Genomic DNA, 57,671 nt, shown 5'->3' on the forward strand with positions numbered 1-57,671 from the left:
TGTAAAAGAAAATTACAGAGAATATTGAGCCATGATTAATTTAGATAGCATTTTATAGCGACGTGCAGCAATTGCGTCGTTCACCAAATTGATATGTAATGCTTTTAAAATCATGGTTTTGATGACGCTAAATTAGTGATTTTATTTATAAGATGAAATTTTTATATTTAAGTCTAGTCAATTTATCTATGAAATTTTTCATGATGCTTTTACTCTTTTCAACTATATCCTGTGGGCTATTTGCTCAAAAACATTGGAAATATAAAATTAAAATTGTTGAAAATAGCGGTAAAAAGCATCGAGGTTTTTTCTATGCTGCTCAAGATAATGGATTAGTTTTAGTGAGGAAAAATGGAGACACGAGTTTGTTAAAGGCCGAAAATATTAATCAGTTTTATATTCACAGGCGAGGAGTTGTAGCGCCATTTGCTATTGCAGGTGCAGCAATATTTTTAATTTTCGCCATAGATAACCCTGATGCGCTTGAAACTGCAGTTTTAATATTTGTTGGTGCACCTATTGGGGTTTGCTTAGGATTGGTTACAGGCGAACTTTTTGCAAACAAACGGTTTTACAAAAAATTAGAAGCCAAAGATTTTCCATTAATAAAACGCGATTTACAAAAATATACCGAGCTTAAATTAATGCATTAACTTATTCAAATACTACCCTAATTTACTAGCTTTACCACGTATTTTAACCAAATCATATATGAAATTAGTATCCTACAAAACCGAAGACCGTGAGCATCTTGGCATTTTCAATAACGGACATATTTATAATCTTAATAGTTGCGATAAGCTAATTCCTGATAATATGAAAGATTTTCTGGAAGGTGGCGAGGTGCTAATGGAAAGAGCAAAAAAGGTGGATTCTGATATAAAAAGCAGCGTAATTCAGGCCAAAGAAGAGATTTTCTACGAAATTTTAGCTCCGGTTCCACATCCAACAAGTTGCAGAGATGGTTATGCTTTCAGACAACATGTTGCTGCGGCTCGTAGAAATCGTAAGGTGGATATGATTCCGCAGTTTGATGAATACCCAATTTTTTATTTTACAAACCACAATGCCATTCAAGGTACAGGAGAAATTGAATGTATGCCCGACCATTTTGAAAAACTAGATTTTGAGTTGGAGCTTGCAATTGTTATTGGCAAAAAAGGTAGAAACATAAGGGCTGCTGAGGCTGATGAATACATTGCTGGTTACATGGTGATGAACGATATGAGTGCCAGAACTTTACAAATGGAAGAAATGCTGTTGAATTTAGGTCCGGCGAAAGGCAAGGATTTTTCTACCGTTATTGGTCCGTGGTTGGTAACGCCTGATGAATTAGAACAATATAAAGTTGTGGCTAAAGATGGTCATGTAGGCAATGCGTACGACTTAAAAATGACTTGCCGCGTTAACGGAATTGAAGTTTCTAAAGGTAATGCCGCCGATATGGACTGGACATTTGCCGAAATTATAGAACGTTGCGCTTATGGCGCAGATATTTTACCTGGCGATGTAATTGGCTCCGGAACCGTTGGTACAGGTTGTTTCCTGGAGTTAAATGGGACAGGTTTGTTGAACGATCCGAATTATAAAACCCAATGGCTGCAACCTGGTGATGTAGTTGAAATGGAAATTACAGGTTTGGGTGCGCTTACAAATACAATAACAAAAGCCGATACCGATTTTTCAATTTTGGCGCTTAAAAAGTAATATAATTCGAAAAGTAGGGATTGGAACTTTTGGGTTACATCAGTCCTGCTATTCGCTTCAATCTTTTTATAAATCTGTTGTGCTGAGGCACGAAGCATCTATTTTATCGTCAACAGATGCTTCGTGCCTCAACATGACAGTTAATTTAAGTTGTTGCAATAAAAAGTATTTCCGCTGCTATCAGGTTTAGGTTACTTAGGTTTACCTTTCTATCATAAACCCGACAGCAGCAATTATCCTTTTTTGCGGTATTAATTATAGTTTAGCAATACCATTCCCAAAAAAGATAATGCGTATGGCGGGACTAACAATCATAAAAGCTTTTGTATATGCTTTTCAAAAAAATAAACCGTTATTTATAAATACAAAATCGTGGTTACATTACAAGCCGAAAATTTATCTGCCGTTCAATTACAAGATTATTTGCAGTATGCGATTGCGCCACGGCCAATTTGCTTTGCATCAACAATAGATAGCGATGGAAATATTAATTTAAGCCCGTTTAGCTTTTTTAATATGTTCAGTACAAAGCCGCCGATTTGCATTTTTTCGCCGGCCAGGAGGGTACGTGATAATACCACCAAGCATACGCTGGAAAATGTTTTGCAAGTAAAGGAATGCGTTATAAATATTGTTGATTACAGCATGGTACAACAAATGAGTTTGGCTAGTACAGAATATGCAAAAGGCGTTAATGAATTTGAAAAGGCCGGTTTTACCATGCTGCAATCTGATTTGGTGAAACCACCACGCGTTGCTGAAGCGCCTGTGCAATTTGAATGTGTAATTAATCAAGTAATTCCATTGGGTGAAAATCATGGCGCTGGTAATTTAATTCTGGCCGAAATAAAACTTATTCATATTAACGAAAATATCTTGGATGCCGCTGGTAAAATTGACCAGGAAAAAATTGATTTAGTTGCCCGTTTAGGTGGCGATTGGTATTGCAGGGTTACAGCTGAAAACTTGTTTAAAGTTGCCAAACCATTGGCTAAATTAGGTATCGGCGTTGATAGTTTGCCGCAATCGGTTAGGTTATCAAAAGTATTATCCGGAAATGATTTAGGTATGTTGGGTAATGTGGAGCATTTACCAACTGATGATGAAATTGACTTGGTAAGTCAGCTGCCGGAAGTTAAAGAAGTTTTGGATGCAACCATTGGCGATGCGACAAATAGAGAAAGGGAGTTGCATGAATTGGCTAAAACCTTTTTGCATAATGACGAGGTAGCGCTAGCCTTAAAAATTGTTTTACTTTAAAAATAAATTGTAATGAAAACAATCGTTGCTGTAGACCAATATATTGCTAATTCCGCTGCTTTCGCGATTCCTATTTTAGAGCATCTTCGACATTTGGTACATATGGCAGATGCTCGTATTGAAGAAAAGATGAAATGGAGTATGCCGTTTTTTGAATACAAAGGAACGGTTTGCCACATGGCTTCTTTTAAAAACCATTGTGTTTTTGGCTTTTGGAAAGGTTCGTTAATTGAAGATGAGTTCAGTATTTTTAAGGAACGAAACGAAGCGATGGGTTTACTTGGCAAAATAAAATCGTTTGATGATTTGCCTGAAGATGATGTTTTAATGGCTTACATTCAGCAAGCAGTACAGTTAAATGAAGATGGGATAAAATTGCCTGCAAAGCCAAAGACTGCTCAGAAAGAGCTAGTTGTTCCTCAATATTTTATTGATGCATTACAGGAAGACCCCAAAGCATTGGCAGTATTCCAAAATTTCAGTAATTCTAACAAAAAAGATTACGTTCTGTGGTTGGAAGAAGCCAAAACGGATACAACTAAGCAAAGAAGATTAGAAACCGCTTTAGAATGGATTGCAGATGGCAAACCAAGAATGTGGAAATATATGAAGAAAGATTAAAGGATGCTAACCACTTTCATAAACCGAGTACGGTAGTGGCCATCTAATTCGGTAATGGTTACACCTTTTGCTTTTCCAGATGATGAATGTATAAACTTAATGCCATCATCATCAATAGAATAAATAATACCCACATGGCCAATTCTCCTTACTCTTGAATTACTTCCGGTAAATAAAAGTACATCGCCGACTTTAGCATTGGTAAGGGTAGTAGTTTTTCCGGTAGTGCTAAATTCTCTTGATGAACGTGGCACCTTAAAACCAAAGTTACTGAACACATAACTTACAAATCCAGAGCAATCAAAACCAACTTTTGGATTGCTGGTTGCATAACGATAGGGTATGCCTAACATGCTTTTAGCAAAATCAATAAGACTCGTAGAATTTGTTGAAGCAGGATTTTTTTGAGCTTCCTGGATATTTTTTGGGAGATTTTCGCTTAACTTTTTAACCAGTTCCTGATATTGGACTGGCAATTGGGTTTGGGCTTTCACTGCGCTTGCAGACAAAATGAAAAACGAAATTACTACTAATATTTTCTTCATATGTTGGGCGCAAATATAGAAAAAATATTTTTAGCCAATTAAATTGTTGAAAATGAGCACAAAAACTACATTCTGAATTTGCTTAATTCAGAATGTAGAAATAAGTTAATTATATGCTTGGGAACATCGCCTGTGCTCTTTCGCCGATAAACGGAATTGGTTTCTTCTCTCCATTAATAGCGCCAATTAAACCAATTATCCACAAAATAAAAAAGCCAACTTGAATCGCTCTTAATACATAGTAAATTGAAAAACCGCCTGTGGTAAATATTAAAAGACCAAATAAGATACCCAAACCCCAACTTACAACGGTTGTAGCAATATGAAATAATAGTGTTTGCCTTAATTGATAACGAGCCAATTCGGTTTTGTTATCTTTATACATAGCAAAATAGGCAATTAACCAACCTATAAACCAAAAATAGCTTACAATAGCAGCAGTTTTGCCATTATCAGTTGACACTGGATTTGTTTGAAAGGGATTATTTGTTTCCATATAGTTTGTTTTAGTTTATTGATTATCAATACTCTAAATAACAAATAATTTTCAATATTTAAGCACTTACGGAGTAGTTACTGCAACTGGTAATATTTTTCCATTAAAAAATTTATGTCCGGTTTTTGCAAAATCAGCTACATATTTTCCCATTTCAAATGCCATTACCGGGCTTTCATAACCAGGAAAAGCCGCCTCTAACATTTCTGTTTGTGCTGAACCTAAAGCCAGGCAATTCACTTTTATGCCACTTTCAGCAAGTTCAAACGCTAAGCATTCGGTTAAAGTATGCAATGCTGCCTTACTTGCCGAATAGGCAGATAAACCCGGAAACTTAACACTACCTTGAAAACCACCCATACTACCGATATTTACAATATGCGTACCGGCTTGCATCAAAGGAATTGTATTTTGTATCATTCTGAAATGAGCAACAACGTTACTTTGAAACATTTCGCCTAAATCTTCCTCGGTAGTTTCCAGAAATGGCTTGTTTATTAATGCACCAGCATTGTTTATTAGAATATCAATTGTGCCTAAACGCTCCTTTAAAAAAGGAATTAAAGCAGCATAATCATCATTAACAATATCAAATTCAACGGGAAATAAAGTACAATCGGGGTTAATGCTCCTTGCAATTTCTAAAAGCTTGCGCAATTTATCAGCTGTACGGGCAATAGCTACAATTTTATTATTGTTTTGTAAACTAAGTTCTAATGCAGTTTCGAAACCAATACCACTGCTTGCACCTGTAATTATAATGTTCATCTTATTTCTTTATCGTAAAATGCAAAGTTAACTAATCGCCTATTAGCTGCGAAACCGGATTTTTAATAACATGCAAACCATCGTGAATTAGTTTTGTAAGCTCAGGCTCTTTACCTGCTTTAATTTCAAGGTAAATCGTAATTTCCTTTTCAAGTTGATGGTAAATTTTTTTATGAAAAACCAATTCCAAAATTTCTAAACTACAAAGCCAATCTTGCCTATGCTGCGTTTTTAATGTTTCAAATATTGAGCTTAGTTGTTCCAAACCGGTATTTGTTGTCCTAATCGCTCTAACCGTGTCATACAGTTGGTGCAATTGGATGGTTTTATCATCATAATAAACCTTATGCGTTTTCTCCTGACTAATCAGTGTAACTTCTTCGTACGCATCTTTATCTGCTGCGCCATTAAATACCGAAACAATTTTTTTGCCAACGGCCATATCGTAATTGCCCCATTCAGGTTTAAACAATATGTTGCCTTTTTCTTCGGTTACGGTACAATTTTCAAAAGTTATTAAAATAATTTTTTCTTTCGCTTTTAAGATGTTTTTTGCCATTCCAGTTACTTTTATTCCACTGTCAAAAACTAAAGTGGCTGGCAGGTTGAGTATTATTCCTGCTGATTTTAAATCTGTTTCCGTATAATCTTCCAATGGTTTTAAGCTGTTTTTAAGTTTACCCACTGGCGATGAAAAACCATCGGCATGATAATTTTTTCCATGATTTTCTAATTGTTTCCCATTTACAGCTAAGGCGCTTGCGCCTGTGGTTTTTACAAATGTCAATTCATCGGCAGCATCTATGCCAACATCAGTAAATACCCCACTAACCTGTAGACCAGAACTGTAAACCGCCGTTGCAACACTTTTGCATGAAATCGCTTTCATAATACTTTCTGTGCCACCACGTCTGAAAGCCATGGTATCAGCAAAACTTTCTAAAACATCAATAAGATTTTGGAAAGTAGGTGTAACAAAAAGCTGCGGTTGTGTTTTCGTAATATCGTACTGGTAATTAATCGTATCGATATTGTACCAAAGTTTTTTTACATTGTTTTGCATACACGATGCACTTTCACCGATTGAAGAAAGTAAACCTGCGCCATAAATCTTTGGGTTTTCTAAAGTCCCAATTAAGCCATATTCAACGGTCCACCAGTGCAAGCGACCAAGCAAAGCCATTTCTGAAGGTTCGCCCATATTTTCGCTAATAAAGCGCAATTCCTTTTCAGCTTTTACAATTTGCGCTTCATCAGCATCATTTGCTTCCTTTAAAATAGAAAGCTTCCTAATAGCTTCATAAAGTTCAAAATCTTTTGCCGAAAACATGGCTTTAGCGCCAATAGAACCAAAATAACTTAAATAGTTATTGTAATCGGTATCGGCAATAATAGGCGCATGTCCGGCACTTTCATGAATAATATCTGGTGCTGGTGTGTATTCAATATGATTAATCTGGCGAATATCGGCAGCGATAACCAAAACCCGGTAAGCTTGATATTCCATAAAAGCAGCTGGCGGAATAAAACCATCAACTGTTACAGCGCCCCAACCAATTTTGCCTAAATTATCGTTCATGGTTTGCAAATCGGGGATGTATTCTATACTTAACCCAGCCCTTTGCAGCCCTTTTATATATGGATAATAAGCAACATTTTTTAGGTAACTATAATTTTGACGCATCACATAACGCCAAACGGCTTGGTCAATTGGGGTATATTTTTCGTAATTCTGGGCAACAATAAATTGCTTTAAATGATTGGGCAATTTAGCTACCTGCGCATTATTAAAATCATTAAAATGGCTCATCGGTAATCTGAAAATAAGTTGGTCAAAGGCTAAGTTATGATGTTAGCTTTACCTTATCAAGAATTGCGCCTATTAATTAACGCCTTTCAGAAATAATTGGCGAGTTTTTCGACCATCTAAGGCATCTAAGAAAATATAAGACTATATATTATTATTTATCAAGAGCTTATTGTTTTTTGAAAACGATTTTCAGCAATACTTAAGAGAAAGCAGTCGGGCTGTTCGCTAAATCTTTTTTGCACGAACTTCAAATTACTAGATCGATTTACTTATGTGCTCGAGAAACTTTGCCACTTTTATCAAAGGCAAAAAAGGATATCGCTTCCATCCCGTTTATTTACTTCGGCTTATGCTGTTAACGCATACGCACAGTTTTGCGCCCTATTTGTAAACGTAAATAGTAGCAGCATTTGCGCCACCTAAACCCGACCAAAGTGAAAAAGCCCGCAAGGCGAGGCACGAGCCGAGGACTTGAAACGGGGGCGGGACTGAGTTAACCGAATTGCTCTAAAACTTGATTTTCTAAATTATTTCTTTGTTTTTTTTGCACCCAGTTTCTTTACACTAAAAGTAAAATAATGCTGATACAGGTAACTGAAACCTGCAATTAATACTGAAACTGCCACTTTAGATATGGTTGGGTAAATACCTAAATATTCGATAAAGAACTTCTGCATAACGTAGGTTAGCAAAATGTTTATAAAATTTAAATTTAGAAAACGCAGTAACTGAATATGTGCCTTTACTTCGCTATGTGTAAAAATTACATATCTGTTTAGCAAAAAGCTGTATGGTATAACCACCATAAAATCTGCAATTAACGCTGCTGTTTCTCTTTTTACCGTGAAAAGAAGAAGATTTACATCTTCTGTTAAAAAGAGATAGTGAAAGGCCAACCAATAAACTACTATGCCTAAAAGCCATGTACTCCCGCCTGTTGCTAAATACCTAAAATTATGTTGAGAAATAAAACCCTTGAAAGGTGGATAGAAAAAATCGATTATGGCAAGGATGAGTTTTCGCATAGTTGGGCTTTGTGCTTGCAAAGGTAATTTATTTACCGATTTGATTACAGTTATAAGTAGCAAAAATATTGGTTTTGCCAGTGTTGTTAATTAATGATTGCTAACGGCTATTTATGCTTGCTGCTGGCTGCGCAACAAAATCGATTACTGCACACCAACTATATGATGGATGCGGCTGAATACTTATACCTACGGTATTTAACTTGTATTTCTGATCGAGCAGGTTTTGCCTGTGCCCAAGAGACGGAACGCCACAATCCAATAGCAGGTGACAAACAATATCTAAGCTGTTTGAGTAGCCAAAATCTATGTTTTCGCTCATGGCTTTCTTAGGGAAATGTTTTGAAACTCTGCTTGCAAAGGATTCACCATTACTACTTTCGTGTGTATCGATGTTATTCCGGTTTAAATCTACAGCATGATTTCTGCTTATCGAACTTAATTTCTCATCGGGATAAAACATGGGCAGATTTTTAATACCTCTAACATGTTTAAGCAATGATGTGTAGTACGAATTGTTGCGGGAAATCTTTAACTCGTTGTAGTTTCTATATTTTTTAACTTTTTCGTTATAATTATTGATGTAATCTTCGAGAAATGTATAGTAAAATTTTTCGCCATCAATACGAATAAGATTCATGTATAAGAGTGTGTTTTTTTCTTCGCTGGTTAAGTAATCTGCATTTGCTCCAGTATTTGCTCGCTTAAATTCGGCATCTGTCCACCGTTGTGCAAATGTTATATTTATACATAAAAATGTGATTAAGGAGAAAATACAAAGGCGAAGCATGTGTGGTTTTTTATTGATAACGCCTTGAAGTTTTATTTATTTTTTGAGCGTAGCAAAACAGTGTGGTTTTAAACAAAAAACCCTCAATATTTGTGAGGGTTTTTTGAAGTAAGATTTTACAAAAACATACCACCTGATGCTTCTATGCGCTGTGCATTTATCCATTTGGCTTCTTCAGTACATAAAAAGGCAACTACGCCACCAATATCATCCGGTAAACCAACTCTGCCTAAAGCAGTTTGAGCCGCAATGTGTTTGTTAACATCAGCGTTATCGCGGACTGTTCCGCCGCCAAAATCGGTTTCTATAGCGCCAGGAGCAACAATATTTACATTTATTCCTCTTGCGCCTAATTCCTTTGCCTGGTATTTAGTAAGCGTTTCCATTGCGCCTTTCATTGATGCATAAGCGGCATAACCAGGCAATGCGAAACGAGCCAATCCGGTTGATACATTAACAATGCCGCCACCATCATTTAAAACCGCCAATGCTTTTTGAGTTAAAAAGAATGCACCTTTAAAATGAATGTTTACCAATGTGTCGAATTGTTCTTCAGTTGTTTCTGCAAATGAATTGTAAATTCCAATTCCAGCGTTGTTAACTAAATAATCAAACTTTTCTACGTTAAAAACCGATTTTAATACTGATTTCACTTCTTCAAAAAAAGCATCGAATGTTTTGTTGTCCGCTACATTTAATTGCAAAGCAGCGGCCTTAACGCCAATTTCTTCTAATTCTTCTACAGTTTTATCGGCATCTTCTTTTTTAGATTGATAAGTTACAATAACGTTTAAGCCCTTTTTAGCCAAGTGAACGGCTGCATTTTTACCCAAACCACGACTGCCACCGGTTACAAGTACAATTTTATTTTGTTTTTCCATTTTCTTTTTAATTTGATAAACAAAGTTAAATGGAAAATGACTGTAAAAATGGTGACATGTTAAGGAAAAATGGTGAGTACTTAAGTTTTATATGGTGAAAACTTCCTTTTTTACTGCAAGCGATTGGAAATAAGCTTCACGGTATTGTTTAGGCGTTTGCCCCGAAAAGTGTTTGAAAAACTTTGTGAAGTTTGATGGATCGTAAGTTAAGATTCTGGCAATTTCAGAAATTGGTGTACTCACATTTTGCAACATCGATTTAGAAATTTCCATTAAACGTTCTTCGAAAAAAAAGCAAGGAGAATGGCCAGTTGCCGCTTTAATTGTATTGCTAAAATGGGTTGGATGAACGTGCAATATTTCAGCAAAATCCCTAACCTCGAACATTTCAGTTGCCCGGCCCGAAACAATATCAGCAAGATGTTTATCTAATTCTATTAAATAATCGGCAGCAATTTCATGTTGGCGGGCAAAGAATTTTTGAGGGATTTTCATAATATCTCTTGATTAGCAAATCAAATATAAAACAGAAGAAATTAAATTTGATTTCTACTTTACTTTTTTACCTGTGCCTAACCAAATCACGCTGTTTAAAATCATCTTATTTTGAATTTCATTATCAAAGGTATAAGAAATTGTTTTGTTAGTATTATCGTATTTGTGTTCATAATCCATGTCGTTATGACCCATATTTACATAAACCATTTTATAATTTTTGTTTGTCCATACAACTGGATAATAACCGTCTTGCCAAATTTCGTGGGTTTTAGGGCCTGTTCCTAACGGGAAACTTGTCGAATCTATTGCTAATAAAATTTTTATATCCGAATTTTTCCTTAAATCATTTTGCCAGCTATACCATTCATTTGGCTGAACTTTAAATGTTTCTGGCAAATTTTTAACAACAGGATGAGTTTTATCTTCTACTTTTAAAACTGCAGATGTTGGTCGCCATGTGTTGCTGCCATAACTCCCAGAGCCTAAAAAGGTGTTATGATACCAATTCCAGTTCATATCGTATGCAGATTTTTCTAAAGCAAATGTCGAGAAATGAAAGCCCATCCATGCGCCACCATTTTCCATGTATTTCTGAAAAGCTTCTCGTTGTTCAGGTTGTTCTGGTCTGGTATCTAAAAATAAAACTACTTGATATTTTGATAAAAATTTTGAGTTTAAATTCTCCCAATTTGAGGTATAATCATAACTGAAGTTATTTTTTACTGCTATTTTTGGAAAGTATTGATTTGCCTCCTTTACAAAACTGATGTGCGCTAAATCACTTTTACCAGTATAAAAAGCAATGATTTTAAACCTTGAGTTTTTAGGTTGAGCGAGAGCAACCGTCGTAAAAAATATCAATAATAAAAGAGAAGAGACTTTCTTGTTCATTTGATTAGGTTATGATATCTAAATTAGCGAAAAGGTTAGAAGCTTTTACATCACAACTAAATCAAAGCTTGGCATTAGTCTCGAAAACTTAATTTCAATCGATTGATGTTTTTCGCATAAAAAAACCGCAAGTGGTTAACTTGCGGTTAAATATTATAAATCTGCCTTAAATGTCTAAGGTGGTAAAAACTTAAGCCAATAGTTTTTTCCAACTTACTGCATTTCCAACAATATTTCCCAAATCAGCAATAGCAACACGTTCTTGCTCCATGCTATCGCGATGACGAATCGTAACCGTACTATCTTCTAAACTTTGGTGGTCAACAGTAATACAGAAAGGTGTTCCAACTGCATCCTGACGGCGGTAACGTTTACCGATTGCGTCTTTTTCTTCATAAATACAGTTGAAATCGAATTTCAAAGTATCCATAATTTCACGGGCTTTTTCTGGCAAACCATCTTTTTTAGTTAAAGGGAAAACTGCAACTTTATAAGGTGCTAAAGCAGGGTGTAAACGCAGTAAAGTACGGCTATCTTGCTTTTCTTCTATACTTAAATCTTGTTCTTCAAAGGCATTAATCATGGTTAATAAGAACATGCGGTCTAAACCAATTGAAGTTTCGATAACGTAAGGAACATAATTTCCATAAGGCTTACCTTCTTCATTTAAATCGTTGTCGAAATATTGCATTTTCTTACCCGAAAACTCCTGGTGCTGCGTTAAATCGAAATCAGTTCTACTGTGAATACCTTCAACCTCTTTAAATCCGAACGGGAATTCAAATTCAATATCCGTTGCGGCATTGGCGTAATGAGCCAATTTAACATGGTCGTGGTAACGGTATTTTTCAGAAGATGTTCCTAAAGCTTTATGCCATTTTAAACGGGCCTCTTTCCAATATTCAAACCATTTTTTGTCTTCACCCGGGCGAACGAAAAATTGCATTTCCATTTGCTCAAACTCACGCATACGCATAATAAACTGGCGGGCAATCACTTCATTTCTAAAAGCCTTACCAATTTGCGCAATACCGAAAGGAATTTTCATTCTTCCCGATTTTTGAACATTTAAAAAGTTTACAAAAATACCTTGTGCCGTCTCCGGACGAAGATAAACCTCATCGCTTCCTTCTGCCATTGCACCAAATTGCGTGCTAAACATCAGGTTAAACTGGCGAACATCCGTCCAGTTGGATGTTTTAGATATTGGGCAGATAACTTTATAATCAACAATTAAATCTTTCAGCAGTGCTAAGTTTTCAGATTTGAGCGCTAAATTCATCTCAACCTCAAGCGCCAAACCTTTTTTCACAAATCTCCAGCTTGCCTCATCAACAAATGGATACTTAGCATTATCTAAAATTCCTTCCTCATCTTTAAAACTTGGAATCCAGGCTGCTTGTCCTTCATCACTTAAACCTAAAATTTCTTGCTGAAACTCCTCGAATTTAGCTTTGTTTTCTCCAGAGAAATTGGCTAATTCAGAATATAACTCATCAATTTTATTTTCCAATAACTGGTCGGCACGATAACGTTTTTTCGAATCTTTATTATCAATCATCGGGTCGTTAAAACCATCAACGTGTCCGCTCGCTTTCCAAACTTTCGGGTGCATGAAAATTGCAGAATCAATCCCTACAATATTTTCATGCATCTGAACCATGGCTTTCCACCAATATGTTTTAATGTTGTTTTTTAACTCGGCACCCAACTGGCCGTAATCGTAAACGGCACTTAAGCCATCATATATTTCGCTGCTTTGAAACACAAAACCGTATTCCTTAGCGTGTGATATTACATTTTTAAATTGTTCGTCGTTATTCTTTTGAGCCATAATGGAGGCAAAGATAATAAATAAGGTAAAAGGTAAGCGGTAAAAGGTAAAAGGTTTTTGATAAGCGTTTTAAAGTTGCTAACTAACTATCTTAGGTATGTAAGGTGGTTCAAAATATTTTTTGAAAATCAATTTCAGTGCTAATTGGTTTCTTCAGCCCCGCTTTACGCTTTATCCCGAAAATTCGGGATGCTCGCTGCAATCGGGTTTAACTTGCCAAAAATGTGCAACTGTTTATGTTTTACTAAAGACTAAAACAAAAAACGATGCTACAGATTATGCAGCATCGTTTATAATTAAAACAGAATGGTTGTGGCTAAATGTTAACGTCCCTTTCTTCCTCAACACTTAATACGCCATTAATTTTTTTTATATCTGCCATTTTTTGGTTAGTTGGAACAACCATAATTACGCCAATAGATTCAAGTGTTTCTACGCTTTTAACACCCAGTTTTTTTAGCTCATTTGTAACGGTTCCTAAACTACCATCCTTAACGGATATTAACCATTTCGATTTCATCTTATTATTCTTTCAATTGGTCCAATTGGGTCGATAGGGAATCTTGGATTTACCAAAATTGGCACTTTTTCAAGTGGAAATCTATCAATCGGAATCCTGTCAATTGGAAATTTTATTAACCTGTTTTTTGTTGGCGCCTGCACTAAACCTGCGCCAACATCTCTTGCCGGCGAAGATAATGCTTTTGCTGTTGAAGTTAGTTTTCTCCATAAGTTTATGCCACGCAAACCCGATGCTTGTGCCCAAAGCGCCGCAATTCCTGCAACGTGAGGCGTAGCCATACTCGTACCATTCCAGGTTGCATATTTGGTTGGTAATTTTGTTGATGAATAAACGCCAACACCAGGCGCAGCAATATCAACAGCGCCGTAAGTAGGATATAAGCCACCGTTTGAGAAACTGGCAACATTCATGTTTACATCAACAGCGCCTACAGCCATTATCGATGGACAATTTGCAGGGTGCATAACCTGTCTAACTGTTCCTGGTCTGGCAGAATCGTTACCTGCAGCCGCAATTATTAAAGTGCCTTGTGCTAAAGCTCTGGCTGCTGCGGTTTCAAAAACAGCTGAATAACCAGTTCCACTAACAAAACCTCTTAACGACATGCTCACTACTTCGCAACGATTTGCAATTGCCCAGTTAATACCGGCTAAAATACCTCCGTCGCCACCAGAACCTCCATTGCTTAATACTTTGCCGATGTAAATACTTGCAGCATAAGCAATACCGTATCTTTCAGCAGCTGATGGAGAACTTAACGGTCCACAAGCTGTGCCTGTACAATGCGTACCGTGTCCGTGCCCATCTTGTGTAGTTTCTCCGGCAATAAAGCTTTGGTGTACAACCGGGCGACCAGCAAAATCTGGATGTGCAAAATCAAAGCCTGTATCTAAAATTGCTACTTTAATACCTGCACCATTGTAAGGGTTGTATCTTAAAAAGTTTGTAGGTACTACATTTGTTGCTTTTAACCCCCAGGTTGCACCAACAGATTCAACTTCCGATTCTTGCTCAGTGTAACTCGATTCATCGATTTCCTGACCAACCAAAACGTTTGCAATTTGGTTTATGGCATCTCTGTAGCCTTCAACATAGTTTTGAGTGCTTTCGTCAAGCATCCCAATTGCATAAACAACAGTTTCTTTCTCTACAATCATTTGGTTATCGCCAAAGCTGCTGATGTTGTTTTCAAGTTTCGGTTTTTCGTTAACAATTGCAATCCCCAGTTTATCTAGAATAATTCCATCGGCTTTGGCGAGGTCTTTATCGGTAAAAAATTCATTTTCGAATTCTAAAGAGCTTTTTAAATTCAGCCCGCTAATCGAATTAATTTGGTTAATAGAATCCGATGTGTTCGAACCCTCAGGTAATAATACCAGATATCTACCTGTGTATTCTACCTTTTCTTCTTTTTTTAAAGTTTTTGACATGATTTTTAGTTTTTGATTTAGTACCTACTCTGTTCAGGATTTTCGGTTTATTCCTTAAAATTGGTGAAGTTTAATACACCCAAAATTCTTCTAAACCACATTTAAAATTGGTAGGTAATTCACTAAAAATCAGTAGGAAAAGCACCGAATTCTTAATTGGTGAAAACAACTACAGAAATATGGGGAAAACCCCATGTTTTAAGCATAAAAGTTTTATCACATTTGAGAATAAAAGTTAACTTTAATAAAAACCAAAAAACTATGGAATCGAACCCAACATTTAGTTACATTATTGCATTCTTTATAGGAGCAATTGCAGTTTACTTAATTCAAAAACTTTTCGGTGGTACGAAAAAAGAACATGGTTCTACAAAGCCAAATACGATGTCGCAAAAGGCTATTCAGAAAATGGTAGATAATTATCGAAATGTTCAGCTGGAGGTGATAAACAAAACTTTGGGCATAAATGATGCACATTCTGTTTGGTTTGATTTCAAAACCTTGAAGAAATTTATAAGCGATATTGAATTAGAGAGTGTAAAAGTGCAGCAGCACATTACGGATGATAGATTGGGGTTGCGTTTTTACTATGCTGCTTACCCCAAAATTCAGGATTGGGATGTTTTTGGCAATGATACTTCAATACCTAAAGACTTTGCAGAGAAACACACTTTAATAATGATACCTACATTAAAAATTAAAACTGTTGATGGAAGTTATCTTGATTACGATTTTAATCCATTGGATGAAACAACATATTCTGTTGAGCGAAGAGAAAAAAATCAAGCAATGCGCATGATGTCGATTAGCAATGATAATGAAACCCAGGCTTTACAAGTAATGGCTCAAAACCACGGACAAACCATTCCTCCGGCTGTAACTATTGTTGAAGATTATTAGCAAAAATGGAATTAAGTAATTTTCAGAAGTTTTTAAGCGAAAGCTTTCTTTGGATAGAAGGCTTGGCTGCTTTTATCGCTTTGCTTAATTTTAAAACTTTAAAAAATCAGTACTGGCGATTTTTTATTTATTACTTATTTATCATTTTCTTGAGCGAAATTATTGGTAAATGGGGTGGTTTGTATTTTAGCTTTTCTAAAGCGAAGTATTACAACTACCTCGTTATTCCTTTTCAATTCATATTTTTTTATTGGCTATATGGAGTAAAATCTTTTAATAGCAACAAGTTGTTTTATTGTTTTTCGGTGGTATATATTTCATCTTTTTTAGTCAGCGAAATCTTTTTTAGCGAAAAGAAAATATACTTTTCATTTAACTACACTTTGGGTTGTCTGTTACTGATGATTTTAGTACTTAAAGAATATTATAATCAGGTTAATTCTGTAGATATTCTCCATTTCAATAGAAATAAAATGTTTTATATAAACTTAGGTGTTTCCCTATTTTACATTGGCACGTTGCCTTTTTTTGCATTTTATTCTTTGCTTAAAGATTATTCTACAATTTGGGCTATTTATTACGATTATTTCTTAATCTCTGGCATAATCATGTATTTATTATTTTCAATATCGTTTATATGGGGAAAGCAGAATTATTAATCACGGTCATTTTATTTAACCTGTTTTTCGTCAGTTTTACGGTTGCTATTATGGTTTACATCCGTAAATATAAATCAAGAAAGAAAGAGTATTTAAATGAAATTAAAATTAACAATGAAATACACCAGAAAGAATTATTAAGCACACAGCTGGAAATTCAGCAAGATACCATGCAGCAAATAGGTAGAGAACTGCACGATAATATTGGACAGAAGTTAACCTTAGTAAGTTTATATGCGCAACAGCTTGTTTATGAAAAAAAGGTGCCGCAAGCGAGCGAGAAAATAGAGCAAATTTATCAGATTGTAAACTCATCGTTGGAGGATTTGAGAGCATTATCAAAAAACTTAACTAATGATAACATTAATACACACGAAATAGTAACTTTAATACAAGATGAAGTAAATAACTTAAATGCTTTAAAAAAATGCGATGTCTTATTTAATCATAACCGAAATGACTTTAATTTAGATTTTGTTCGGAAGAATGTTTTACTGAGAATTACACAAGAATTTCTTCAAAACAGTCTGAAACATTCTAATTGTAGTGAAATTAAAATCGGATTGCATTCAGATAATGCTATTTTTTTAAAACTAAAAATTGAAGATAATGGAGTAGGATTTGATTACTTAAATAGTAAAGCTGATGGTATTGGCTTGAAGAACATGAAAAAACGAGCCGAAATTATTGGCGGGAAATTTAGCTTAATCAGTAATCTTAATTCTGGAACCGCAATTACCGTTGTTTTAAATAGCCAATCATGAAAAAAACTATCGTTATTGTAGATGACCACGTACTTATAGCAAAAGCGCTACAAGGCATTATCAATAATTTTGAAGATTTTGAGGTTATTTATGTATGCGAAAACGGCAAGGATTTAATTGATAGGTTTGTTACTGGAAGTAAAATTCCGGATATTTTACTTTTGGATATTAGCATGCCCGTAATGGATGGCTTTGAAACTGTAACCTGGGTAAAAATTAATCATCCTGAAATAAAGGTTATGGCACTTAGTATGCAAGATGAAGACAAGAGTGTTATTAAAATGGTTACTAATGGTGCAACCGGCTATCTTTTAAAAAACGCCCACCCTACAGAATTAGAAAACGCACTTACAAAGTTGGCTGCAAATGGTTTTTTCTATCCCGAATGGGCTTCAAAAATTATATTTTTTAGTTTGAATAAGGCAAAAGATACCGAAATTAAAATCTCTGATAGAGAAAAGGAGTTTCTGAAATACACCGTTACTGAACTTAATTATAAAGAAATTGCCGATAAAATGTTTTGCAGTCCTAGAACGGTAGAAAGCTATCGCGATAATCTTTGCGAAAAACTCGAACTAAAAACCCGTGTTGGCTTAGCGGTTTTTGCAATTAAAAATGGTTATGCATAGATTGGCGTTAATGGTATGAATTGTTTAGTTGGTTAACTGTTTAAATTGTAGAATTGGTAAACTGCACAAATTGTGCAGTTGGTTAATTGTATAATCGTTGAACTGGTTAACTACTTGGCACTCGATTAACCAGTTTAACATTTAACCTTGTTAGTTGCGTAGTACGCGATGAACGAGTTTATCATTTAATCTTGTCAACTGTTCACCGCTCGATTAACCAGTTTTAAACAATTAGCCATTTAACCAATACCACATTTGACCAAAAATCATCCATTTACCTTTTCCATCTTCCAATTTTTTCTACTTTTGAAGTATGAGATTTCATTTTTTACTTTTCTGCTCATTTCTGGCAGCGCTTATATCGTGTAAGCAAGAAGAAAAAGTTCATCATTATATAAAATTTGATAATACAAACGAGCTGTACCAGTTTTTAAAGTGGTCGCCAGAAAATCGTTTTCCTTTAATTAGTGCACATCGGGGTGGCCCAATGCCAGGTTTTCCAGAAAATTGTATAGAAACTTTTGAAAATGCAACCACTTATAATCCTATGATTATCGAGTTTGATATTGCGTACAGCAAAGATTCTGTTCTGGTAATTATGCATGATGATAAATTGGATAGAACTTCGACGGGTAAAGGACCAATTGGAAATTATACTTATGAAGAACTTAAAGCATTTAATTTGAAAGATGATGATGGGCAAGAAACCAAATTCAAAATACCAACATTAGATAGCGTTTTAAGCTGGAGCAAAGGTAAAGCATTACTAACTATTGATTTGAAGCGTGGCGTTTCTTACGCAAAAGTGATTGAAAAGGTTAAACAATACAAAGTTGAAAGTAATTCTATTATTATAACTTATACTGCAAATCAGGCTCAGGAAGTACATCATTTAGCACCCGATTTGATGATTTCTGCTTCTGTTCAAAAGAAATCTGATTTGAAAAGACTTAATAGTTTAGGCATACCAAATAATAGAATTGTCGCTTTCGTTGGTGTAAGTGCGCCTGATAAGGAATTGTATAAATTCTTACATAACAAGGGAATCACTACAATTTTAGGTACGATGGGCAACATTGATAAAAGTTCAATTGCCAATCCTGCTAAAAATGTTTATTATCATTTAGTTAATAACGGTGCAGATATTTTATCATCTGATAACATTATGCAAGCTGCCGAGCAATTAGATAAGTTTAGGTATAATAAAAAGATTAGTTCGAAACATATCAATTAAATATTACGTCATTTACCGACTTAAAATAACTTTAAAAACTTTGCGCAGAATTTGGTGTTATTTGCGGTTAAAAAAATCCATATGAGTATTTCAGTAAAAAACCTTTCTAAACATTATGGCAGCCAAAAAGCGGTTGATTCTATAAGTTTTGAAGTAAAGCCAGGCCGCATATTAGGTTTTTTGGGGCCGAATGGTGCGGGGAAATCTACTACTATGCGAATGTTAACGGGATATTTGGAGCCATCATCTGGTGAAGCTAACATTTCTGATAAAGATATTGTTAGTCAATCCATTATAGCTAAAAGGCATATTGGCTATTTGCCTGAAAATACACCACTTTATACGGATATGTATGTTAAGGAGTTTCTCAGCTTTGTTGCACAAACTTACGAGTTGAAAAACATTTCTGTACGTGTAGAAGAAGTGATTAAAGTGGTTGGCCTAACGCCAGAGCAACATAAAAAAATAGGAATGCTTTCAAAAGGTTATCGGCAACGTGTTGGCTTGGCTCAGGCAATTATTCATAATCCAGAAGTTTTAATTTTGGATGAGCCAACATCGGGTTTAGACCCAAATCAACTGGTTGATATTAGAGCCCTAATCAAAACATTGGGCAAAGATAAAACGGTTATCATTTCTACACATATTATGCAAGAGGTAGAAGCCATTTGTGATGATATCATCATTATCAACAAAGGCAAAATTGTTGCAAATGACACACTTGAAGGGATTAAAAAGGCAAATAACCAAAATTCGTTAGAAGATATTTTTAGAAAACTTACTGCTTAGTTTATGTTAAAATTTGGATTTTTATTGTCAGCTTATTTACAATTTAGCTCCCTAATATCAAATGCACAAAACACTACAAATTTAAGCTTCGGTGCAGAAATTGGTCTTCCTTCGGGTAATTTTTCGGGTATATCTGCAATCGGGACTGGTGGCTCAATTAAGTTAGATGTTCCGGTATTAAATCAACTTGCAGTAACTGTAAATGCAGGTTTTATGAATTTTTTTGGAAGAAGAAATCAAGTTCTTGTGGTTAAAGATTTTACTTACATTCCAATAAAAGGTGGTTTAAAATATTATTTAAGTGATGGCTTTTATGCTGAGGCCCAAGCAGGAACTGGTTTGCCAATTAATGAAGGACAAAAAACATTATTTGTTTGGTCGCCCGGTTTGGGCAATATTTTTAAGCTTAGAGGGAAGGGTTTACTCGATGTTGGTTTAAGATACGAAGGTTGGACAGGTAAAAATGATGAAGTTCAGTTGCTAAATTCTTCAAATACAAAAGGCTTTGCTGGATTAAGAGTTGCTTATTCGTTTGCACTTTAGTTTGAGCTACTGCAACGATTATTAATGAAATGAGCCATTATTTAAAGCTTATTTAACACACAATCATCTATAATTTACTTTAATATTTTATTAACTTCGGCATTTAAATTTTGTTATGTACGCAGTTTTTAAACGCGAATTATATAGTTTTCTAAGCTCAATGGTTGCCTTTATTACGATAGGCATTTTTCTGTTGGTTTCTGGGCTTTTGTTGTGGTTTTTTCCTGATACATCAATTCTTGATTATGGCTATGCCGAACTTGGTGGTTTTTTTAGCCTAGTACCATATCTTTTCATGTTTCTCATCCCTGCAATAACTATGCGTTCTTTCGCTGAAGAAAAAAAGGAAGGAACTTACGAGTTGTTGATTACAAAGCCGGTAACCCTTTGGCAAATTATTTTTGCTAAATATTTTTCATCCTTAGTCTTGGTACTTTTCTCATTAATACCAACAACTGTTTATTATTTTTCGATTTCAAAACTAGGTTTGCCTGAAGGTAACATCGATTCTGGAGCTGTCATTGGTTCTTACGTTGGTTTATTTTTACTCGGCACAGCATTTACATCCATAGGAATTTTTGCTTCATCAATCACAAAAAATCAAATTATTGCATTCGCAATTGCTGCTACAATTTGTGCATTTACATTTTTAGGTTTCGATTATACCAGCCAAATTTTTGCATTAAGCTCGTTAGAGACCACAGTATCTGCTCTTGGAATAAACGAGCATTACCAAGCCATTAGTCGAGGGGTTTTAGATACCAGAGATTTGCTCTACTTTCTAAGCTTTTCTGGTATTTTTTTATTGTTTACAAACTTAGCGGCAGGAGGGAATAAATAATGAAAAGCCATAAAAAGTGGATATGGGTAATAGTTGTTTTAGTAGTTGTTTTTGCCGTTAATATTATTGGCAATTATGTCTTTCATCGGTTCGATTTTACCGCAGATAAGAGATTTACTTTGACCGATAAGACGAAAGCGGTTTTAAAAAACACACAAAAACCAGTGTTGATTACAGTTTTTTTAAATGGAGAATTGCCATCTGCTTTTAAGAGGCTGCAAACATCAGTAAAAGATCTGTTAAGCGATTATAAAGCTTACTCTAATGCCGAGTTAAAGATTGCTTTTGTAGATCCTTTGGCGGGCTTAAATGCTGCAGATCAAGATACTGTTATCAATAACCTTTATCAGCATGGTATCGAAGCCACAAATTTAAGTATTAAAACAGAGAGCAGATTAACTCAGAAATTGGTTTATCCAATGGCGATGATTGAAAGTGACGGTAGAGAATTACCTGTTAAACTTTTTCAAAATCTTGATGCAAGCGGTAATTACGAAGATAACATTAATCGTTCAATAGAAAATCTGGAATATGTTTTTACATCAGGTATTAAAAAGGTTGTAAGTGGCAATAATCCTCGCATCGGTTTCACCGAAGCAAATGGCGAACCCTCTGATTTAGAACTTTATGATGCAATTCATACACTTTCGAGCAGCTACGAAGTTGGCAGAGTAAATTTAAACACCATTGATAAAGCTGGCTTAGATAAGCTAAAAATGTTGGTTATTGTTAAGCCTCAACAAGCATTTACCGAAACTGAAAAATACAAAATAAACTATTTTGTTATGAATGGAGGAAGGGTTTTGTGGAGCATCGATCAGGTTTCTGCTGAGTTGGATAGTCTACGCGGGAAAGGTTCGCAAATGGTTCTTAACAAAAATCTTAACCTTGATGACATGCTTTTTATGTATGGTGCAAGAATAAACTATAACGTTATTGCAGATAAAAATTCTGCTGAAATTCCGGTTTCTACAGGAGTTGTTGGCGGGCAATCGCAAATTCAGCTTGTTCCATGGATATATTATCCAATTTTACTGCCCGATACTGCCGCAAGTTTGGTTAAAAATTTAGATGGTATTAAAGCCGAATTTCCGAGCACGGTTGATACAATTGGCTCAAAAGGCGTTAAAAAGAAGTATATTTTAACAACCTCTTCCTTTAATAAGATTTTTAATGTGCCGAAATTATTTTCGTTGCAAATGGTTGCAGAACAACCAGATCCGAAATCGTTCCAAAACCCATTACAAAGTGCAGGTGTATTGCTAGAAGGAGCTTTTCCATCAGTATTTGCCGGCAGACCTTTACCCGCTCAAATTACAGAGCCTTTTACAAATGCAAGCGTAAGTAAAAATTCAAAAATGGTTGTAATTGGCGATGGCGATATTTTTAAAAATCAGGTAATTTCAAAAGATAATTCTCCCTTGCCGCTTGGTTTTGATAGATACACACAACGTACTTATGGAAATAAAGCTTTGTTGCTTAACATCGCCGATTATTTTACGGATGATGATAACCTTATCGTATTAAGAAACAAAGAAGTTAAAATTCGCTTGCTCGATAAGGCAAAAATTAAGCTCGAAAAAACGAAATGGCAGGTTATTAATATTGTATTTCCGTTATTATTGTTAATATTCTCCGCAATTTTTCAACATTATTACCGCAAGTACAAGTACGCTAAATAATTTTTATATTTTTGAAGAAGACTAAATGATATCATGAGATTTATAGTATCCACATCAACTTTATTGAAACACCTACAAACTGTAAATGGTGCCTCTAGCAGCAGTACAGTTTTACCTATATTAGAAAATTTTCTTTTCGAAATTAAAGAAGGCAATTTAACAATCTCTGCAACCGATTTACAAACCAGCATGACCACTGCCTTGGCTGTTGAATCAAAAGAGGAAGGTAAAGTTGCCGTTCCATCTAAAATTCTATTAGATACTCTTAAAACTTTACCAGACCAACCAATTGCTTTTAATATTGATGATTCAACTTTTGCAATCGAAATTAGCGCAGGTGATGGAAAGTATAAACTCAGCGGAGAAAATGGTGATGACTTTCCTAAAATTCCTGTAGTTGAAAATGCATCTTCAGTTAATTTACCAGCTTCAGTTTTAACAGAAGCCATCACAAAAACAATTTTTGCAGTAAGTAATGATGAATTGCGCCCTGCAATGACTGGTGTATTTTGTCAGTTATCTCCTCAACACATTACATTCGTAGCAACTGATGCACACAAATTAGTGCGTTATCGCCGTATGGATAGCAAGGCTGATAAAGCAACTTCATTTATTCTTCCGAAAAAGGCACTAACGCTTTTAAAAGCTGCATTGCCTTCAAACGATATAAATGTATCTGTTGATTATAACGCTACAAGTGCTTTCTTTAAATTTGAGAACATCAATTTAGTGTGTCGTTTAATAGACGAACGATATCCTGATTATGAGGCAGTTATCCCTCAGAATAATCCTAATAAATTGGTGATCGATAGAAGTTTATTTTTAAATACGCTTCGTCGTGTGGTAATTTTCGCTAATAAAACTACACACCAGGTTAGGTTAAAAATTAACGGTAGCGAATTGAATATTTCATCAGAAGATTTAGATTTTGCTAATGAAGCGCATGAGCGTTTAAGCTGTCAATACGATGGTGAAGACTTGGAAATTGGTTTTAATGCTCGTTTCTTAATAGAAATGCTTAACAATTTAAGTGGAGATGAAGTTACTTTAGAACTTTCTACACCTAACAGAGCAGGATTATTAATTCCTCAAACTAACGATGAAAACGAAGATGTGCTAATGCTTGTAATGCCTGTAATGTTAAATAACAGTTACTAAAAGCGAGGTTTTAGCTTAAAATTATAAGAATGGCTTGGTTTTTGAACCAAGCCATTTTTTATTTAAGCCAAATACCACCCATCTTATGAAAAGCTCTACTCATCAATCTTTAAAAGCATTTGCCTTTTTATTTCTTTTATGTTCAGTCTTTTTAGTGTGCTGTAAAAAACACGATCCGAATGTAGTTGTTCAAGGTCAGGCAAAAATAAAAGTTATTAATGCTGTGCAAAGCGAAATTAAGCAAGAGGTTTATATTGATAATTCAAAAATGACAACTACCGCATTATCATTTGGTGAAACCAGTGAGTATGCAAAAATACAATCGGGCAGTAGGAGTATAAGTTTTGTAGGTTCAAACAACATAAATACAGATACAAATTTAAATTTTACACCATCTTTAACTTACAGTACATTCTTAATTGCAGATAGAGAAGGCAAGAAGGAAATTATAAATTATGAAGATAATTTAAGTATTTCAGACATGACTACTGCAAAAATTAGAGTGGTTAATTTAACACCATATTTTAATACAGGTGTTAACATAAGTATTCAAACAGGTTCGCCATTTATTAATGCCTTGTTCTTTAAAGAGGCTTCTAATTATTTTACAGTAGAGAGCGGAATAGCCCTAAGGTATAACGTTGTTGGTTCTGGTAATATAAAAACAATTCCGGCCACGGATTTAATGCCTGGCAAAATTTATACAATTTGGCTTAGTGGTTTAACGGCTGCAACTTTGGAAGCACATCTAATAGTTGATAATTAGTTAAGCAGTTTCATATACAATTCAAGTTCAAAGGCTATCTTTGATAAGAACATTTACAACTACGCATGAAAATTAAGATATCAGCGTTTCTCAAACTTTTATTTGCTTTTTTTGCACTCACTTTGTTTCTGGTAAGTTGTGTTAAAAATGAAAATACAAATGATTACGATACTAAAGTTAGGTTTATCAATTTAGTTGATGAAAGAGCGCAGGATTTTTATCTGAATGGAATTAGAGTTGCTACCGCAGTAGGCTATGGCAGCAATAGCAGTTATATTACTGCAGTAGGCGATAAAGAATACAGTATTTTTGCTAAAAACACAGCAACACAAGTTGTTAGCGATTCTTTAAAATACTCTTTAGGCGTTGGTAAAAATTACTCTGTTTATTATAGTAAAACTACCGCAACAGATTCTTTGCTTACAGTGCTCGAAGATAATTTGATACGAGATACAGCATCAGTAAGATTATTTTTTATAAACCTTGGTTATACATTGGGTTCAAGGGTTAGTATTCGAAACCAGTCATCTACTTTCTCGAAAATTTTAGGAATTGGTGAAAATTCGGGTTATGTAAAACTTCCTGCAAATAAAACTTCTGATATATATTTAAACCTTTTAGATTCGGTTAATGTAATTGATACAATACTATTTACAAATTTTGTAAAGGGGAGTAATAATACAATCTTAATCGATGGCCTAAATAAGGGAAACAAAAAAGGCAAATTGCAAGCAAGGGTAATTGTCAACAGTAATTAAATTTCTGGTAATAAATTCAGAATAGTCTTAAAATCAAATTCATATTCATACTTTTGCCCAAAATCATACACAATTGGATTTACTACAACAACTTTTAGATTTTATACTTCACATTGATGTTCATTTGGCTCAAATCGTGAACGATTATCAAACCTGGACCTATTTAATTTTATTCCTGATAATTTTTGCCGAAACAGGTTTAGTTATCATGCCCTTTTTACCCGGTGATTCCTTGCTATTTGCAATGGGTGCATTAATTGCAGGCGAACACGAGACAGGTTTAAATATTTGGGTAATGCTAATCATTTTAATTGTTGCTGCAATTTTAGGAAATACGGTAAACTTTAAATTAGGTAGCGTATTAGGTGCTGGTGTTTTTAAAGAAGAAAACAAAATTTTAAAACTAAAATATTATCATCAATCGCACGAATTTTTCGAAAAGCATGGTGGTAAAGCAATAATTTTTAGTCGTTTCTTACCTATTTTCAGAACTATTGCACCCTTTGTTGCCGGTATTGCTAAAATGCCTTTTGGCAGGTTCACTTATTTTAACATTATTGGTGGCGTTTCATGGATTGTAGCTTTATTATTAGGCGGATTTGTATTGGGTCAAATTCCAATAATTAAAAATAATTTTGAGTTAGTTATCGTTTTCATTGCGGTTGTAACCTTTGTTCCAGCAATTTGGGCCGCCATAAAGAGCAAATTACAACCTAAAAAAATCGAAGAAATTATTGAAGGGGACGATTCTAAATAAGGTTTTTACCTAAAAGATTTAAAGTAAAAGGCAAGAAGTAATTCTTGCCTTTTACTTTTTTAGTCCTGCGCTCTTGCTGAGTTTATTTCAACATCAAGAGAAAAACTTAATTCACTTTAGCTAAATTTCTCTACCAATTGGAATTCCTTTTTGGTATTTCTTTTCAGTATCTGCTTCAGCTTTTTGTTCATCAGCTTTAAGTTCAACTTTAATTAAATTTTTAAGTTCTGGTTGACCAGCATCTACCCATGCAGAGAACCAATAAGAACCTATTTTTAATATTGCAGAACGCATTTGCTTTTCTACCATATTTTCCATCTTATCATGATAAGCTTTTGAATATGCAACAGAATATTGCTTTAAAACTGTATTATTTCTTTCAGAAAAACTATACTTTTTATCCGAAGGAAAGGATGATGCTAATAGTGCTTCAAACTTCAAAACCGTATCAACTAAAGTATTAGTGTGTTTAACAATTTTCCAGGCTTCTTTTAAAGGATTTTCTATATATGTAGCCTTACCTACAATAAAATTGTAATTTGTATGAAAAAGTTCTGGTAACCTGCTTTCCCAAAAAGCATGAATACCAACTTGATTTGTAAGCTGGCCATTATGGTTTGATGTTGTGTGTAACGGTACATGTGCATCGCCAATGTAATGTCCTAGATCTGCCGAATACTTTAAAATTTTTATAGAATCCCGATTTTCGAAAGCTTTAACTAAACTATAATAAGTTCGCTGAATTTGCCACGGAACTATTCCGTCTGTGTACAGTTTTTTTTCTCCATATTTCGCTACAGCATCGTTCCATTTTTCAGGAATACTATCAATATGCTTTTCATAATTTTCTACATCAAGGTAATGTTTTGGTGCCTCCAAAGTATCGGCATAACGCCTTTTATCTGGGTCAACAGCGTGTTCTGTTATGTATTTGATATTCTTTTTATAAAAGGAAATCATTCCTGTTGGTAGTGTAAATACAGCCAGATTGTTAATTCTTTGATGCGCAAAGAAACCCCAGGAAGTGCAAAGTAGAAAAGGGATGATTAACGCAACAAGTATCGTTAATCTTTTCATGTAGAGGTTATTTACTTAAATGCCAAATTGGTTTAAATGATGATCTAAATGTTTGTAAAACATATTGTTCCACTCGGTCTTGTTGAGTTTGCCAAACGAATGAGATTCTTTTCCATCAAAATAACTTTCGCCTAATTGCTGGGTTTTATTCAGGTAATCAATTAAACGTGTTTTTTCTTTCTCGAATTCCTTTTCATCCACAATTAAAAAAGATGGTGCAGTTTGACTATTTCTTTTATATGGTTTTTCGCTTACTACAATGTTTTTTACAAATGCTTTCATAATCAATTTCATTAACGCATTTGGTTTTGGGTGAGTATTATCATAAACCAATTCGTAGCTCACATTACAATGTGCAAGCATTTGCGAAGCGTTCATTTTACCCCACAGTTGAGCTGTTGTTGGTTTTAGTTGGTTAATTCTTTCAATTATTTCGGTAGTTACGGAGGTTTGAAAAATGTTCTTCATGTTTTATCTTTTTGAAAATGATTAGAATATCCGTGATGTGTGTGTAAACAACAATAGGAACAATTGTCGAAGGTAATAATATAAAGGGAAAAAATAATATCGCAACATTAGGTTGCTCGAAACCAAATTGCTGAAATGGTAATGGTGAAGATAATATTGCATTTGCAACGATGAATAAAACTAAAGCTAAACATATAAAATTCCAGGTTAAAAGTAGTTTATACTGAATTCATTTTTTGGAATATAGAACTGCAACAATAGGTGATGATATACCTGGTAAAATGTCAAAATTTCGACCAGAAAAGGTCATTAACTCAGGAATCATTTTATTTAAAAATAATTGATAAAGAACAATTTCTATAAAAAACCTGATGCTATGAAAAATTGTACTTTTGTACAAGTTACGGTGTTGGTAACTATAAGATAATTGTTGCGGTAAACACCCGAAAATAATAAGGAAGATGTTTGGAGCGAAGATTAACATCATTCTTTGCGGATGTGTAATAGCGCCCAGGTAATATTCATTATATGCTAATATTGAATGGATAATTGATATTGCTATAATGATAAGAACAAGTTTAAATGGTCGGCCATTAGCTAAATAAAATAGCAGAATTGTTAATCCAACAATAATTAGAAAAGAGTAATTAATCCAATTCGGTAAGTTTTCAATCATAGTTTGTTTTTTACCAAAATTAATTACACAAATTCTTAATAAAATTGTCTTAGGACAAGAAATGGTTTATTTGACAATTTCCTTTCTAATTCTACTTAAAGACGTATCCGTTATGCCCAGATATGTAGCGATATGTTTTAAAGGCGCAAATTTAAATACCTCTGGCTTTTCTTTAATTAATGCTAAATATCTTTCAGTTCCAGAATCGGTAATTAGTGATATAGATTTTTGTTTAAAGTAAAATAAACTTTGAGACAGGTAACTTCGTCCCCATTCTCTAAAACCTTCTATATTGTGAAAAAAGGTTTGAAAGGTTTTAAAGTCGATTTTCCAGCATATACAATCGGTTACAGCCTGAATATTTTCCTTGGTAGGAACTCTTTGAAATAAAGACGCGACCTCAATTACAATTTCGTTTAATGCAAAGAAATTTGTGGTTATGTCGTTTCCCTGATAATCATTCACAAAAGACCTTATTAAGCCACTTTCTAAAATATAGTATTGATTAGCTATCTCGCCTTCTTTTAATAAAAATGTGCCTTTTTTTATCTCAACTCTCTCATAACTATCACAAATAGCTTTTGTTTCATGGGCTTTCAGTTTTGCATTAATGTACAGTTTTTCTACTGTTGGATTTGGATACATAGGTTTGGCAAAGCGTTAAAGGCTTAATTTTTAAGCATTTTAAAAGAAAACCAACCTAAAAGTGCAATAATAATAGCCATTAAAGCCCAAAGCCAAATCTTATTTTCGAATAATGGGTTTTCTATTTTTATTGAATATGCAGGATTTTTCTCTTCCTCTTGAATATTTATCACAGTTAAATTTTCAGGAATTTTACTTTCAAATTTTGTAAGGTCGTAATTAGGAGCGATGGCATTTTTGTTGCCATAGAATAAAAAATAATTCATATTTGGCTCATCAAAACGGGTTATTAATTCGTAGATGTTGCCTTGCAGATTTATTCCAATAATATTTAAAGGCTGATTGTCGCCATTTTCGATAGTTATTTTTAGGTTAGACAAAATTGTGTTATTAAAGCTGTAGCTAGCTTTCTCTAAAGAACTAAAAGTACCTTCGAAAAGGGTTGAGTATTGATACTGCATACCGTTATCAGTTTTAAAACTATCAGTAGCGTATTCGATTTTGATAGGGCGATAAAAATCATGCTGACTAGCTTCTCTCAGCTCCAGATTTGATATTAAAGATGGTTGTTTTACAGAAACTGTAATTTCTGACCGCTTATTCTTTTCATCATTTACTGTTTTAATTTGATTTGGCAAATACATGTGGTAAATGCCTTTTGTTGTATCACTTTGTGTTATTTTAGCACTTAATAATTCTGGTTTTACATTGCTTATAATGCTTACCCTGAAGTAAGCATATTTGGCATCAGGGAAGGTGATTTTTGTGAAGTTGTAATCTGTAAGGGCATTTTTTATACTTAAAATGCGACTATCCTTAACAATGCTAAACCATTGATTGTTATCGTTACTCCCTTCAAGAGATGCTTTCCAATCAAAGTTTTGTTGTTTAAAACTCAAATCAATTTTATTAATAACAGATAACTTGTTAGGCTGAAAGGTAAAGAAATATTCGCCATTGTTTGATGTTTGATTAATGCGTTTAAAATCTACATCATTTGTTTTTACTTCGTCGCTGCGTAGCTTTAATAGATACGGCATTTCGAGCGTGTCTTTTCCTTTAATGCCGAAAATTCTTAAATCACTAAGGTCGTTGTTAATGTTTTGATATAGCTCGTTCGGCATTTTTAGAATATGCCAATTGCCGTTAATACCCTCAAGTTTACGTTGATATTTATACTGGTTGGTTTGAGCAATTGCGATGTTTCCACAAAACAGTACTATCGCAAATAATCTAATTTTCAGCTTTAGCATCATCAATTATTAAATGTTTGTATTTGTTGTATAAGAAAGATATGATAAGTAAAAGTACACCCAGCGATACGAAAACGACTGTTTTAGCGATAGTGCCCAACGAATATATATCGTAAAAGAAAAGCTTAACTAAGGTGATGCCAAATAAAACCATGGCACCAATACGAAGATGTTTTTTGTTTTTCGCAAGTCCAATACTTATTAAAGCCAAAGAATATACGCCCCAAAGAATACTCAATCCTAATTTATAACTTTCATGAGTGCCCGATAACTCTAAAATGTTAATTAGTTCACTACTTAAAACCCAAAGAATGGTGATGTAAAGAAGATAATCGAACATTGTAGTAAAATCTTTCTTCAACAATTTAGATTTTTGCAGTTGATAACATTGAATAATCAACAGCGCAAAGAAGCCAAAAGATAAATACCTGATGCCTATATTGAATGCACTAATGTTAAAAAAGCGCTGAGCAGGATGTAAATAATTGTCTCTTAGCTCGCTTAAAGTATATAATCCATGCGTTAAAAATGCCACAATGATTAGGAGATTTATAACCAAGCTTGCAATGGCTAACCCTTTGTTTTTAATTTTATTAATATTGAAATAGGTTAGTGCCGAAGCGAAGAGCAAGGTATAAATGTAAATCCATGCTACATTAAGTGTTTCGTAATTATAATTGTATTCTGTAGTGCCATAACCAGGTTTCGAGTTTGGGCTTGTATTAATTTTAGTTTGTTCGATTAGGCCGTTAAAAAATTTGGTAATTTCGAATCTAAACGTAAAATAAGTTACAAAAATCAAAATGGATGGAATAGCATAAGTAAGAATTGCCCTCATCCAAGGCCATTCAGCAGATTTATCAGTTTCTTTCCTGCTTACCTTAAGCATCCAAATAAAGCTTGCTATAAATATACTAGCCGTTAAAAAACCAACATTTAGAATAGGAGTTGCAGATGAATAATAAGCATTAACATCGTAGGTGGTTGTCCAATCTTCAACAATACTTAAAAACGCCAAAAATATTAATGGGAATGATAATTTCTCGTATATCGATATATTTTTAATACGACCCAAATAAAGCAACACAGCTGCTTCAACCGACCAAAAAATAGTTACCCAACCACCATTTAATTGAACAGGTACGGCCATAGTAATAAACGTAATTACCATTGCCAAAATCAAATAAAATAGATTTTTATCTGCTAGTTTTTTCTTATAAATAATTAAACTGACCACAAAGTGAATTACTGCATTTGCTAATGTAAATAAGCCTAATAAGTGTATGCTATTTTTGTTTTCTGATAAAATGAAGTAGCCGATGGCATAATAAATAAAGCTGTTTATTAAAATTATTAAAACATCGCCCAAGCCAAATATTTCTTTCTTAGAAATTTTATAGGCCAAATTGGTAACATAAAATGTAATGAAAAAAATTGCAGAAAATACTACTGATATTGCGAAGAAATTATTGTTGTTTTCTCCTAAATCTAATCTCCAACTTAAAAATATAAGCCAGGTTAAGCCAAAAGATGCATAAAACAATGGTTTCCAATATTTTTTAAAACTTAATATCAGAATACCGATATTAATGATTGCCATGTACGTAAATAATACACCGACTTTGTCAGAACCATCGCTTAGCAAGAAAGGCACCGCGTAGGCGCCAACCAAGCCAATATGAGCAATAACTTGCTTATTGTATTTTATGGCTGCAACTACTGTAAATGATGTAAATACAACCATCAAGGTAAAGGCTAAAGCCTGAGGGATTAAAGCATAAAAATCGTACGCTGCATAGGTAATGAAATACATAATTGCAATTGCACCACTCACTAAAACTGCCGAAAAGTTTTCGTACTTTTCTTTTAACCTAATTGCAAAGGCCATTAATCCACCACCAACGGCGTAACCTAAAATTATCCTCGTTAACGGACTAATCATATCATGGTCTATTGCATATTTAGCACCAATTGCAACGCCAATAATTAAAATCAGAATACCAATTTTGCTGATTAGGTTTTCGCCAATAAACTTCTCGAAATCAGATTTAATGATGTTCTCACGCTTAAATCGCTCAGAAAAATTGGATTGAGTTGGATTAGTAAACGTCGGGTTTTGTTTGGGAACGATAGGTGGTAAGTTACTACTTTGAATAACCTGACTCGGTGGTGTGTTTCTTGGTGGCGGCGTTATTGCTGGCTCAGGAGCTGGAGTAACAGGCGAGTAGGAAGTAGGATCCGGAGATTGCAAAATCTTTACTTCTCGCTTCAAAGCCTCAATTTCAGCTTCGAAACCTTGCTGCCTAAGTAGTAAATTTTCTAGCTTAATTAAAAGTATATTTAATTGTTCTGAATTATTCATTCTAATATTTCGTGATGCGTAATTTGCTTTACTAAATATAGGAATGAATTTTGCAAGGTTAATGAAAAATTATCTCTTACTGCTATGCTTTATATTATTTTTAATCTTGTGGAGCATAAGTTACAATATCAATTCCAACACCATTTGGGTCTTCAATGGCAAAATGCCTATCGCCCCAAGGCTCGTTTCTGATGTCAATTTTAATTACAATGCCTTTCTTCTTTATTCTCTCGTAAAGCTCATCAACATTATCAACCTCGATGGTTAAATATACACCTTGCCCTTGAAAAGGTTTATGGAAAAATGATTGCTGACTTGGATGATTGGGTAAGAGAAAACTTATTTCCGAACTTTTATCTGGCGTATGCAGAAGCAAATAAAACTCGTTTTCGAAAGTAATCCCAAAATTTAAAATCTTCGTGTAAAATGCCTTGCACTCGGCCATTTTATTTGTTATAATTCCTGCATTTAGTTTCATAGCATTTTGTTTTTTGTTATTTAAATTGCTTTGCGAAAAAACATTCCCGCATAAGAGCAACAACATGATAATTAAAAATCTATTTTTCATTCTCACCGATTGTTTAATCAAAGTTGAAGAAAAAGAAAGCACTAAAATTGTAAAAAACGGACAAACTTATTTTCGGAATGCATGTTTAGGCGTTACACCATAGAAATTTTTGAAATTTTTAATGAAATGTGCCTGATCGTGGTAGCCCTGATCTAAAAATAGTTTGTTTGCTTTTAAACTTTGAAGAGAGGGTTTTGCTTTTAGAATATTTTGAAAACGAACGACTTGGCAGAACGCTTTCTGGCTATCGCCGATGTAATATTCAAATAATCTGCGGAGTTGTCTGGAACTCAACCCAACATCTAAATCTTTTTCGATATTTAGTACGCCGAAATTTTTTAATATTATGTTTATAGCATTCTGTACTCTGCTATCATAAGTAAAACGATGATGATTGATATAATTTTTAAAGAACGTATTTAACAAATTTGCCCGGTACAATTTGGTTGAATGCTTTGTGAAATTATCTGAAATAAATTTAGCAATTGAAGGTATGATACCATCAAGATTTTGAGCCAGATTACTTAAATCTTTAGCGTTGATGTTGAAAAGCATTGGGAACATTGTTGGCAAAAACCTAATACCAACGTAATGAAATAAATTTCCTAATTCAAACTCAGTATATTTTTTACAAAAACCCATCACATAACTTTCGTTTGGATTATTTAAGTCGAAGAAAATATCAATGCATCCATCGGCCACAACTCTGTAGTTAAACTGCTCGGTTAACGGATGATTGGTTTCTAATTCCCAAAAACAATAAATATAAGGTTGAAGGTGCGAGTCTGGCAAAATCTCAATATAGCTTACTGCACTTCCTAACTGTTTAACCGTTGGTTGTATTGGCGTATAAAGATTTCGAAGATTTAATTGACTTTCCAAACTAAGATAAACTCAATGTGTGATGGTTGTAAAACCTAAAATTCGTAAATTCGAATCAAAAAAAATAATTATGGATTTATCTTGTCCAATTTCTGCTGAAAGAATTAATGAAAATGTTGTTAGAATTATCGCTTTTATTGTGGCTGTTACTGCCATTTTCTGTGTGATTTCAACTAACTATTGGGCAGTTTTATTTTTATTATTTGATTTCGCCGCAAGAGCATTTGGGAATGGCAAATTCAGTTTTTTAAAGGTTTTAGCGGTTAACGTATCGAAGGTTTTAAAGCTAAAATATGTGATGGTTGATTTAGCCCCTAAAAAGTTTGCGGCAACCTTGGGCTTTGTATTTTGTTTATTAATTACAACGATGTTTTTATTAAATTTTGATTTAATTGTATTGGCTTTAACTTCGATAATGATACTTTTTGCACTTCTGGAAAGCATTTTTGCAATTTGTGTGGGTTGTTATTTTTATAGTTTTATTCAAATGATAAAAGAGAAGCTTTAATTTTTTGAAACATAATCTGTAAGCTTTCGCCATTGCGAGGTACGAAGCTATCTTTTATCTGGTTATATTGCTTCGTACCTCGGAATGGCGAAAAAACTTATTTTTTCAATGCTTCTCTAACTTTTGGAGCAATCTTAGTTCCGAAAATTTCAATAGATTTCATCATAGCTGTGTGAGAAGGTCCGCCAACATCCATATGGGCTGAGAAACGTGTTAAACCAAAAGTTTCTTCCATTGCTAAAATTTTATCTACCGATTGATTTGCATCGCCAATAATTAAAGCTCCGCTTTCACTTATTCCTCCATCAAATTGATTACGTTGATATGGAGCCCAACCTCGGGTTTTGCCAATTCTGTTCATTTGTGCTGAATAAAGCGGGTAGTAATAATCTGCAATTTCCTGGCTATCATCGCCAAATAAAGAATGCATGTGTACACCAACTTCAAACTTATTCATATCGTGGCCATAAGCCTGGTAAACTTTTTTGTAGTAATCGAAAAGTGGTTTAAATTGCATTGGCTGTCCGCCGATGATGGCAAACATTACTGGCAAACCTAACCTGCCGGCACGTTCTACAGATTCTGGTGTGCCACCAACTGCTACCCAAATTTTTAAATTATTGTTTACCGCCCGAGGCAGAACTTCCTGGTTAACCAGTTCGGGACGGAATTTGCCTTTCCAGCTTATTTTTTGTTCAGCATTGATTTTTAAAAGCAATTCTAATTTTTCTTCGTAAAGTTCATCGTAATCTTGAAGATTATATCCGAATAGGGGAAAGGACTCGATAAAACTTCCTCTGCCTGCCATAAGTTCTGCACGTCCGTTTGAAATTAAATCTATTGTAGCGAAGTTTTGGTAAAGTTTTACCGGATCTGATGAACTTAAAACAGAAACTGCACTGCTTAATTTAATATTTTTGGTTACTGCTGCTGCAGCTGCTAAAATAATTTCTGGGCTAGAAACGGCATAATCCGGGCGGTGGTGTTCACCAATTCCATAAAAATCTAAACCCACTTCATCCATGAGTTTAATTTCTTCGATAATTTCTTGTAGTCTTTGTTGTGCGGATTGAATTTCTCCTTTTGCATTAACTTGCAAATCGCCAAACATACCGATACCTAATTCCATATTGTTAATTATTTGATAGACAAATTTAACTGTTTTCGGTTTTAGTGACTTTTGATGTATGTTAAGAATTACGATTTTTTACGATTTGTAACCTGAGTTTTTTAAGGTTAGCCTTAGTTATTTAAACCCGATTGCAGTGAAAATACTTTTGGCTTACCAAAACTTACGAAGTCTAAATGACCGAGTTGATCAGAGACTTAAGTTTAGCCAAAAGATTGCAACGAAAAGCGGGACTGCTTTTACCGATAATTGCTGAAATTGCTTTTCAAAAAGTCAACCATTCAAGGCAAATAAGTTCATATAAGCTTGGTGGTTTTATGTTTTTTTAAAATTGTCTTTTGTATAGAGATTCTGAAACAAGTTCAGAATGATGATCGAATGAGGGAGTATCTTCTGACTGAGGCTCCAAGCTCACTTATTCTATCTTCTTACCCTTCATGGCCGTAGAAATCGCAGCATCCATTACACGCTCAGCAAACGGACGTGTAAACTCATTTAATTCATCGGCTTTTTTCAAGATTCTATCCTTTTCTTGAGAAGCTAAAGCCGTTTTCAAGGCATCGATGTGAATTTTAGTTTCTGCAATTTCTTCAGTGGTTAAATGTTCTGAATGTTTTTCAATGAAACGCTCGGCGGTGTAAAGGAGTTGTTCGCCCTCGCCTCTGGCTTCGATGAGCATACGTTCTTGTACATCGCTTTGTGCGTGTTCGATGCTATCTAGAAGCATTTTTTCGACTGTATCATCGCTTAAACCATAGCTTGGCGTAATTTCAATTTCTTGTTTCACTCCAGAACGCAGCTCGATTGCCTGAACTGTTAAAATTCCATCAGCATTGAGTAAGAAGTTTATATCAACTTTGGGTAAACCTGCTGGCATAGCCGGAATTCCCTTTAAATCGAACTCTGCAAGCTTACGATTCTCTTTAACCAAATCGCGTTCGCCCTGGTAAACGGAAATTTTCATATTCACTTGTCCGTCGATAGAGGTTGTATATTGGCGACCAGCTTTAGTAGGAACTTTGCTATTACGAGCAATAATTACATCCATTAAACCACCCATTGTTTCAATACCGAGAGAAAGCGGTGTAACATCCAACAATAAAATATCAGAGCGGTTTCCGGCTAAAACATCAGCTTGAATTGCTGCGCCAAGCGCAACTACCTCATCAGGATTAATATTATCTTGTGGTTTTTTACCAAAAAAATTCTCAACTTCTTGCTTAACAAAGGGTGTGCGAGTTGAGCCGCCGACTAAAATCACTTCATCAATATCTGCAGAAGTTAAATCAGCATCTTTTAAAGCATTTTTGCATGCGGTAATGGTTTCTTCAACCTTTGCAGCAATCAATTGCTCGAAAGTTTGCTTATCTAAAGTGCACCAGATTTCGCCAACTTTTTCATTATATAAATTTTTAGTAGATAATGCTTTTTTAGCAGCTTCCGCCTGTAAACGCAAAGTTTGCATCAAAATATTATCATCAGCTAAAGCCTTAATATCTAAATTGTTTTTCTCAATCCAATGATTTAAAATAGCGCTATCGAAATCATCGCCACCTAAATAAGTATTTCCATTAGTTGCTAAAACTTCGAATATTCCGTTTTGGATTTGAAGGATAGAAACATCAAAAGTTCCGCCACCTAAATCGTAAACAGCAATGGTTTTCTGTTGAGCTGGATCTAAACCAATGCCATATGCCAAACTTGCTGCGGTTGGTTCGTTCACAATTCGCATCACATCTAAACCAGCAAGTTTACCAGCATCACGTGTTGCCTGGCGTTGGCTATCGTTAAAATAGGCTGGAACGGTAATTACAGCTCTGTTCACCGGAGTTTTTAAAGCATGTTCTGCTCTAGCTTTAAGTTCTTTTAAAATCTCTGCCGATAATTCAATCGGTGTATAAAAACGGTTTCCTGCCTGAATTTTTACTAATGAATCCGAATCATCATCAATAATTTTATAAGAGAAAATGTCTTTATGTTCTGCAACATCTTTGTAAGAACGGCCTAATAATCTTTTTACAGAAAATATGGTGTTTGATGGATCGGTAGTTAAAAACTCTTTCGCCTCGTTACCTACAACTGTTTCATTTTGATTGTTGAAATAAACAACTGATGGCACTAATAATCCTTTACCGGAATCGTTAATTACCTGTGGGTTTTTATCTGGATTTATGAAAGCAACCAAACTATTGGTTGTTCCTAAATCTATACCGACTATAATTTCTTCCTTTTGAAACGAACCTGTAGCAAGGTTAATTGATATTTTTGCCATGGGGCGAATTTAAGCAATTGTTGTTTCAAAATTGTTGGAATGTTGTAAAGTTGAGAGGATTTAAAAATTGTTTGATGTTGTAATGTTTGAACATTGGAATTTCAATGTTGAAAAAGCGCTTTTTCTTCAAAATACTTTTAATTAAATGGATACTTGTTAAAAGCAACCTGACTCATTGCGCTTTTTTCGTACAAGGCAATGCAATTTCTATTAAATTCTTGGTCGAAATTTACATCGCCCGGCCGCAACGTTAATGGAACGTTTGTTCCTTCTTTAAAAAAGTAAACTTTTGTGTTTCCATATTTTGTATGCGGCATAATGTTACCATAATCTTCCATTTCTTTCCAAATGGAATCTTTAACTGTAACAGCATAAATTCTTTGTACGGGACCAGTATTATTTGCGTTTCTGTATTTAGAAATTTCTTTAAAACCAGCCTGCATATCTTCTATGCCAGGCTGGTTAAAAGTGCCTTTAATTATAAAGCCTACCAGTATTAAAATTCCAATAGTTAATAAATATGAGAAGGTTTTTTTATTCATGCCTACAATAAAGGCAATATTTTCTCCATAACGGTCAAGCCTTGGTCAATATGTTTTTGCTCTATGCAAAGCGCCGGACGGAAGCGTATCGTTTTATCTCCACAACCTAAAAACATTACATTATGTTCTATGCCTTTTGCTATGAATGCATTGCGCATATCTTTATTAGGAAAATCGAAAGAACAAAGCAATCCTCTACCGCGAACATTACTCATTTTATCAAATTTTTGAGACATTTTTGCTAGTTCGTTCTTTAAATATAGACCTTGATTAGTAGCATTTTCGCAAAGCTTGTCTTCTTCTACAATTTGTAAAATTTGTGTGGAGCGAACCATGTCAACCAAGTTACCGCCCCAAGTAGAATTTATGCGGCTTGGTACTTTAAAAACGTTTGTGTCAACCTGATTTACCTTATCGCCAACCAGAATACCGCATACTTGCATTTTCTTCCCAAAAGCCACAATATCCGGTCGGGCAGCTTCGCTGTAATGTTGATGACACCAAAACTTGCCTGTTAAACCAACTCCAGTCTGAACCTCATCATAAATTAAAAATGCCTCATTTTCATCAGCAAGATTTTTTAGTTGAATTAAAAATTCTTCACGTAAGTGGTTATCTCCGCCTTCACTTTGAATAGGCTCTATAATTATTGCACAAATTTCATCTTTATATTCTGCAAATGCTCTTTTAATTTGCTCAATCGAAGTTTCTTCGGTTTTTATTGCATAATTTAAATTTTCACCTTCTAGAGGAAATTTAACTTGTGGAGTACTTACTCTTGGCCAATCAAACTTGGCAAACCATTTCGTTTTATCGGGCAAAGTATTAGTTAAACTTAATGTATAGCCACTTCTACCATGGAAGGCTTTTTCAAAATGAAGCACTTTAAAGCCTTTTTCAGCAGTATAACCTTTGGCAAAATTTTTCTGTACTTTCCAGTCCATTGCTACCTTAATGGCATTCTCTACCGCTAGTGCTCCTCCTGCAATAAAAAACGCATGTGGTAAATAATCTGGAATGCCAACTTTAGAAAAAGTTTCAACGAACTGGGCATATTGTTGTGTGTAAACATCAGAGTTTGATGGATTTGCAATTGCTGCTTGTAGTAAACTTTTTTTGAAGTTTTCATCGTTAACCATTTTTGGATGGTTATAGCCTAATGGAACTGATGCAAAGCAGGTAAAAAAATCTAATAATGTTCTGTTGTATTTAGAATCGTAAATATAAGCCCCTTGGCTTTTCTCCATATCGTAAGTTAAATCAAAACCATCTGCTAAAATATGTTTGCTTAAGGTTTCATTCACACGGTCGGCTGGTATTGTTAATTGGTACATATATTTGGATTTGGTATATTCCAAATTTACAATTATGTGCCTAAAATCAAAATTTAAGCACTTTTTGTACTCATTGAACAAAAAATAGCTTTAAACTGTTTAAAGTATGATTTTAGACAAAAATTAGATTTAGACTTCAGAAATGTGGAAAACTTTTTCAAGTATTTCAGCTTAATATTTAATTATTCTAGCCAAATCATCTGTGTAAAAGCACCATTTGCTGCTATATCCCAAGCTTCTAATCGTACCCATTTTCTTCCTTTCAGGTTGATTTTCCAGTTGTAATCTTTCTGTCCGAAAGCTCTTGTCGAATTTAGATCCATACGTTCTCTAAATATATCTTTACCATCTCCAGAAACAACCTCTACAAAATTCATTGGGAATGTCCAATCTAATTTTACCTTAACCGTCGCATTTCCGGTATTATCAATTTTTAAGATTTCACCAGATTTTTTATCATTAATGCTAAATTGAGGGATTACAACTTCTCCGGTTGAAACAAAGAAATTTCCCTTTTGCAAGGCATCTAAAACTGGTTGCCAACCATCTTCATAATTTGGAAGTTTATCTAACTGCAAATAATTCACATTTAAATGTGCGTACATTTCATTTTGGTGCGTAATTGTAAAAATATCCGCTTCTGATAAAACATGTTTCTTTAGGCCCCAGTTTGCCATGTCATCATATAATTTTAGCACACGTTGACTAAGTGTAGAAATTGATAAGTCGGCAGGAATTGCTTTCCACGCCGCACCAAAAAAAGTATCAGATTTAAAAAACGGCTCTTCTTTATAAATATCAGGGTAACCAGTAGAACCTTTGGTTCTTGCATGTGCTGTCCAGGCTAAGCCACTTTCTAATTCAAGTAATTTTAACATTTCTTCCTTATTCGCAATGCGATAAACTTTTCCTAAAGAAGGGTTTTCCGTTACAAAAGGTTCTTCGGGTTTTCTAGACATAATCCAATAAACCGGCTTTGGGAAAAACGCAAGCCAATGTCCGCCGTAAAAATTATTAGCTTCTTCGCCTGGTAATAAAAGAAACGTCGAATCAGAAAGCCGTTTGGTTTGTTCAAATAACGATTTTAATTCTTTTAACCTTTCTTTTTCAGGCCCTTTCGGATGACCCGGACCATGAAACTCAGCAAGTTTCACAATATCTAATCCATGTTTTTTTAGTACATCTACAAATTCAGGTTTTTCGGGGATTTCCTTGCCAGATAATGCTACATCGCTAACAAATTCATTATGAAAATGCGTAGCTAGGGTCTTATAGCCTTTCACTGGTTTAAATTTATCACCATGTGTAAATGCTTTTACTTCATCGAGCGTTTTTTTGGCATTATCTGTACCAATTAAACAGAAAAAATTTAATCGTTGCTGCGTTTTTGGTGGAGCATTAAACCATGGCACATATCTTTTATCTCCTAATGGATCTTGCCGTATGCCCATTCCAAAATCAGGTATTAGATTATGAAAATTTTTGCCGTACCATGTAAATTTTAGATTGAAAGCTTCATCCAACGGATAAAAATATTGGTGTGGAGCAGGAAACAAAGCTAAACTTCCACCTTCACTTTCTCCAATTATAGTTCTGTATTTTACTTCCAGATTTCGGCTTGTATCTGTAGTTTCGGGTTTGCTGAATTGCATTTTATCTCCTACATCTGCCCAAGCCATCGATTTCCATAAAGATTTTTTATTCACTAAACCAGCATCATAAAGAATTGCTGTAGAATCTATTTCTGTAGATAAAACTGCTGCGACATTAAACAACGGACTTCCATTATATAGGACAATTTCGATATTGCCCCTAAATCTATCCGCGTTTGCACCAGAAATGGTAACGATAGTACGTTGTCCGTTTGTAGAAATTTTAGCATTCTTTTTATTGATATTAACAGCGTAAGATTTATAGGGTTTACGAGGAACTCTATCAAAAAAAACATCCCAACCACCACTCGATGGACTTAGAGTTCGTTTACCAATGGTTAAAACAAAAGCCGGATCTAAGCCTGAAATAATTTCTTTGAAATTATTGCCTTTTCCTAGTTGTATACTTTTGAATAGTGGATTTTTTTCATTCAAATCAAGTTGCATTCTGCCAGTAACCTTATCACCGGCAGGCCAGCTTACCGTTATAATTTTTTGATTTACAGTAGCAATTGCACCATTTTTCTTTATGGCTGATAAATCTACTAATGGTTTTTGAGCATGGACAGTAAATGCACTGAAAAGGATTAGAGTTAAGATAATTTTTCTCATAGGATGATTTTAATATCTATTGGTTAGAATAGTTTTTCTAAAATTAAAAGGAGGTAGATTCCAATAACTGATGAGTTAAAGTTAAATAGATGTGGCAACTTTTATCAATAATGAACAAAAATGAGACAAATAAGCAAAATGTTGAACAGTTTTAGCAGGTGCAGCTGCACTCAAATACTTTTCTTTGTTAAAAGCTTTTAACCAAATTTAATAATTATGAGTAGGGTATTAACACTTTTGATTTGTGTTTTTTTCTTGCAATCTGCAAAATCTCAGCAATTGCCACAGATGTATTTTACTGACTCAACTTCTGGAAACCCAGTGGCAAAAGATCCTACAATAGTAAGTTTTAAAGGCAAATATTGGATGTATTATTCAATCCCTGGTAAAAATGGCGAAGGTTGGAAAATAGGTATCGCAACAACTTCTAATGTTAAAGTTTGGAAAAAAACAGGAGAAATATTGCCGGCTTCGTCTTATGAAAAGAATGGATTATGCGCACCCGGCGTATTATTAAGAAATGATACACTTCATCTTTTTTATCAAACTTATGGTAATGCAGCAAACGATGCAATATGCCATGCATGGTCTACTGATGGCATAAATTTTATCAGAAATGCTACAAATCCAATTTTTAAACCAACTGGCGACTGGACTTGCGGCAGGGCGATAGACGCCGAAGTAATTGAATTTAAAGGCAAATATTTCATGTATTTCGCAACCCGCGATAAAACTTATAAAATTCAAAAACAGGGTGTTGCTTCAACTTCGTTATCATCTTCTTTTGATAAAGAGAGCTGGAAACAGCTAACCGATTCTTCGATTTTAGCACCGCAGTTAGTTTGGGAAAAGGCTTGTGTTGAGGGTGCATCATGCATAAAAAAGGGAAAATATTTATATATGTTTTATGCCGGAGGTTATAACAATGAACCACAACAAATTGGTTTAGCCAGAAGTACCGATGGAATAAATTGGGAGCGAATGGGCAATCAACCTTTTTTAAAGAACGGTATAAAAGGAAGTTGGAATTCTGCGGAATCTGGTCACCCTGATATTTTTAAAGATAATAAAGGCAAGTATTGGTTATTCTATCAAGGAAATAACACAGGCGATGGAAAGTCCTGGTATCTATCTAACATTCAGTTAGATTGGAAAGATGATAACTGGCCGAAAATTAAAAATCAATAAAATTTTTATTAAAATGAACATCAATACTTATAAATGGAGTTTTAGCTTAATTTTCCTTTTAATGCTTTCATTAAGATTTACATTGAGTGCACAAGATAAAGAAACCATAAAATTAGCCGATCCTACAATTTTCTACTATAAGGGAATCTACCATTTATATGGTACTGTAGAAAACTCTTGGGATGGCGGATTCAAAGTTTACACATCCCGTGATAAAATTAATTGGGTAGATGGGGGCATTGTTTTAAAAAATGGAGATGCCTTTGGTACAAAAGGATTTTGGGCACCTCAGGTTTTTGAATACCGCAAGAAGTTTTACATGGCTTATGTCGCAAATGAAAATATTGCAATTGCAGAGAGTAACAGTCCGCTCGGTCCGTTTAAGCAAAAATTTAAAAAATCAATAGATGCACCGGTAAGGATGATAGATCCTTTTGTGTTTTTCGATAAGGGCAAGATTTACCTTTATCACGTAAGGTTGGATAACGGAAACAGAATATTCGTTGCTGAAATGAATTCAGATTTATCTTCAATAAAAGAGGAAAGTGCCAAAGAGTGCATCTCTGCCACAGAATTTTGGGAGGATACACAAAAAGTGAGCTGGACGGTTACTGAAGGTCCAACCGTTTTAAAAAGAAATGGATTATACTATTTGTTTTATTCTGCAAATGATTTCCGTAACCCTGATTATGCAGTTGGTTATGCAACGAGTAATAATCCGGTAGGGCCGTGGTCGAAATATAAAGGAAATCCGATATTAAGTCAAAAAAACACCAAAGTTAACGGCTCAGGCCATGGCGATTTTTTTGTAGATAAAACAGGAATGCTGAATTATGTTTTTCATACGCATGAATCGAATGAAAAAACAGGCAAGCGTAAAACAGCAGTAATATCTGCTGAATTTATAAAGGATAATAAGGGTTTAGAAATTCTAAAAGTTGAGGATAATACTTTTAAATTTCTTTATCGATGAAATATCGATCTTAAAAACAAAGCTCTTTTCAACTTAATGAAAAGAGCTTTGTTATTTTGGTTATCTGATAGCGTACTATTTGTACCCTTCGTTTTGTTCCATATTTGTATTAGCATTCATTTCTGCTAATGGAATAGGCAAAACGGTTTTTAAGGAATTGTTGGCAATTGGAATTGTTATTCCACCAGTACGATACTTTGTGAAACCTAATTTATTACGAGTTAAATCGAATAAACGGTGGCCTTCAAAAGCAAATTCTTTACGATTTTCCAATAAAATTAAATTTTGTAAAGCGATACCAGATGCAACCGTCGTTGGAGCAGATGCATCAGCTCGTTTTGCAACGATATCTAAATCAGCGGCTGCTAAAGCATCTTTTCCAGTTTGTTTTGCTCTTGCTTCAGCTCGAATTAAATATACTTCTGATAGACGAATAACCTTGACGCCTTCTTCAAAAGTAGTTGTATTATTGTATTTTGTAATCACATTAGCAGGATTTTCAGCACTTGTTCTGCTACCTCTTGTCATGAAACCTTTACGTACATCAGCTGCACTGTAAAGATTAAATAAATCATCAGTTGCTAAACCATCGCCATAGCTAGAACCTTGAAATAGAAAAGCAGCTAAACGATCAGTTCCTAAATTACTTGTTGAATTGTAAACGACTTCAAAAATGGCTTCGCTGTTATTTTGTGTTCTAAAATTTGTTGATCCACTTTGATAATTTGCATTTGATAATAGGGTGAATTTATTGCTTACAATAACATCAGTTGCCATTGCTTCGGCATTTACCCAATCTTCCATGTATAAGTAAACCCTTGCAAGCAAAGCTTTTGCAGCAAATTGGCTTATGTGCCCTTTGTTAGCCGCAGTAAAACCTACTGGTGTTGCAGGCATTAGTGTTAGTGCTTTTTTCAAATCAGATACAATTAAATCATATCCTTCCTTTACTGTATTTCTTTTTGGATTTAGAATATCCTCTTTACTTGTACCGCTCTTGCTAATAACCGGGACGCCGATATGCGTTGCATTGGCCGTAGCATTATAAGGTGCAGCATAAAATCTTAGTAAATCAAAATGTGCCAAAGCTCTCATAGTGTAAGCCTCTCCAACCAAATGGCTAACCTCTGCTTGCTCACTTGCAGGCACCGATAATTGTTCGCCTTTTGAAATAATAATATTAGCATTAACAATTGTACGATACATTGCATACCAAGAACCAGAAGCAGTACCATCGTTAGTAATTGTAATGTATTGGTCGTAACTTGTATATCTGCTGGAGTTTCTACGACTGATGTACATATTATCGGCCATTAAATCAGGTAAAACAACTGCACTTCGACCGTAATAAGCTGCGCCTTGCAGAATTGAATAAGTTCCCATTACTGCAGCCCTTGTTGTTGGTAAATCTATAACAACGACATTTACTGCTGCTTGTTGCTCGGGATTAATTTCTAAAAATTCTTTTTTACATGATGTAATAGACAATGCCATCAACGATGCATATAATATTCTATATAAATTTTTCATAATAATTAAGCTTAAAATTTAACATCAAGACCTAAAAGAGCGGTTTTATATGTTGGTATGTTCTTATCGGCAAAGCCATCAATGCCTACTTCCGGATCGAAAGTTATACGTTCGTCTTTGATATAAGTAAATAGGTTATTTGCTCTGAAATAGATTTTTGCACTTGATAATTTTACATGCTTAATCCATTTAGAAGGCAAGTCATATCCAAACGTAACATCGCGTAAGCGGATGTAATTTCCGTTGTAAACAAAGCGAGTTGAACTGTTTTGACCTGATGTTCCAGATTGATTACCCAAGTACATCATTTTTGGTGTTAGGGTTACATCTCCGGGCTGGCGCCATCTGGTGTCATAAGAATATCTGCTTATTCTATTCGTTGGGCCAAATCCTAATGAACCGTCAGAGTTTACGTTATTGCCATGATTATCGTAAATTTTGTTTCCAAGGTTAAAATATAACTGGAAGCTCAATGAAAATCCTTTATATGTTAGTGTGTTTGTTAAGCCACCAAAAAAATCTGGTAAAGTACTTCCTTGATTATATTGCTTAGCTGAACCAAAACTGTTTGTTGTTTGGGTTTCAGTTTCATCGGTAAACCAGAGCGCTTCTCCATTTGTTGGGTTTACGCCAGCATAGCCAGAAAGGTAAAGCTGGTAGTAATCGCCACCAACAAAACGATTATATCCACCCGAAATAATAGGACTGGTTAGTGATGTAATTTCGTTTTTAATGGTAGAAATATTAAAACTTGTTGACCAGCCAAAACCATTATCTTTTGCCTGAAGATTTATACTGTTTAACTCCAATTCGTAACCACTATTCTTCATAGCGCCAACGTTATCTGTAAAAGTTGTTAAACCATTAGTTGAAGAAATAGGCCTGTTTAGTAGTAAATCTGAGGTTGCCCTTGTGTAATATTCAAACGTTCCGGTTAAGCGATTTTTTAAGAAACCGAAATCTAAACCAATATTAAAAGGTTTGTTCTTCTCCCAGGTTAAAAGATTATTTCCGTAGTTTGAAAAAATTAAACCTGGCGCATTATCATAGTTGGTGCTGGTATATAGTGCTCTTGATGCAAAATTTCCAATATCCTGATTACCATTAACACCATAACTTGAGCGTATGCGTAAATCAGAAAAAACTTGTTGGCCTTTCATGAAATCTTCTTTTATAATATGCCATGATGCACCCAGCGACCAAAAGTTACCGTAACGTTTTTCTGAACCAAATCTAGATGAGCCATCTCTTCGGAAAGAAGCACTTAAATAATACTTGGATTTATAATCTGTTGAGGCATTAAAAAAAACTGAGTTTAATGCATTTGAAGTTGCATCAGAACCTCCGTCCATTAAAATTGAGGCATTATCCAAAGTAAATGTATTTGGTAAAAAATTACGCTTTTGCACAAAATTTCCAACCTCAGTTACTTTTTGCGCTTCGTAACCTAAATACGTTTTCAACCCGAAATCGCCAAAGCTTTTATTGTAACGGAGAATTGAAGTATTTGTCCAGTTAACGGTTCTGTCTGTACTTGATGTAGCTCTTCCACCATCTGTACGAGAAGTACCAACACCAGATTTATTATATTCTAAATCCTCTCCATATAAAAAATTAACATTTGATTGATTTTCGATAGATAAATCATTAAATATTTGATATTTAGCTAAAAAATTTCCTAATAAACCATAAGCTTTGCGTGTAGTAAAACTCTCAATAACTTGGGCAACAGGATTATACCTGTTAAAATAACTGAAATCGTAAGTGCCATCATCATTGTAAGCTCTTAACCAAGGTTGGTACTGTGAGTACATGCGTACCGGATTTCCAAAAGTACTACCATCTGCTTGCGTATGATTATCTCTAACATTAAGTTGTAAACCTCCAGAAACTGATAATTTATCAGAAATTTGATTACTAATTCTTAAATTGGCTGTACTTCTGGTAAAATCACTGCCTAAAACAGGGGCTTTGGCAATGTAATGACTCCCAGAAATGTAGAATTTGGTCTTTTCTGTGCCACCACTAATAGATAAATCTGCTTGGGTATGATTTCCTGTTCTGGTAAGTAAATCAAACCAATCGGTGTTTATATTTGGATTAACATTGTTTAAGGTTATTTCCTGAGCAAATAAAGCGGGATCGTTGCCGCGGTTAACCCAACCTTCTTTTAATAACTCAAGCATCTCGTTTGTACTTAATGCTTCAGTTCCTTTAATGTTGATGATATTGTTTACTCCGCCTTGTATTGAAGCAGAAACAACGGTTTTGCCGGCGGCACCACTTTTAGTTGTAATTAATATTACGCCATTCGCAGCTCTTGATCCGTAAATAGACGCAGCTGATGCATCTTTCAGAACCGTTAGATTTTCAATATCGTAACTGTTTAACCCAGAAATTTGTCCGGCATCTAGAGGGATTCCATCTACAACGTATAGTGGTCCGCTGCCTGCATTAACCGAGCCAATTCCTCTGATTCTGATGTTAGGAACTGCACCAGGTTGACCAGAACCATTGCTTGAAACCAAGCCCGCAACGTTACCTTGTAAACTTTCTTGCACACTTGCTCTAGAGCTACCACTAATAACTGCGCCCTTTAATTCTTTTGCAGAACCGGTAAATGATGCTTTTGTTTGCTTTCCATAGGCAACAACCATAACCTCTTGCAATTCCTGATCCGATGGTACTAAAGAAAGGTTTCTTTTAACCGCAGTGTTTCCAATATTTATGCTTTGGCTTAATTTATTGTAACCTACAAAACTGGCTGTAAGGGTATAATTTCCAGATTTTGGAACACTGAAAGAATATGCGCCCTTATCATTTGTTGATACTGTTTGCTTAAAATCATCCCCTGTTAGGGTTACACTTACGCCTGGTAATGTTGCACCTTTTTCATCCTTAATAACACCACTTAAAGTAGTTGCAAACTTTAAATTTTTAGTCGTAATAACAGATTTTTCGTCCAAGTAATTGAAATTGGTGTTTTCTGGAATTATATTTTTTGCCTTTGTACTTAGCTGAATTAGCATTAAAGACGAGAATGCAACTGTTAATTTTAGTGCCGGTAATAATTTTCGAGGATGCCATGTTATATGGATAACATCTTGTTTCGCATTGAGTTTCATGCCTAGTTGTTTGAATAATGAAATAAATAGTTAGTTTTCTGGTTTTTAGAATTATTCCTAAAAGTTGTAAGGCAATATTACTTTTTATTTTTATAAGTTTTTAGAATTCTTTCTAAATAAAATGAACAGAATGACTACAAATATTTATTAAATAGATTTTATATTAGCACAGGTAATAATTAGTAACATTCTGAATTAGTAAATCAAACCCCAAAAAAATTATTGAATATATGAAGCGCACAAGAGCAATAGTTGTTGATGATGATAAACTTGTTTTGTTTATTCATAAGATAATGATTGAAGACTGTCGCCCGGTTTGGGATACTGATTACTTTCCTGACGGTCAATCTGCATTAGATTATATTAATACTCAAGCATCAAATGAAATAGAATTTATTATTTTTCTTGATATTAGTATGCCCGGGTTAAACGGTTGGGAAATGCTTGATGAATTAGAAAAAAATCCCTTTTACAATCATATGTTTATCGTGCTGGTTACTGCATTTAATAGTGCGGAAGATAAAATTAAATCAACAAGATATAAACAAGTTAAGGCACACATCGCTAAGCCATTTAAAACTAACGATTTCAACTTACTGAAGGCAAATCAATCATTGTCTCGGTTTTTTGAAAATAGTATTTCAACAGAAAATAATGGTTAAACTTAATAAACTAAAATTTTTATTTAAATCGCTTGTAAATAATTACTCAAAGCAATACATTTGAAATAGAATTTTGCAAACAGCGGGCTTTATGTCTGCTGCTCCATTAAATGCTAACCGCAGTGTCTTGAATAAAACTTCATTTTTTTAAAAGTCGATTTTATTTAGTTAAAGCCTATGGTTGTGTTTATTGAATATAATGGTGATGATGATTGCTCTTTTCTAAATTTAGAATCCGACTGCGTCCTCACGAAATTTAAGCCCATTTACACAATGGGCTTTTTTATTTTAAGCGCATTTCACGTTTCCGATAACTATTGCTAATTCTGAATTTAAATATTACATTATGCTACCATTAAATAAAGGTCGTCTTTAAATTATTTTTATGTTGCTACTAGGGATAGATGTTGGAACTTCATCAATAAAAGTTGCTGCTGTAGATGCACAATCTCAGAAACGTTTAGCATCAGTTCAATTCCCAGATACTGAAACTGAGATAAAATCTTTAAAAACCGGTTGGGCAGAACAATCTCCGGAAGAATGGTGGAAAAACGTTCAGCAGGCCATTCTTAAACTTAATGCAACAAACTTATTCAATCCGGCAGATATTGGTGCAATTGGTATTTCTTATCAAATGCATGGGTTGGTTGTGGTAAATAAAAATCAGGAAGTATTAAGGGATAGTATTATTTGGTGCGATAGTAGGGCAGTGGATATTGGAAATGAGGCTTTTGATTCCATCGGCCATGAAAAGTCTCTACAGCATCTATTAAATTCTCCGGGTAATTTTACTGCGTCAAAACTAGCGTGGGTGAAACAAAATGAGCCGAAAATTTACGAGCAAATAGATAAAGTTATGCTTCCTGGAGATTTCATCGCCATGAAACTTACGGGTGAAATAACCACCAGTATTTCAGCCTTATCGGAAGGGATTTTTTGGGATTTTAAAAATGATGAATTATCAGCAGATGTATTAAATTATTACGGAATTGACGAAAAATTAATTCCAGAAATTTATCCATTATTTTCAGTTCATGGTTATTTGAAAGCAGATGTTGCGAAACGTTTAGGCTTAAATGCCCAGATACCAATTTCATATAAATCGGGTGACCAACCAAATAATGCATTATCATTAAATGTTTTAAAACCTGGTGAAGTTGCTGCCACAGCCGGTACTTCTGGCGTAATTTATGGCGTTAATGAATCTGCCGTTTACGATCCTCAATCTAGAGTTAACAGTTTTGCTCACGTAAGTTATGCCCCTGAAAATAAACATACAGGTATATTATTGTGCATAAACGGAACCGGAAGTATGTATAGATGGGCGAAACATAATTTTGCACCTTCGCTGTCTTATAATGAGGTAAATATCCTTTCGCAATCATCACCAATAGGGAGCAAAGGTTTAAAAGTTTTACCCTTCGGTAATGGTGCCGAAAGAATGCTTAATAACAAATACACCGGTGCTCAAATAAAATCAATTGACCTTAATTTGCATAATCAAGCAGATATTTTTAGGGCTGTACAAGAAGGAATAGCATGTTCCTTTCGTTACGGTTTAGATATTCTGCGTGAAATTGGCATGAGACCATCAATTATTAGAGCAGGTAAGGCAAATCTGTTTCTTAGTGAAGTATTTGCTCAAATTTTTGTAGATGTAACAGGCGTACCGGTAGAACTTTTTGAGAATGATGGAAGTGTTGGCGCCGCTTTAGGAGCAGGAATAGGGGCGAAGATTTACAAAACATTTCAAGAAGCATTTATCAACCAGGAAAAAATAGCGTTGCTTGAACCAAAAAACTGCAGCGAATATGAAATAGTTTATAACGAGTGGAATAATTTATTATTAAAAGAATTAAATAAATACGATGACAAATGTAGTAACAGGTAAAACCGAATTTTTTAAAGGTATCAATCAAATTCAATTTGAAGGTTTACAAAGCGATAATCCATTGGCTTTTAGATGGTACGACGCTAATAAAATAGTGGCCGGCAAAACCATGAATGAGCATTTTAAATTTGCTTGTGCTTATTGGCATTCTTTTAATGGTAATGGTAGCGATCCTTTTGGCGGACCAACCCATGTTTTCCCTTGGGATGAGAAGAAAGATATTGTAGAGAGAGCAAAGGACAAAATGGACGCCGCCTTTGAATTTATTACTAAAATGCAGATTCCATATTATTGTTTTCACGATGTTGATGTTGTGGATTACGGTGATGATATTGCTAAAAACGAACATCGTTTAGCAACTTTGGTTGATTATGCAAAGCAAAAACAAAACGAAAGCGGTGTTAAATTACTGTGGGGAACGGCGAATTTATTTAGTCATAAACGCTATATGAACGGTGCAGCAACAAATCCAGATTTTCATGTATTGGCTCATGGTGCAGCTCAGGTAAAAGCAGCCTTAGATGCTACAATTGCGCTTGGCGGAGAAAATTATGTTTTTTGGGGCGGACGAGAAGGTTATATGAGTTTGCTAAACACAAATATGAAAAGGGAACAAGAGCATTTAGCGAAATTCTTGCATGTAGCGAAAGATTATGCTCGCCAGCAAGGGTTTAAAGGAACTTTTTTTATTGAACCAAAGCCTTGTGAACCGTCAAAGCATCAATATGATTACGATGCAGCTACTGTAAAAGGCTTTTTGCAACAATACGACTTATTAGAAGATTTTAAATTGAATCTCGAAGTTAACCATGCTACACTTGCAGGGCATACATTTCAGCATGAGTTACAGGTTGCTGTAGATAGTGGTTTGTTAGGTTCTATTGATGCTAACAGGGGTGATTACCAAAATGGTTGGGATACAGATCAGTTTCCAAATGATATAAATGAATTAACCGAAACCATGCTGATAATTTTAGAAGGTGGTGGCTTTAAAGGTGGCGGTGTAAATTTCGATGCCAAAATCCGCAGAAACTCTACAGACCCGCAAGATTTATTTTATGCGCACATTGGTGGTATGGATATATTTGCCAGGGCTTTAATTACTGCTGATGCCATTTTGCAAAAATCAGATTATAAAGAAATTCGTGCCAATAGGTATTCTTCATTTGATAGTGCAAAAGGAGCGGAGTTTGAAAAGGGCAATTTAAACTTGCAAGATTTAAGAAATTACGCAGTCGAAAATGGAGAGCCTAAAGTAATAAGTGGCAAGCAAGAATATTTGGAGAATTTAATTAATAAATATATCTAAGAACTATTATTAAATTTTTAAGATTATAATTTCCCCTTGGAAAGCATTTTATAAAGATACTTTTCTTTAAACCATTAAAAAATACAGACATTTTTTTTGGAATAAATAGAATTAAAATTAGGCTAAACTAATTAGCCTAATTTTTTTAGAACTTATCTTTCATTCCAAAAATGCCCATCAATCCACCGGTATGTATGGCCAAGATTTTATCTGTAGCTTTTAAATAATTGTTTTTTTGTAAATCGATGATGGCATAAAACATCTTTGCCGTGTAAACAGGATCTAAAAGTAAGCCTGTGCTTGCAGTAATTTTTTTTATAAAGCTTATAAGCTCTGGAGTTGTTTTGGCATATCCACCAAAATGATAATCGGTATGCAAAACTAAATTTTCTGTACAAGGAGAGTATCTTGAAATATCATCCTTAATAAAATTTCCACCCTTTAAAACCGGTATTACGTTTAGTTTAGTTTTAAGTTTATGGTTATTTATTCCATTTAATAAACCCGCTGCAGTTGTTCCCGTTCCTGCAGCACAAAAAATGTGCGTGTAGTTATCTGTTAGCTCGTCGATAACTTCGGTACAACCCAAGGTTGCTTCTAAAGATGCACCACCTTCATCAATGAAATAGCTGTTTTTATCCTCCCCAAAATGATTATTAAACAAGAATTGTTTGTTCTTGTAAGATATTCTATCTGTGAAAATTAAATTCATCCCAAACATGCTACAAAGAAATAGCATTTCGTTTTCGACTTGTTCGCCTCTAACAAAGGCTGTGGCTTTTAACCCAGCTTTTGCGGCAGCCGATGCAGTAGCTAAAAGGTGATTAGAATAAGCACCTCCGAAAGTTACTAAATGATTTTTATTTTCATTGGCTGCTCTTTGAAGAATGTATTTAAGTTTACGCCATTTATTTCCGGAAATAAAAGGATCAATCAAATCATCCCGTTTAACAAAAAGATTATTAAACGGGATAATTTCTAACTTTTGTATCGGACTGTATATTTTATCAAACACGTGTAAAATAAAAACACCTGCTAATTGCAAGTGTTTTTTTGTTTTTTAGGCTGATGATTATTTGAAATATATCTTTCTTACTAAGTAAGGGAAGAAATTAAGAACAATCTTCACATTTTGGGTAAAATTTTTCATAGGATTCTGTTTTTACTGATACAATAAGAGCAAATAATAAGCCAAACATTAAAGTTTAGCGAATTGTTTTTAAAAAGTTAATATAAATTTAATCTGCAAAACTGCTTCTGAGTTGAGTGTTTACAAAAGTGAAGCAAGTAATTTTATCAATGATAACAACTTGGTCATCTAGACCTTGCTGCAATAATACTGATTAGAGTGATTTATGGCGGTTTTTTTCATGAATGCGTTAATTAGTGAGAGTTATATAATACAAATATACAAGTGTTTATTGAAAACTAAAATTTTAGAAATACATGATGGTTGTAAAAGAAGTAATACAGTTTGAGTAGTTCTTTGATTAATGGGCATATAATTCCCCTATTTGAAATTTAATGTCTGATGTATTTTAGTTACTAAAATCATTCTAAAAATTTTTACAGTTAAAAACATATTTTTGCACTATGGAAAATATTGCCGAAATACAAGAATCTGAGGAGCAGGAGTTATATGAACATTTAAAAATTATTGTTGATAAGGGGCAATCTTTGTTGCGTATTGATAAATTTTTGATGGTACGTGTAGAGAATGCATCACGTAATCGCATTCAAAATGCTATTGATGCAGGCAATGTTTTAGTAAATAACAAACAAATTAAATCTAGCTATAAGGTAAAACCGCTTGATGAAATTTCTGTGGTTTTGCCTCATCCTCCAAGAGATACTGAAGTTTATCCTGAAGATATTCCACTTGATATTATATATGAAGACAGCGACCTCCTTGTGGTTAATAAAGTGGCAGGAATGGTTGTTCACCCTGGATTTAATAATTATTCAGGTACATTGGTAAATGCTTTGGCTTTCCATTTTGAGCAATTGCCGCAATTACCAGGTAATGATGGCAGACCAGGTTTAGTACACCGAATTGATAAAGATACGAGTGGCTTATTATTGATTAGTAAAAACGAAAAATCAATTACACATCTGGCCCGCCAGTTTTTTGATCATAGTATCACCAGAAAATATATTGCTTTGGTTTGGGGCGATATTGAAAATAATGGCACGGTTACTGGTTACATTGGCAGAAGCGCAAAAGATAGAAGGGTTATGGATATTTATGATGATGAAGTGAAGGGAAAATGGTCGGTAACTCATTATACAGTTTTAAAACGATTGGGCTATGTAACTTTAATCAGTTGCGAATTAGAAACTGGGCGAACACATCAAATAAGGGCACATATGCAACATATTGGTCGCCCTTTATTTAATGATGCGATGTATGGAGGCGATAAAATTTTGAAGGGTACAACGTTTAATAAATACAAGCAATTTGTAGATAATTGTTTCGAATTATTACCTCGACAAGCATTACATGCCCAAAGTTTAGGTTTCATTCATCCAACAACAAAAGAATATATGTTCTTTGAATCGCCATTGCCTGCCGATTTTAAAGCTGCATTAAACAAATGGGAAAATTATACTGCGACATCCTAAAATATGGCTCAACATTACATACTCTTTAATGATGAATTTCATGCTGCCGATGCACCTGTTTTAACAGCATCTAACCGAAGTTTTAAATTCGGCGATGGCTTATTTGAAAGCATGCGCATGATAAACAACAAACTTCAGTTTGCAGAATTACATGCAGATAGGTTATTTGCGGGCATGAAAGCACTCAAAATTGAAGGGCATGCATTGATGGACGAGTATTTTATTAAGCAGAAAACGGCCGAACTGTGCAAACGTAATAAGTGGAACGGAAATGTAAGGTTCAGACTTTCAGTTTACAGGGATGGTGCAGGAGTTTATACGCCTGAATTAAATAAAGCGGGCTATATTTTGGAAGGTATTCCCTTAAAAAGTAATCGTTACGAACTAAATACAAAAGGTTTAATTATTGATGTGTTTGATGAAATGACTAAGCCAATTAATCGCTTATCAAATTACAAAACAGCAAATGCCTTGTTGTATGTGATGGCTGGGATTTTTAAAAGCCAAAACAGGTTAGATGAAGCGATGATTCTCAATCAAAATGGCTTTTTGTGTGAAAGTATAAGTGCAAATGTTTTTGTTGTGTACGATAACCAGATTTACACACCAGCGTTAACTGAGGGTTGTGTGAGCGGCATAATGCGCACTGCCATTATGCAAATTGCAAGGATGAATGATATAACCTTTGTAGAAGCACAAATTAACCCCGAAATATTAAACGAAGCCGAAGAAGTTTTCATTACTAATGCCACTCAAGGCATACAATGGGTAATGGGTTATGGTCGCAAACGCTATTTTAACGAGGTCTCAAAGTTCCTAATTGAGAAACTCAATAGTAGTAATTAAACATTTAAGAAAATATAAGCTGAGTTTTATTCAAATGCCCGAAGATGTCTTAAGTGGTAAAAAACAATAATTTTTCAATTATTCTTTTCTACCGCTTTACTTAAATGAACTAAGGTGTCTTAGGTGGTGAAAACAATTTACAACCTCATCCCCCTTAAGAAATCTTCAATCAGCATTCGTTTCTTACCTTCATATTGAATATCTAACAGCTTAATAAAACCATCTTTTGTAGCAAATTTTAAATAGGTTTTACCATCTGTTAAAAATCCACCGGCAACAATTGCTGGTTCCTTTTCTTCAATTTCAGCCTTAAAAACTTTTAAGGTTTTATCATTTAATAATGTAAAAGCGGTAGGATATGGGCTTAATCCGCGAATTAAATTATAAACTTCTTTTGAGGTTTTATTCCAATCAATTTTGCAATCTTCTTTAAAAATCTTTGGTGCATGTTTTAAAACATCGCTCTGTGGTTGTGGTTGCTCTTTGAAATTCCCCTCAGCAATTGCGGTAACCGTTTTTACCAATAAATCTGCACCAACAATCATCAACTTATCATGTAAATCGCCAGCTGTTTCATCATTTGTAATTTCAACACTAGCGCTTTGAATAATATCACCAGTATCAATTTCGTGAGTTAAGAAAAATGTAGTAACGCCACTTTCTTTTTCACCATTAATTATAGCATGATTAATTGGCGCAGCACCACGATATTGCGGCAATAAAGAACCATGTAAATTTATAGTTCCTTTTGCAGGCATTGCCCAAACAACTTCGGGTAACATTCTAAATGCAACAACAACTTGTAATTCGGCATTGTATGATTTTAGCTTAGCCAAAAACTCAGAATTTTTTAATTTTTCGGGCTGAAGAACCGGAATGCCTTTTTCTAAAGCATATTTTTTAACAGCACTTTCACTCAGTTTTTGTCCGCGGCCGGCAGGTTTATCGGCTGCGGTAACAACGGCAACAACATCAAAATTTGCTTC

Annotated in this window: 53 protein-coding genes (1 of these 53 cut by a window edge); 25 read left to right on the forward strand and 28 right to left on the reverse strand. The window is 34.5% G+C overall.

The annotated features are described in order from the left end of the window. Window positions 1–152 precede the first annotated feature (152 nt). The 4 genes from QWY86_RS07090 to QWY86_RS07105 all read left to right on the forward strand — a co-directional run bounded on the left by QWY86_RS07090 (window position 153) and on the right by QWY86_RS07105 (window position 3,588). Window positions 153–653 carry a hypothetical protein gene (locus QWY86_RS07090; RefSeq protein WP_290240234.1) on the forward strand — a complete coding sequence of 167 codons (501 nt, stop codon included), beginning with the start codon at window positions 153–155 and terminating at the stop codon, window positions 651–653. A gap of 58 nt (window positions 654–711) precedes the next feature. Continuing rightward, window positions 712–1,707, forward strand: coding sequence for a fumarylacetoacetate hydrolase family protein (locus QWY86_RS07095; RefSeq protein WP_290240237.1), 996 nt, complete (start codon window positions 712–714; stop codon window positions 1,705–1,707). Window positions 1,708–2,079: 372 nt separating this feature from the next. Next, window positions 2,080–2,967: a flavin reductase family protein gene (locus QWY86_RS07100; protein WP_290240239.1), complete on the forward strand. Its 888-nt coding sequence runs from the start codon at window positions 2,080–2,082 to the stop codon at window positions 2,965–2,967. A 12-nt stretch (window positions 2,968–2,979) separates the two neighbouring features. Then, window positions 2,980–3,588 carry a YdeI/OmpD-associated family protein gene (locus QWY86_RS07105; RefSeq protein WP_290240240.1) on the forward strand — a complete coding sequence of 203 codons (609 nt, stop codon included), beginning with the start codon at window positions 2,980–2,982 and terminating at the stop codon, window positions 3,586–3,588. On the opposite strand, the gene QWY86_RS07110 is transcribed toward QWY86_RS07105, so the two are convergent. The 12 genes from QWY86_RS07110 to QWY86_RS07165 form a co-directional block, all read right to left on the reverse strand. Then, the gene (locus QWY86_RS07110; RefSeq protein WP_290240242.1) at window positions 3,585–4,133 is read right to left on the reverse strand and encodes a C40 family peptidase; all 549 of its coding nucleotides are present in this window, start codon (window positions 4,131–4,133) and stop codon (window positions 3,585–3,587) included. The genes QWY86_RS07105 and QWY86_RS07110 overlap by 4 nt on opposite strands. Before the next feature lie 109 nt (window positions 4,134–4,242). Then, the gene (locus QWY86_RS07115) at window positions 4,243–4,629 is read right to left on the reverse strand and encodes a DUF4870 domain-containing protein (RefSeq protein ID WP_290240244.1); all 387 of its coding nucleotides are present in this window, start codon (window positions 4,627–4,629) and stop codon (window positions 4,243–4,245) included. Window positions 4,630–4,695: 66 nt separating this feature from the next. Next, a complete protein-coding gene (locus tag QWY86_RS07120) occupies window positions 4,696–5,397 on the reverse strand; it encodes an SDR family NAD(P)-dependent oxidoreductase (RefSeq protein WP_290240246.1) in 702 nt (233 codons plus the stop codon). A 31-nt stretch (window positions 5,398–5,428) separates the two neighbouring features. Continuing rightward, window positions 5,429–7,207: an aromatic amino acid hydroxylase gene (locus QWY86_RS07125; protein ID WP_290240248.1), complete on the reverse strand. Its 1,779-nt coding sequence runs from the start codon at window positions 7,205–7,207 to the stop codon at window positions 5,429–5,431. Window positions 7,208–7,734: 527 nt separating this feature from the next. Beyond that, window positions 7,735–8,295: a GtrA family protein gene (locus QWY86_RS07130; RefSeq protein ID WP_290240250.1), complete on the reverse strand. Its 561-nt coding sequence runs from the start codon at window positions 8,293–8,295 to the stop codon at window positions 7,735–7,737. Between the two features lie 37 nt (window positions 8,296–8,332). Continuing rightward, window positions 8,333–9,022, reverse strand: coding sequence for a CAP domain-containing protein (locus tag QWY86_RS07135; RefSeq protein WP_290240252.1), 690 nt, complete (start codon window positions 9,020–9,022; stop codon window positions 8,333–8,335). Window positions 9,023–9,138: 116 nt separating this feature from the next. Beyond that, the gene (locus QWY86_RS07140) at window positions 9,139–9,903 is read right to left on the reverse strand and encodes an SDR family NAD(P)-dependent oxidoreductase (protein WP_290240254.1); all 765 of its coding nucleotides are present in this window, start codon (window positions 9,901–9,903) and stop codon (window positions 9,139–9,141) included. Window positions 9,904–9,990: 87 nt separating this feature from the next. Continuing rightward, window positions 9,991–10,398, reverse strand: coding sequence for a helix-turn-helix domain-containing protein (locus QWY86_RS07145; protein ID WP_290240256.1), 408 nt, complete (start codon window positions 10,396–10,398; stop codon window positions 9,991–9,993). A 54-nt stretch (window positions 10,399–10,452) separates the two neighbouring features. Then, window positions 10,453–11,292, reverse strand: a complete 840-nt coding sequence (locus QWY86_RS07150) for a ThuA domain-containing protein (RefSeq protein WP_290240258.1) — start codon at window positions 11,290–11,292, stop codon at window positions 10,453–10,455. A 190-nt stretch (window positions 11,293–11,482) separates the two neighbouring features. Next, entirely contained in the window at window positions 11,483–13,126 is a 1,644-nt protein-coding gene (locus QWY86_RS07155) for a glycine--tRNA ligase (protein WP_290240260.1), read from the reverse strand. 316 nt (window positions 13,127–13,442) lie between these two features. Next, on the reverse strand, window positions 13,443–13,646 hold the full coding sequence (locus QWY86_RS07160; RefSeq protein WP_290240263.1) for a hypothetical protein: 204 nt from the start codon (window positions 13,644–13,646) through the stop codon (window positions 13,443–13,445). Further along, on the reverse strand, window positions 13,643–15,079 hold the full coding sequence (locus tag QWY86_RS07165) for a S8 family peptidase (protein WP_290240264.1): 1,437 nt from the start codon (window positions 15,077–15,079) through the stop codon (window positions 13,643–13,645). The genes QWY86_RS07160 and QWY86_RS07165 overlap by 4 nt, the downstream gene beginning before the upstream one ends. A 261-nt stretch (window positions 15,080–15,340) precedes the next feature. Here QWY86_RS07165 and QWY86_RS07170 point away from each other — a divergent pair, with 261 nt between their 5' ends. The 13 genes from QWY86_RS07170 (at window position 15,341) to QWY86_RS07230 (ending at window position 26,559) form a co-directional block, all read left to right on the forward strand. After that, window positions 15,341–15,979 (forward strand): hypothetical protein, encoded by a 639-nt coding sequence (locus QWY86_RS07170; RefSeq protein ID WP_290240266.1) that lies wholly within the window; start codon window positions 15,341–15,343, stop codon window positions 15,977–15,979. 5 nt (window positions 15,980–15,984) lie between these two features. Next, window positions 15,985–16,638 carry a hypothetical protein gene (locus QWY86_RS07175; RefSeq protein ID WP_290240268.1) on the forward strand — a complete coding sequence of 218 codons (654 nt, stop codon included), beginning with the start codon at window positions 15,985–15,987 and terminating at the stop codon, window positions 16,636–16,638. Continuing rightward, entirely contained in the window at window positions 16,617–17,402 is a 786-nt protein-coding gene (locus tag QWY86_RS07180; protein ID WP_290240270.1) for a sensor histidine kinase, read from the forward strand. The genes QWY86_RS07175 and QWY86_RS07180 overlap by 22 nt, the downstream gene beginning before the upstream one ends. Further along, window positions 17,399–18,031, forward strand: coding sequence for a response regulator transcription factor (locus QWY86_RS07185; RefSeq protein WP_290240272.1), 633 nt, complete (start codon window positions 17,399–17,401; stop codon window positions 18,029–18,031). The genes QWY86_RS07180 and QWY86_RS07185 overlap by 4 nt, the downstream gene beginning before the upstream one ends. Before the next feature lie 313 nt (window positions 18,032–18,344). Beyond that, on the forward strand, window positions 18,345–19,265 hold the full coding sequence (locus QWY86_RS07190; protein ID WP_290240275.1) for a glycerophosphodiester phosphodiesterase family protein: 921 nt from the start codon (window positions 18,345–18,347) through the stop codon (window positions 19,263–19,265). Window positions 19,266–19,346: 81 nt separating this feature from the next. Beyond that, entirely contained in the window at window positions 19,347–20,054 is a 708-nt protein-coding gene (locus QWY86_RS07195) for an ATP-binding cassette domain-containing protein (protein WP_290240277.1), read from the forward strand. A 3-nt stretch (window positions 20,055–20,057) separates the two neighbouring features. After that, window positions 20,058–20,597, forward strand: a complete 540-nt coding sequence (locus QWY86_RS07200) for a hypothetical protein (protein ID WP_290240279.1) — start codon at window positions 20,058–20,060, stop codon at window positions 20,595–20,597. Window positions 20,598–20,712: 115 nt separating this feature from the next. Then, entirely contained in the window at window positions 20,713–21,438 is a 726-nt protein-coding gene (gene gldF, locus QWY86_RS07205; RefSeq protein WP_290240281.1) for a gliding motility-associated ABC transporter permease subunit GldF, read from the forward strand. Then, the gene (gene gldG / locus QWY86_RS07210; protein ID WP_290240283.1) at window positions 21,438–23,120 is read left to right on the forward strand and encodes a gliding motility-associated ABC transporter substrate-binding protein GldG; all 1,683 of its coding nucleotides are present in this window, start codon (window positions 21,438–21,440) and stop codon (window positions 23,118–23,120) included. The genes gldF and gldG overlap by 1 nt, the downstream gene beginning before the upstream one ends. A 33-nt stretch (window positions 23,121–23,153) precedes the next feature. Further along, complete coding sequence (gene dnaN / locus QWY86_RS07215) at window positions 23,154–24,278, forward strand: DNA polymerase III subunit beta (RefSeq protein ID WP_290240285.1); 1,125 nt, start codon at window positions 23,154–23,156, stop codon at window positions 24,276–24,278. Between the two features lie 85 nt (window positions 24,279–24,363). Then, window positions 24,364–25,044 carry a DUF4397 domain-containing protein gene (locus tag QWY86_RS07220; protein WP_290240287.1) on the forward strand — a complete coding sequence of 227 codons (681 nt, stop codon included), beginning with the start codon at window positions 24,364–24,366 and terminating at the stop codon, window positions 25,042–25,044. A gap of 65 nt (window positions 25,045–25,109) precedes the next feature. After that, complete coding sequence (locus QWY86_RS07225) at window positions 25,110–25,802, forward strand: DUF4397 domain-containing protein (protein ID WP_290240289.1); 693 nt, start codon at window positions 25,110–25,112, stop codon at window positions 25,800–25,802. A 73-nt stretch (window positions 25,803–25,875) separates the two neighbouring features. After that, the gene (locus tag QWY86_RS07230) at window positions 25,876–26,559 is read left to right on the forward strand and encodes a DedA family protein (protein WP_290240303.1); all 684 of its coding nucleotides are present in this window, start codon (window positions 25,876–25,878) and stop codon (window positions 26,557–26,559) included. A gap of 120 nt (window positions 26,560–26,679) precedes the next feature. Here the strand turns inward: QWY86_RS07230 and QWY86_RS07235 are convergent, their stop codons facing one another. The 7 genes from QWY86_RS07235 to QWY86_RS07265 all read right to left on the reverse strand — a co-directional run bounded on the left by QWY86_RS07235 (window position 26,680) and on the right by QWY86_RS07265 (window position 34,490). Then, on the reverse strand, window positions 26,680–27,636 hold the full coding sequence (locus QWY86_RS07235; protein WP_290240305.1) for a zinc dependent phospholipase C family protein: 957 nt from the start codon (window positions 27,634–27,636) through the stop codon (window positions 26,680–26,682). A 15-nt stretch (window positions 27,637–27,651) separates the two neighbouring features. Then, a complete protein-coding gene (locus QWY86_RS07240) occupies window positions 27,652–28,104 on the reverse strand; it encodes a DUF1569 domain-containing protein (protein ID WP_290240307.1) in 453 nt (150 codons plus the stop codon). A 742-nt stretch (window positions 28,105–28,846) separates the two neighbouring features. Next, window positions 28,847–29,425, reverse strand: a complete 579-nt coding sequence (locus QWY86_RS07245; RefSeq protein WP_290240309.1) for a Crp/Fnr family transcriptional regulator — start codon at window positions 29,423–29,425, stop codon at window positions 28,847–28,849. 23 nt (window positions 29,426–29,448) lie between these two features. Beyond that, on the reverse strand, window positions 29,449–30,681 hold the full coding sequence (locus tag QWY86_RS07250; protein WP_290240311.1) for a hypothetical protein: 1,233 nt from the start codon (window positions 30,679–30,681) through the stop codon (window positions 29,449–29,451). Beyond that, on the reverse strand, window positions 30,659–33,040 hold the full coding sequence (locus QWY86_RS07255; RefSeq protein WP_290240313.1) for a DUF2339 domain-containing protein: 2,382 nt from the start codon (window positions 33,038–33,040) through the stop codon (window positions 30,659–30,661). The genes QWY86_RS07250 and QWY86_RS07255 overlap by 23 nt, the downstream gene beginning before the upstream one ends. Window positions 33,041–33,140: 100 nt before the next feature. Beyond that, the gene (locus QWY86_RS07260; RefSeq protein WP_290240315.1) at window positions 33,141–33,518 is read right to left on the reverse strand and encodes a VOC family protein; all 378 of its coding nucleotides are present in this window, start codon (window positions 33,516–33,518) and stop codon (window positions 33,141–33,143) included. 156 nt (window positions 33,519–33,674) lie between these two features. Next, entirely contained in the window at window positions 33,675–34,490 is an 816-nt protein-coding gene (locus QWY86_RS07265) for an AraC family transcriptional regulator (protein ID WP_290240317.1), read from the reverse strand. 70 nt (window positions 34,491–34,560) lie between these two features. Between QWY86_RS07265 and QWY86_RS07270 the strand changes: the two genes are divergently transcribed. Then, window positions 34,561–34,998: a DUF4395 domain-containing protein gene (locus QWY86_RS07270; RefSeq protein ID WP_290240320.1), complete on the forward strand. Its 438-nt coding sequence runs from the start codon at window positions 34,561–34,563 to the stop codon at window positions 34,996–34,998. Between the two features lie 97 nt (window positions 34,999–35,095). Here the strand turns inward: QWY86_RS07270 and QWY86_RS07275 are convergent, their stop codons facing one another. From QWY86_RS07275 to QWY86_RS07295, 5 genes are all read right to left on the reverse strand, one after another. Then, a complete protein-coding gene (locus QWY86_RS07275) occupies window positions 35,096–36,127 on the reverse strand; it encodes an Atu2307/SP_0267 family LLM class monooxygenase (RefSeq protein WP_290240322.1) in 1,032 nt (343 codons plus the stop codon). 415 nt (window positions 36,128–36,542) lie between these two features. Next, window positions 36,543–38,399, reverse strand: coding sequence for a molecular chaperone DnaK (gene dnaK, locus QWY86_RS07280; protein ID WP_290240323.1), 1,857 nt, complete (start codon window positions 38,397–38,399; stop codon window positions 36,543–36,545). A gap of 137 nt (window positions 38,400–38,536) precedes the next feature. Next, a complete protein-coding gene (locus tag QWY86_RS07285) occupies window positions 38,537–38,941 on the reverse strand; it encodes a hypothetical protein (protein ID WP_290240325.1) in 405 nt (134 codons plus the stop codon). Window positions 38,942–38,943: 2 nt separating this feature from the next. Next, entirely contained in the window at window positions 38,944–40,275 is a 1,332-nt protein-coding gene (gene lat, locus QWY86_RS07290) for an L-lysine 6-transaminase (protein WP_290240327.1), read from the reverse strand. Window positions 40,276–40,457: 182 nt separating this feature from the next. Then, window positions 40,458–42,539 (reverse strand): CehA/McbA family metallohydrolase domain-containing protein, encoded by a 2,082-nt coding sequence (locus QWY86_RS07295; RefSeq protein WP_290240330.1) that lies wholly within the window; start codon window positions 42,537–42,539, stop codon window positions 40,458–40,460. A gap of 216 nt (window positions 42,540–42,755) precedes the next feature. Here QWY86_RS07295 and QWY86_RS07300 point away from each other — a divergent pair, with 216 nt between their 5' ends. Together QWY86_RS07300 and QWY86_RS07305 are read left to right on the forward strand one after the other, a co-directional pair. Next, the gene (locus tag QWY86_RS07300; RefSeq protein WP_290240332.1) at window positions 42,756–43,727 is read left to right on the forward strand and encodes a family 43 glycosylhydrolase; all 972 of its coding nucleotides are present in this window, start codon (window positions 42,756–42,758) and stop codon (window positions 43,725–43,727) included. Window positions 43,728–43,740: 13 nt separating this feature from the next. Further along, window positions 43,741–44,700 (forward strand): glycoside hydrolase family 43 protein, encoded by a 960-nt coding sequence (locus QWY86_RS07305; RefSeq protein WP_290240334.1) that lies wholly within the window; start codon window positions 43,741–43,743, stop codon window positions 44,698–44,700. A gap of 75 nt (window positions 44,701–44,775) precedes the next feature. Here the strand turns inward: QWY86_RS07305 and QWY86_RS07310 are convergent, their stop codons facing one another. Then, window positions 44,776–46,230 carry a RagB/SusD family nutrient uptake outer membrane protein gene (locus QWY86_RS07310; protein WP_290240336.1) on the reverse strand — a complete coding sequence of 485 codons (1,455 nt, stop codon included), beginning with the start codon at window positions 46,228–46,230 and terminating at the stop codon, window positions 44,776–44,778. A gap of 11 nt (window positions 46,231–46,241) precedes the next feature. Further along, window positions 46,242–49,355, reverse strand: a complete 3,114-nt coding sequence (locus QWY86_RS07315) for a SusC/RagA family TonB-linked outer membrane protein (protein ID WP_290240338.1) — start codon at window positions 49,353–49,355, stop codon at window positions 46,242–46,244. 230 nt (window positions 49,356–49,585) lie between these two features. On the opposite strand from QWY86_RS07315, the gene QWY86_RS07320 reads away from it, so the two are divergent. The 3 genes from QWY86_RS07320 to xylA all read left to right on the forward strand — a co-directional run bounded on the left by QWY86_RS07320 (window position 49,586) and on the right by xylA (window position 53,217). Beyond that, window positions 49,586–50,017 (forward strand): response regulator, encoded by a 432-nt coding sequence (locus QWY86_RS07320; protein ID WP_290240340.1) that lies wholly within the window; start codon window positions 49,586–49,588, stop codon window positions 50,015–50,017. 385 nt (window positions 50,018–50,402) lie between these two features. Continuing rightward, window positions 50,403–51,908 carry a xylulokinase gene (locus QWY86_RS07325; protein ID WP_290240342.1) on the forward strand — a complete coding sequence of 502 codons (1,506 nt, stop codon included), beginning with the start codon at window positions 50,403–50,405 and terminating at the stop codon, window positions 51,906–51,908. Then, window positions 51,886–53,217, forward strand: coding sequence for a xylose isomerase (gene xylA / locus QWY86_RS07330; protein ID WP_290240344.1), 1,332 nt, complete (start codon window positions 51,886–51,888; stop codon window positions 53,215–53,217). Before QWY86_RS07325 ends, xylA begins: the two co-directional genes overlap by 23 nt. Window positions 53,218–53,362: 145 nt before the next feature. On the opposite strand, the gene QWY86_RS07335 is transcribed toward xylA, so the two are convergent. Next, window positions 53,363–54,262, reverse strand: a complete 900-nt coding sequence (locus QWY86_RS07335; protein WP_290240346.1) for a 1-aminocyclopropane-1-carboxylate deaminase/D-cysteine desulfhydrase — start codon at window positions 54,260–54,262, stop codon at window positions 53,363–53,365. Window positions 54,263–54,810: 548 nt separating this feature from the next. Here QWY86_RS07335 and QWY86_RS07340 point away from each other — a divergent pair. Continuing rightward, window positions 54,811–55,839 carry an RluA family pseudouridine synthase gene (locus QWY86_RS07340; protein ID WP_290240348.1) on the forward strand — a complete coding sequence of 343 codons (1,029 nt, stop codon included), beginning with the start codon at window positions 54,811–54,813 and terminating at the stop codon, window positions 55,837–55,839. 3 nt (window positions 55,840–55,842) lie between these two features. Then, window positions 55,843–56,685: an aminotransferase class IV gene (locus tag QWY86_RS07345; RefSeq protein ID WP_290240350.1), complete on the forward strand. Its 843-nt coding sequence runs from the start codon at window positions 55,843–55,845 to the stop codon at window positions 56,683–56,685. Between the two features lie 137 nt (window positions 56,686–56,822). Here the strand turns inward: QWY86_RS07345 and fmt are convergent, their stop codons facing one another. After that, window positions 56,823–57,671, reverse strand: the 3' portion of a protein-coding gene (gene fmt / locus QWY86_RS07350) for a methionyl-tRNA formyltransferase (RefSeq protein WP_290240352.1). The gene runs 60 nt beyond the window's last position; 849 of the gene's 909 nt are visible here — the last part of the coding sequence; its start codon lies beyond the right edge, outside the window; it ends in the stop codon at window positions 56,823–56,825.

The organism is Pedobacter aquatilis (genome assembly GCF_030409415.1).
In the GTDB taxonomy this organism is placed as follows: Bacteria; Bacteroidota; Bacteroidia; order Sphingobacteriales; family Sphingobacteriaceae; genus Pedobacter; species Pedobacter aquatilis.

Coding starts and splice junctions, on each gene's coding strand:
- QWY86_RS07090 (WP_290240234.1), top strand. CDS start 153: ATGAAATTTTTATATTTAAGTCTAGTCAATTTATCTATGAAATTTTTC.
- QWY86_RS07095 (WP_290240237.1), top strand. CDS start 712: ATGAAATTAGTATCCTACAAAACCGAAGACCGTGAGCATCTTGGCATT.
- QWY86_RS07105 (WP_290240240.1), top strand. CDS start 2,980: ATGAAAACAATCGTTGCTGTAGACCAATATATTGCTAATTCCGCTGCT.
- QWY86_RS07110 (WP_290240242.1), bottom strand. CDS start 4,133: ATGAAGAAAATATTAGTAGTAATTTCGTTTTTCATTTTGTCTGCAAGC.
- QWY86_RS07115 (WP_290240244.1), bottom strand. CDS start 4,629: ATGGAAACAAATAATCCCTTTCAAACAAATCCAGTGTCAACTGATAAT.
- QWY86_RS07120 (WP_290240246.1), bottom strand. CDS start 5,397: ATGAACATTATAATTACAGGTGCAAGCAGTGGTATTGGTTTCGAAACT.
- QWY86_RS07125 (WP_290240248.1), bottom strand. CDS start 7,207: ATGAGCCATTTTAATGATTTTAATAATGCGCAGGTAGCTAAATTGCCC.
- QWY86_RS07135 (WP_290240252.1), bottom strand. CDS start 9,022: ATGCTTCGCCTTTGTATTTTCTCCTTAATCACATTTTTATGTATAAAT.
- QWY86_RS07140 (WP_290240254.1), bottom strand. CDS start 9,903: ATGGAAAAACAAAATAAAATTGTACTTGTAACCGGTGGCAGTCGTGGT.
- QWY86_RS07145 (WP_290240256.1), bottom strand. CDS start 10,398: ATGAAAATCCCTCAAAAATTCTTTGCCCGCCAACATGAAATTGCTGCC.
- QWY86_RS07150 (WP_290240258.1), bottom strand. CDS start 11,292: ATGAACAAGAAAGTCTCTTCTCTTTTATTATTGATATTTTTTACGACG.
- QWY86_RS07155 (WP_290240260.1), bottom strand. CDS start 13,126: ATGGCTCAAAAGAATAACGACGAACAATTTAAAAATGTAATATCACAC.
- QWY86_RS07160 (WP_290240263.1), bottom strand. CDS start 13,646: ATGAAATCGAAATGGTTAATATCCGTTAAGGATGGTAGTTTAGGAACC.
- QWY86_RS07165 (WP_290240264.1), bottom strand. CDS start 15,079: ATGTCAAAAACTTTAAAAAAAGAAGAAAAGGTAGAATACACAGGTAGA.
- QWY86_RS07170 (WP_290240266.1), top strand. CDS start 15,341: ATGGAATCGAACCCAACATTTAGTTACATTATTGCATTCTTTATAGGA.
- QWY86_RS07175 (WP_290240268.1), top strand. CDS start 15,985: ATGGAATTAAGTAATTTTCAGAAGTTTTTAAGCGAAAGCTTTCTTTGG.
- QWY86_RS07180 (WP_290240270.1), top strand. CDS start 16,617: ATGGGGAAAGCAGAATTATTAATCACGGTCATTTTATTTAACCTGTTT.
- QWY86_RS07185 (WP_290240272.1), top strand. CDS start 17,399: ATGAAAAAAACTATCGTTATTGTAGATGACCACGTACTTATAGCAAAA.
- QWY86_RS07190 (WP_290240275.1), top strand. CDS start 18,345: ATGAGATTTCATTTTTTACTTTTCTGCTCATTTCTGGCAGCGCTTATA.
- QWY86_RS07195 (WP_290240277.1), top strand. CDS start 19,347: ATGAGTATTTCAGTAAAAAACCTTTCTAAACATTATGGCAGCCAAAAA.
- QWY86_RS07200 (WP_290240279.1), top strand. CDS start 20,058: ATGTTAAAATTTGGATTTTTATTGTCAGCTTATTTACAATTTAGCTCC.
- gldF (WP_290240281.1), top strand. CDS start 20,713: ATGTACGCAGTTTTTAAACGCGAATTATATAGTTTTCTAAGCTCAATG.
- gldG (WP_290240283.1), top strand. CDS start 21,438: ATGAAAAGCCATAAAAAGTGGATATGGGTAATAGTTGTTTTAGTAGTT.
- dnaN (WP_290240285.1), top strand. CDS start 23,154: ATGAGATTTATAGTATCCACATCAACTTTATTGAAACACCTACAAACT.
- QWY86_RS07220 (WP_290240287.1), top strand. CDS start 24,364: ATGAAAAGCTCTACTCATCAATCTTTAAAAGCATTTGCCTTTTTATTT.
- QWY86_RS07225 (WP_290240289.1), top strand. CDS start 25,110: ATGAAAATTAAGATATCAGCGTTTCTCAAACTTTTATTTGCTTTTTTT.
- QWY86_RS07235 (WP_290240305.1), bottom strand. CDS start 27,636: ATGAAAAGATTAACGATACTTGTTGCGTTAATCATCCCTTTTCTACTT.
- QWY86_RS07240 (WP_290240307.1), bottom strand. CDS start 28,104: ATGAAGAACATTTTTCAAACCTCCGTAACTACCGAAATAATTGAAAGA.
- QWY86_RS07245 (WP_290240309.1), bottom strand. CDS start 29,425: ATGTATCCAAATCCAACAGTAGAAAAACTGTACATTAATGCAAAACTG.
- QWY86_RS07250 (WP_290240311.1), bottom strand. CDS start 30,681: ATGATGCTAAAGCTGAAAATTAGATTATTTGCGATAGTACTGTTTTGT.
- QWY86_RS07255 (WP_290240313.1), bottom strand. CDS start 33,040: ATGAATAATTCAGAACAATTAAATATACTTTTAATTAAGCTAGAAAAT.
- QWY86_RS07260 (WP_290240315.1), bottom strand. CDS start 33,518: ATGAAACTAAATGCAGGAATTATAACAAATAAAATGGCCGAGTGCAAG.
- QWY86_RS07270 (WP_290240320.1), top strand. CDS start 34,561: ATGGATTTATCTTGTCCAATTTCTGCTGAAAGAATTAATGAAAATGTT.
- QWY86_RS07275 (WP_290240322.1), bottom strand. CDS start 36,127: ATGGAATTAGGTATCGGTATGTTTGGCGATTTGCAAGTTAATGCAAAA.
- dnaK (WP_290240323.1), bottom strand. CDS start 38,399: ATGGCAAAAATATCAATTAACCTTGCTACAGGTTCGTTTCAAAAGGAA.
- QWY86_RS07285 (WP_290240325.1), bottom strand. CDS start 38,941: ATGAATAAAAAAACCTTCTCATATTTATTAACTATTGGAATTTTAATA.
- lat (WP_290240327.1), bottom strand. CDS start 40,275: ATGTACCAATTAACAATACCAGCCGACCGTGTGAATGAAACCTTAAGC.
- QWY86_RS07295 (WP_290240330.1), bottom strand. CDS start 42,539: ATGAGAAAAATTATCTTAACTCTAATCCTTTTCAGTGCATTTACTGTC.
- QWY86_RS07300 (WP_290240332.1), top strand. CDS start 42,756: ATGAGTAGGGTATTAACACTTTTGATTTGTGTTTTTTTCTTGCAATCT.
- QWY86_RS07305 (WP_290240334.1), top strand. CDS start 43,741: ATGAACATCAATACTTATAAATGGAGTTTTAGCTTAATTTTCCTTTTA.
- QWY86_RS07310 (WP_290240336.1), bottom strand. CDS start 46,230: ATGAAAAATTTATATAGAATATTATATGCATCGTTGATGGCATTGTCT.
- QWY86_RS07315 (WP_290240338.1), bottom strand. CDS start 49,355: ATGAAACTCAATGCGAAACAAGATGTTATCCATATAACATGGCATCCT.
- QWY86_RS07320 (WP_290240340.1), top strand. CDS start 49,586: ATGAAGCGCACAAGAGCAATAGTTGTTGATGATGATAAACTTGTTTTG.
- QWY86_RS07325 (WP_290240342.1), top strand. CDS start 50,403: ATGTTGCTACTAGGGATAGATGTTGGAACTTCATCAATAAAAGTTGCT.
- xylA (WP_290240344.1), top strand. CDS start 51,886: ATGACAAATGTAGTAACAGGTAAAACCGAATTTTTTAAAGGTATCAAT.
- QWY86_RS07340 (WP_290240348.1), top strand. CDS start 54,811: ATGGAAAATATTGCCGAAATACAAGAATCTGAGGAGCAGGAGTTATAT.
- QWY86_RS07345 (WP_290240350.1), top strand. CDS start 55,843: ATGGCTCAACATTACATACTCTTTAATGATGAATTTCATGCTGCCGAT.